30 protein-coding genes and 5 pseudogenes are annotated in these 42,226 nt (G+C 63.0%); 21 read left to right on the top strand and 14 right to left on the bottom strand.

Features of this window, described 5'->3' with window-relative positions:
- The first annotated feature begins 102 nt into the window (after positions 1 to 102).
- Positions 103 to 294, top strand: coding sequence for an SDR family NAD(P)-dependent oxidoreductase (locus M8523_RS36915; RefSeq protein ID WP_428351617.1), 192 nt, complete (start codon positions 103 to 105; stop codon positions 292 to 294).
- Between the two features lie 56 nt (positions 295 to 350).
- Here M8523_RS36915 and M8523_RS30040 read toward each other — a convergent pair.
- Together M8523_RS30040 and M8523_RS30035 are read right to left on the bottom strand one after the other, a co-directional pair.
- Positions 351 to 1,409 (bottom strand): annotated as a pseudogene (locus M8523_RS30040) (IS1380 family transposase).
- 35 nt (positions 1,410 to 1,444) lie between these two features.
- Positions 1,445 to 1,594, bottom strand: coding sequence for a hypothetical protein (locus M8523_RS30035; protein ID WP_282588530.1), 150 nt, complete (start codon positions 1,592 to 1,594; stop codon positions 1,445 to 1,447).
- Positions 1,595 to 2,120: 526 nt separating this feature from the next.
- Between M8523_RS30035 and M8523_RS30030 the strand changes: the two genes are divergently transcribed.
- From M8523_RS30030 to mgtA, 8 genes and pseudogenes are all read left to right on the top strand, one after another.
- Positions 2,121 to 2,771 (top strand): BON domain-containing protein, encoded by a 651-nt coding sequence (locus M8523_RS30030; RefSeq protein ID WP_345894327.1) that lies wholly within the window; start codon positions 2,121 to 2,123, stop codon positions 2,769 to 2,771.
- 75 nt (positions 2,772 to 2,846) lie between these two features.
- Positions 2,847 to 5,252: a phosphoketolase family protein gene (locus tag M8523_RS30025; protein ID WP_282588529.1), complete on the top strand. Its 2,406-nt coding sequence runs from the start codon at positions 2,847 to 2,849 to the stop codon at positions 5,250 to 5,252.
- 3 nt (positions 5,253 to 5,255) lie between these two features.
- A complete protein-coding gene (locus M8523_RS30020; RefSeq protein ID WP_282588528.1) occupies positions 5,256 to 5,402 on the top strand; it encodes a hypothetical protein in 147 nt (48 codons plus the stop codon).
- 19 nt (positions 5,403 to 5,421) lie between these two features.
- On the top strand, positions 5,422 to 6,564 hold the full coding sequence (locus M8523_RS30015) for an ABC transporter permease (RefSeq protein WP_282588527.1): 1,143 nt from the start codon (positions 5,422 to 5,424) through the stop codon (positions 6,562 to 6,564).
- A gap of 3 nt (positions 6,565 to 6,567) precedes the next feature.
- The gene (locus M8523_RS30010) at positions 6,568 to 7,362 is read left to right on the top strand and encodes an ABC transporter ATP-binding protein (RefSeq protein ID WP_282588526.1); all 795 of its coding nucleotides are present in this window, start codon (positions 6,568 to 6,570) and stop codon (positions 7,360 to 7,362) included.
- Between the two features lie 10 nt (positions 7,363 to 7,372).
- Positions 7,373 to 8,530: an ABC-type transport auxiliary lipoprotein family protein gene (locus M8523_RS30005; protein ID WP_282588525.1), complete on the top strand. Its 1,158-nt coding sequence runs from the start codon at positions 7,373 to 7,375 to the stop codon at positions 8,528 to 8,530.
- Between the two features lie 30 nt (positions 8,531 to 8,560).
- Positions 8,561 to 9,752, top strand: a pseudogene (locus M8523_RS30000) (acetate/propionate family kinase).
- A 27-nt stretch (positions 9,753 to 9,779) separates the two neighbouring features.
- Positions 9,780 to 12,370, top strand: a pseudogene (gene mgtA / locus M8523_RS29995) (magnesium-translocating P-type ATPase).
- An 8-nt stretch (positions 12,371 to 12,378) separates the two neighbouring features.
- Here the strand turns inward: mgtA and M8523_RS29990 are convergent.
- The 4 genes from M8523_RS29990 to M8523_RS29975 all read right to left on the bottom strand — a co-directional run bounded on the left by M8523_RS29990 (position 12,379) and on the right by M8523_RS29975 (position 15,836).
- On the bottom strand, positions 12,379 to 13,299 hold the full coding sequence (locus tag M8523_RS29990; RefSeq protein WP_282588524.1) for a metallophosphoesterase family protein: 921 nt from the start codon (positions 13,297 to 13,299) through the stop codon (positions 12,379 to 12,381).
- Positions 13,300 to 13,320: 21 nt separating this feature from the next.
- Complete coding sequence (locus tag M8523_RS29985) at positions 13,321 to 14,214, bottom strand: diacylglycerol/lipid kinase family protein (RefSeq protein ID WP_282588523.1); 894 nt, start codon at positions 14,212 to 14,214, stop codon at positions 13,321 to 13,323.
- Positions 14,211 to 14,858 carry a VIT1/CCC1 transporter family protein gene (locus tag M8523_RS29980; RefSeq protein WP_282588534.1) on the bottom strand — a complete coding sequence of 216 codons (648 nt, stop codon included), beginning with the start codon at positions 14,856 to 14,858 and terminating at the stop codon, positions 14,211 to 14,213. The genes M8523_RS29985 and M8523_RS29980 overlap by 4 nt, the downstream gene beginning before the upstream one ends.
- 99 nt (positions 14,859 to 14,957) lie before the next feature.
- The gene (locus M8523_RS29975; protein ID WP_282588522.1) at positions 14,958 to 15,836 is read right to left on the bottom strand and encodes an aldo/keto reductase; all 879 of its coding nucleotides are present in this window, start codon (positions 15,834 to 15,836) and stop codon (positions 14,958 to 14,960) included.
- A 513-nt stretch (positions 15,837 to 16,349) separates the two neighbouring features.
- Here M8523_RS29975 and M8523_RS29970 point away from each other — a divergent pair.
- Positions 16,350 to 17,270 carry a DnaJ C-terminal domain-containing protein gene (locus M8523_RS29970; RefSeq protein ID WP_282588521.1) on the top strand — a complete coding sequence of 307 codons (921 nt, stop codon included), beginning with the start codon at positions 16,350 to 16,352 and terminating at the stop codon, positions 17,268 to 17,270.
- Positions 17,267 to 17,614, top strand: a complete 348-nt coding sequence (locus M8523_RS29965) for a chaperone modulator CbpM (RefSeq protein ID WP_282588520.1) — start codon at positions 17,267 to 17,269, stop codon at positions 17,612 to 17,614. The genes M8523_RS29970 and M8523_RS29965 overlap by 4 nt, the downstream gene beginning before the upstream one ends.
- 463 nt (positions 17,615 to 18,077) lie before the next feature.
- Here M8523_RS29965 and M8523_RS29960 read toward each other — a convergent pair whose 3' ends face one another.
- Positions 18,078 to 19,700: a PEP/pyruvate-binding domain-containing protein gene (locus tag M8523_RS29960; protein ID WP_282588533.1), complete on the bottom strand. Its 1,623-nt coding sequence runs from the start codon at positions 19,698 to 19,700 to the stop codon at positions 18,078 to 18,080.
- A complete protein-coding gene (locus tag M8523_RS29955; RefSeq protein WP_282588519.1) occupies positions 19,672 to 21,579 on the bottom strand; it encodes a DUF47 domain-containing protein in 1,908 nt (635 codons plus the stop codon). The genes M8523_RS29960 and M8523_RS29955 overlap by 29 nt, the downstream gene beginning before the upstream one ends.
- Before the next feature lie 405 nt (positions 21,580 to 21,984).
- Here M8523_RS29955 and M8523_RS29950 point away from each other — a divergent pair, with 405 nt between their 5' ends.
- The 4 genes and pseudogenes from M8523_RS29950 to M8523_RS36600 all read left to right on the top strand — a co-directional run.
- Entirely contained in the window at positions 21,985 to 22,764 is a 780-nt protein-coding gene (locus tag M8523_RS29950) for a phosphate ABC transporter ATP-binding protein (protein WP_282588532.1), read from the top strand.
- A gap of 73 nt (positions 22,765 to 22,837) precedes the next feature.
- The gene (locus M8523_RS29945; RefSeq protein WP_282588518.1) at positions 22,838 to 23,935 is read left to right on the top strand and encodes an Acg family FMN-binding oxidoreductase; all 1,098 of its coding nucleotides are present in this window, start codon (positions 22,838 to 22,840) and stop codon (positions 23,933 to 23,935) included.
- Between the two features lie 908 nt (positions 23,936 to 24,843).
- Complete coding sequence (locus M8523_RS29940) at positions 24,844 to 25,545, top strand: PAS domain-containing protein (RefSeq protein WP_282588517.1); 702 nt, start codon at positions 24,844 to 24,846, stop codon at positions 25,543 to 25,545.
- Positions 25,546 to 25,658: 113 nt separating this feature from the next.
- Positions 25,659 to 25,927, top strand: a pseudogene (locus M8523_RS36600) (phage integrase N-terminal SAM-like domain-containing protein); the annotation flags it as partial.
- Between the two features lie 516 nt (positions 25,928 to 26,443).
- Here M8523_RS36600 and M8523_RS29935 read toward each other — a convergent pair.
- Together M8523_RS29935 and M8523_RS29930 are read right to left on the bottom strand one after the other, a co-directional pair.
- Positions 26,444 to 27,478, bottom strand: coding sequence for a zinc-dependent alcohol dehydrogenase (locus M8523_RS29935; protein WP_282588516.1), 1,035 nt, complete (start codon positions 27,476 to 27,478; stop codon positions 26,444 to 26,446).
- Positions 27,479 to 27,546: 68 nt separating this feature from the next.
- The gene (locus M8523_RS29930; protein WP_345894326.1) at positions 27,547 to 28,932 is read right to left on the bottom strand and encodes an NAD-dependent succinate-semialdehyde dehydrogenase; all 1,386 of its coding nucleotides are present in this window, start codon (positions 28,930 to 28,932) and stop codon (positions 27,547 to 27,549) included.
- Between the two features lie 646 nt (positions 28,933 to 29,578).
- Between M8523_RS29930 and M8523_RS29925 the strand changes: the two genes are divergently transcribed.
- The 3 genes from M8523_RS29925 to M8523_RS29915 are packed head-to-tail and all read left to right on the top strand — an operon-like array spanning position 29,579 to position 33,667.
- A complete protein-coding gene (locus M8523_RS29925) occupies positions 29,579 to 30,304 on the top strand; it encodes an HAD family hydrolase (protein WP_282588515.1) in 726 nt (241 codons plus the stop codon).
- Positions 30,297 to 32,612 (top strand): glycoside hydrolase family 65 protein, encoded by a 2,316-nt coding sequence (locus M8523_RS29920; protein ID WP_282588514.1) that lies wholly within the window; start codon positions 30,297 to 30,299, stop codon positions 32,610 to 32,612. The genes M8523_RS29925 and M8523_RS29920 overlap by 8 nt, the downstream gene beginning before the upstream one ends.
- Positions 32,597 to 33,667 (top strand): mechanosensitive ion channel family protein, encoded by a 1,071-nt coding sequence (locus M8523_RS29915; protein ID WP_282588513.1) that lies wholly within the window; start codon positions 32,597 to 32,599, stop codon positions 33,665 to 33,667. The genes M8523_RS29920 and M8523_RS29915 overlap by 16 nt, the downstream gene beginning before the upstream one ends.
- A 60-nt stretch (positions 33,668 to 33,727) precedes the next feature.
- Here the strand turns inward: M8523_RS29915 and M8523_RS29910 are convergent, their stop codons facing one another.
- From M8523_RS29910 to M8523_RS29900, 3 genes and pseudogenes are all read right to left on the bottom strand, one after another.
- Positions 33,728 to 34,711 carry a zinc-dependent alcohol dehydrogenase family protein gene (locus tag M8523_RS29910; protein ID WP_282588512.1) on the bottom strand — a complete coding sequence of 328 codons (984 nt, stop codon included), beginning with the start codon at positions 34,709 to 34,711 and terminating at the stop codon, positions 33,728 to 33,730.
- A gap of 248 nt (positions 34,712 to 34,959) precedes the next feature.
- On the bottom strand, positions 34,960 to 35,679 hold the full coding sequence (locus M8523_RS29905; RefSeq protein WP_282588511.1) for a universal stress protein: 720 nt from the start codon (positions 35,677 to 35,679) through the stop codon (positions 34,960 to 34,962).
- A 416-nt stretch (positions 35,680 to 36,095) separates the two neighbouring features.
- Positions 36,096 to 36,731 (bottom strand): annotated as a pseudogene (locus M8523_RS29900) (LysR substrate-binding domain-containing protein); the annotation flags it as partial.
- A gap of 559 nt (positions 36,732 to 37,290) precedes the next feature.
- Between M8523_RS29900 and M8523_RS29895 the strand changes: the two are divergent.
- Together M8523_RS29895 and M8523_RS29890 are read left to right on the top strand one after the other, a co-directional pair.
- Positions 37,291 to 38,061 (top strand): PRC-barrel domain-containing protein, encoded by a 771-nt coding sequence (locus M8523_RS29895; RefSeq protein ID WP_282588510.1) that lies wholly within the window; start codon positions 37,291 to 37,293, stop codon positions 38,059 to 38,061.
- Positions 38,062 to 38,241: 180 nt separating this feature from the next.
- Positions 38,242 to 39,891 carry an oleate hydratase gene (locus tag M8523_RS29890; RefSeq protein ID WP_282588509.1) on the top strand — a complete coding sequence of 550 codons (1,650 nt, stop codon included), beginning with the start codon at positions 38,242 to 38,244 and terminating at the stop codon, positions 39,889 to 39,891.
- A gap of 267 nt (positions 39,892 to 40,158) precedes the next feature.
- Here the strand turns inward: M8523_RS29890 and M8523_RS29885 are convergent, their stop codons facing one another.
- Positions 40,159 to 40,884, bottom strand: a complete 726-nt coding sequence (locus tag M8523_RS29885; protein ID WP_282588508.1) for a PRC-barrel domain-containing protein — start codon at positions 40,882 to 40,884, stop codon at positions 40,159 to 40,161.
- 1,042 nt (positions 40,885 to 41,926) lie between these two features.
- Here M8523_RS29885 and M8523_RS29880 point away from each other — a divergent pair.
- The gene (locus tag M8523_RS29880) at positions 41,927 to 42,133 is read left to right on the top strand and encodes a hypothetical protein (protein WP_282588507.1); all 207 of its coding nucleotides are present in this window, start codon (positions 41,927 to 41,929) and stop codon (positions 42,131 to 42,133) included.
- Positions 42,134 to 42,226 lie beyond the last annotated feature (93 nt).

Raw genomic sequence — 42,226 nt, 5'->3', positions numbered from 1 at the left:
GCGCAAAATCGGACAAACGGCACGGTCCGGTAGAGAAAATCCACCTCAATGCTTATTGGCCTGCATAATCCGGGCTAAACGATCGAGCAGGTCGACCCCAACTTGCACGTGCTTGTTGCGCTGACCTATGCTTTCGCTCCCGAAATGGTCGCGGCGTGGCGTGGCGGGGTCATCAACCTCGCGTCGACGGCGGCTTTCCAGCCGCTTGCCGGCGCGACCCTCTATGCCGCTTCCAAGGCATCGTCCTGTTTTTCACCGAGGGGCTTGCCCTTGATCTGGAGAAGACCGGCGTGAAGGTCACCGCGGCTTGTCCCGGACCGATCGCGACGCGCCTCTTCGCACGCTGGTTGTCACGAGAGCGCCGATCTTGAGGAGCTTGAGGCGGATCGTGCCGCCTTGGCGTCGGCAAAGTGGGTGTGGGCGAGCCCGATCCAGCTCAGCGCATAAAGCAGGACATAGGCCATCGAAGCAAACCAGAGCCGCAGTTGGTTGGCGCGCATGGTGGCGCTCGAGGTGCGGTCGGCGAACAGGTCGCCCTGACATTCCTTGATGCGGTTTTCCATCTCTCCACGCGCGCAGTAGATCCGTTCATAGAGGAAGCGCGCCGACGCTTCGGCCCTGGTGAGCGAGGTGACGATGAAGTAGGGGTTCGCGTCACCGCCGGTCCATTCCGCGTTGGCGATGACCCGCTGCCGGCACGACCAACTGTCGAGTGTCGCGTAGCGAAGTCCTTGAAGCGGCGAGCCGGCTTGCCGGTTCGGACGGCCTCGTCCTCGGCCTGGATGAGATCGACCGCGATCGCCTCGACGAGCCGGCTGTTGCGTGCCAGGCCGAACACGTAGTCGACCCGGTTCTACTCGCATCAGGCCATCAGCCATCAGCGCCTCGCGCGCAATGCCCGAGTCGGCGCGCAGCAGGATGCGCACACGTGGCCGGCGCTGATGGATTTGGCTGACGAGCCGTGCCGTCTCCTCGACCGCGCCGACACTGGCATCGATGTTCGAGCGCCGCAGCTTGGCGCACAGCAGGTGGCGGCCGCAGAACACGTGGAGCGGCAGGTAGCAATAGCCGCCGTAATAGCCGTGGAAGAAGCGCCCCTCCTGATCGCCATGCAACGGGTCGTCGGTGGCGTCGAGATCGAGCGTGATCTGCTTCGGCACCGTGCGATGAGCCTACAGGAACAGCGTGACGCGTAGCGCTTAGACCGCCTGCGGATCGTGGCTGATCTTGTGGTAGCGGCTCGCCTGCGGCCGCGATAGTTCGAGCCGGTTTAGGGTCGACTTGCCGGCGACCGGCGGGCAATCGGATCGACGCGCCTCAAGCTTGCCCGCCAGCACCGCCATGATCGGATCGTGCCGCAGTTCGTCATGGTCATTGAGGTCCTCGTAGCCCAGCGCGAGGCCGAACACCAGTTGGCCGACCAGCGTCGTCACGGCATGCTCGATCATTTATGGGCGGTGGTCAGCATGGGCTGGGACGCGGGGGTTGCCAATGCGCCGGCGCTGAAGCGTTTGGCGAGGCCGGCCGTCACCCGCAGCACTGCGTCGTTGGTGGTGCCCACTTCCATGTGCGTCATCAAGATCGAATAGGTCACCGGCTCATCTCATTGAACGCCACCGGGCAATAGAAGTCGTCCAATTTGGGCATCCTCCAAGCATTGGGACGCAGACGCTCGTCGATGCGGGCGGTTAAACTGAAGTGCGCACCTCGAATGACATGGGTCGGCACACTTCCACCGCCGGCAGGATAGCCGCAAGACAAAATATGTTGTGCAACGAAAAAGGGCGAGAGTCAGTGCGAAAATGCATAGGCTTCGTAAGGTCGTTCCGGCCGGTAGAGATGTCGCCTACATCCGAAGGAACCGCTTCAGATTGAAAGCAATTCGCTCAAGTGAGAGCTGCCTACCAAATTGGAATACCTTAAGGCTTTGCGTAAATGCATAGTCGCTTCGCGAACTCAGTTCGTGTCGCATCCGCCCATAACATCTAAGGTCTGAAAAAGGCCAAGTCGCCGCTTTCCATAACGTTGACTGTGGCAATCTCCGTCATGTCATCTGGCGCTTGTCGTTGCACGAGTCGTCCGGCGTTCGCCTAGCCATCTTCCCGTTGGGGGACTTTTGAGTGAATCACGACATCGCTTTGAAGAAATCCGTTCTCGACGAATTGGCTTGGGAACCTCGCGTGGACGCAGCTCATCTCGGAGTGACCGCTCAAGACGGCGTGGTCTGCCTTATGGGCTACGTCGACGACTTTGGTCAGAAGCATGCTGCGGAGATTGCCGCCGGCAGAGTGAAGGGTGTCAAAGCCGTCGTTGAAGAGATCGAGGTTCGGTTGCCGGCCGATCACCTGTGGAATGACGACGAAATCGCGAAGCGGGCCGTCGACCGGTTGGCATGGCACGACGTCGATCCTGGCTACGACGTTCATATCAAGGTCGAGAAAGGGTGGATGACCCTCTCTGGGCACGTCACTTGGCACTTCCAGAAGGAAGCGGCTGAAGCCGATGTTCGACATGTTCTCGGCGTCGTTGGCCTCGACAACCAAATTTTGATCAAGCCCAAAGTCAGTGTGTCGAATGTGAGTGACGACATCACTCATGCCCTGCATCGCTCATGGTTCTTCGATCCAACGTCGATCACGTTGAGCGTGGACGCTGGAGCCGTTCGCCTCGATGGCACGGTCCACTCGCCCCATGAGAGACAGGTCGCAGCAGCCACGGCATGGGCTTCCCCAGGCGTTACCGCCGTCGAGAACAATCTTTCGATCATCTGACTGGGGGCTGAGGACGGTGCCGGCTCTGTCAGCTGAGATGCACGATCCCGCGCCATTGCAGGAAGGACCGACACGATGAACACTCACGCCCCGATGCCGGTAGCCGCCGGCCCACTTACGCCCGCCGAACTTGACCTGATGCATGCCTGGTGGCGTGCGGCCAACTATCTCTCGGTCGGTCAGATCTACCTGCTCGGCAACCCGATGCTGCGCGAGCCGCTCACGGTGGCGCACGTCAAGCCGCGCCTGCTCGGCCATTTCGGCACTACGCCTGGGCTCGATTTCATCTACCTGCACCTCAACCCCCTCATCAAAGCGCGGGACCTCTTGGTGCTCTTTGTCGCCGGACCTGGCGATGGCGCGCCGGGCGTCGTGGCCAGCACCTATCTCGAAGGGACCTACAGCGAGCTCTATCCCGAGGTTGGCCGGGACGAGAACGGGATGTGCAAGCTGTTCCGGCAGTTCTCCTTTCCAGGCGGTATTCCGAGCCACGCTGCACCGCAAACGCCGGGATCGATTCATGAGGGCGGCGAACTCGGCTATTCGCTGGCCCACGCATACGGGGCCGTGCTCGACAACCCCGGCCTGATCGTCGCCTGCGTGGTGGGCGATGGCGAAGCGGAGACGGGGCCGCTCGCGGCGGCGTGGCATTCCAACAAGTTCATCAACGCGGCGACCGACGGTGCGGTGCTGCCTATCCTGCATCTCAACGGCTTCAAGATCGCCAATCCCACCGTGCTGGCGCGCCTGTCCCACAGCGAACTGGAAAGCCTGCTTGTGCGCTATGGGCACACGCCCATCTTCGTCGAGGGGGACGACCCCGCTCTCACGCACCATGCCATGGCGGCCGCGCTCGACCGCGCGGTTGCGGCCATTCACGAACTCCAGGACGCAGCCCGGTGCGGCCGGGCGCATGAGCGGCCGCGCTGGCCGATGATCGTGCTGCGGAGCCCGAAGGGTTGGACGGGCCCGAAAACCGTGGACGGCCTCAAGACCGAGGGCTCATGGCGGTCCCATCAGGTGCCGATCAGCGACATGGAGAAGCCCGGCCATCTGCAAGCGCTCGAAGTTTGGATGCGCAGCTACCGGCCCGAAGAGCTTTTCGACGACAAGGGAACCCTGCGCCCGGACATCGCGGCCCTCGCACCCGTAGGCAATCGGCGCATGAGTGCCAACCCGCACGCCAACGGCGGCGCACTCATGCGGCCCCTGCACCTGCCCAATTTCGCGAGCCATGCGGTTCCGGTGGTGCGTCCCGGGGCAACGGACGGCGAGGCCACGGCGGTGATGGGCGGCTTCCTGCGCGACGTCATGCATCTGAATGCCGAGACCCGGAATTTTCGCGTCGTCGGTCCCGACGAGACTGCGTCCAACCGCTTGCAGGCGCTGTTCGAGGCAACGGGCCGCGATTGGAATGCGGCGACGACTCCGGACGACGACGAGCATTTGAGCCCCGATGGCCGCGTCATGGGAATCCTCTCAGAGCACACCTGCCGGGGGTGGCTCGAAGGCTATCTCCTCACCGGCCGGCACGGCCTGTTCTCATGCTACGAGGCCTTCATCCATATCGTGGATTCCATGGTCAACCAGCATGCCAAATGGCTGAAGACGAGCCGCGAGGTGGAATGGCGCCGGCCCATCGCCTCGCTGAACTACCTGCTCACCAGCCACGTTTGGCGGCAGGATCATAACGGGTCGAGCCACCAGGACCCCGGCTTCATGGACCACGTCGCGGACAAGAAGGCCGACACAGTGCGGATCTACTTGCCGCCGGACGCCAACACGCTGCTCTGGGTCACTGACCACTGCCTGCGCTCCTGGAACCGCATCAACGTCATCGTCGCCGGCAAGCAGCTCGAACCGCAATGGCTCGCCATGGATGCGGCGATCAAGCACTGCGAACGTGGCCTCGGCATCTGGGATTTCGCCAGCAACGACCGTGGCGGCGAGCCGGACGTCGTCATGGCCTGCGCCGGTGATGTCCCGACGCTCGAATGCATGGCAGCCGTCGACCTGCTGCATCAGCACCTACCCGGGCTCAAGGTGCGGGTGATCAACGTCGTCGACCTGATGACGTTGCAGCAGAAGACTCAGCACCCCCATGGCCTGCCGGCTGCTGATTTCGACGCGCTGTTCACGACCGACAAGCCGGTGATCTTTGCCTTCCATGGTTATCCGACACTGATCCACCGGCTCATCTACAACCGCACCAACAGCCGCAACTTTCACGTCCATGGCTTGCAGGACGAGGGCACGACCACGACGCCGTTCGACATGGTGGTCCTCAATAAGCTGGACCGCTTCCACCTCGTCATGGACGTCATCGACCGCCTGCCGCACCTCGGGCCAGAGGTGGCCTATGCCAAGCAGGCGATCTGCGACAAGCTGGCCGAGCATTGGCGCTACATCGACCAATACGGAATCGACATGCCGGAGGTGTTGCATTGGCGGTGGCCCTCTCAACGGTCCGGCGAGGCTTAAACCATGCACCTCGACCCGCTGGTCCTGTCTCGCCTCCCGTTCCTGCGGGTCATCTCGGGCATCGCCGTGCCCATTCGATTTGGCACGAACACGAGCTGCTGCCGCTGGGTCTTCCTTGGCAAGGTCCGAGTGGACCTCGGCTATTACTGAGTCAGGGGTCGCAGAGCCCATGAGATCCCTCACACGCCCGGGAGGGCTGCGTTGGTCCGTTCAGCCAGACGGAACGGCTGCCGCGGTCGCCGATGGCACATGGACGGTCGCGCACGCCGCGACCCTCGATCCCCTGATCGAAGCGGCAGGTGGAGTGCCCGGCACCGGATTAATAGCCCTGGACCTTCAGGGTGTCAGCGCGATCGACACGTTTGGCGCTTGTCTCCTCGACCGGCTCATCGGCGCCGCTAAGACGGCCGGCCGCACGGTCGCGGTCAGCGGCCCTCCTACGCGTTATCGGGCCTTGTTGGATGCGGTTGCCCTCGCCGATGACAGGCGACCGGTGTCACCGCGCCAGAGGCGCCCGCTGGCTGGCGTCGAGGCGCTCGGGCGCGGTGTCAGCGGCATTGGCGGTTCCTTTTTCGAATTCCTAGCCACGCTCGGCGCGGTCAGCGCGGCGGCTGGACGGGTCGTCGTCCAGCCGCGCCGATTCCGCTTCACCTCGATGGTCCACCAGCTCGATCGCGTCGGCTTCCAGGCCATCCCCATCATCGTGCTGATCACCTTGCTGATCGGCGCCATCATCGCCCAGCAGGGTATCTTCAACTTCCGCAAGTTCGGCGCCGAAAGCTACGTCGTGGATCTCGTCGGCATCCTGGTGCTGCGGGAACTCGGCGTGCTGGTCGTGGCCATCATGGTGGCGGGACGTTCGGGCAGCTCCTATACGGCGGAACTCGGCTCGATGAAGATGCGCGAGGAGATCGACGCGCTGCGCACCATGGGGCTCGACCCGGTCGAGGTGCTCATCCTGCCGCGCGTCATCGCGCTGGTCCTGGCGTTACCGATCCTCGCCTTCATCGGGTCGATGGCGGCCCTGACCGGTGGCGGCCTCGTGGTCTGGTTCTACGGGGGCACAGACCCGATCGTCTTTCTCGCGCAATTGCGGGACGCCGTGTCGGTGACCCATCTCGAGGTCGGGTTGCTCAAGGCACCGTTCATGGCGCTGGTGATCGGCATCGTCGCCTGTGCCGAAGGGCTCCGCGTGCAGGGCAGCGCCGAGTCGCTCGGGCTCCGCACGACCGCGTCCGTCGTGGAGTCCATCTTCCTCGTGATCGTGCTCGACGGCTTCTTCGCCATGATTTTCGCTGCGATCGGGATGTGAGCGATGGATCAGCCGCACGATTACGCAATCAGCGTGCATGGACTCGTCGTCAGCTTCGGCGCCCATCTGGTGATCGACAACCTCGACCTCGATGTGCGGCAGGGCGAAATCCTGGGGATCGTGGGCGCATCGGGCGGCGGCAAGTCCGTGTTGTTGCGGACGATCCTCGGCCTGCTGCCGAAGCGCTCCGGCAGCATTCGGGTCCTCGGAAACGACCCTGACGCCATCGGCATCGAGGCGATGCGCGACGTCGAACGACGCTGGGGCGTGTTGTTCCAGCAAGGTGCCCTTTTCTCCGCGCTGACCGTTCGCCAGAATGTCGAATTCCCGATGCGCGAGTATCTGGAACTGCCCGATGCGCTCCGGACCGAGGTCGCCGAGACCAAGCTGCGGATGGTAGGCCTCGCCCACGAGGACATGGAAAAATTTCCGGCGGAACTCTCCGGCGGGATGACGAAACGGGTCGCGCTGGCCCGCTCGCTCGCCCTCGAGCCCGACATCGTATTCCTCGATGAGCCGACCTCCGGGCTCGACCCGATCGCAGCCGGCGAGTTCGATGTCCTGATCAAGACGCTGCAGCGGACGCTCGGGCTGACGGTGTTCATGGTCACGCACGACCTCGACAGCCTGGAAGCGGTTTGCGACCGGATCGCGGCGCTTGCGGACGGGCGCATCGTCGCCGTCGGATCGATGACGACCATGTTGGCCTGCCAACATCCTTGGGTGAAGGCCTATTTCGGCGGCCCGCGCGCGCGGGCCGAGAGCAAAGCAGTGGCGCCGCCGCCGCAAAAGCCTTGAGGCCGCATTGATGGAAACCAACGCCCGCTATCTGACGATCGGTGGCTTCACGCTCGCTGCAATCCTGGCCTGCCTCGGCTTCGTGTTCTGGCTCAACCACAGCGGCGGGATGTCCAATCAGCAGATTATAAGAGTCCGCTTCGGTAACCAGGTCTCCGGACTGCAGCCCGGCGCCGCGGTGCTCTTCGACGGGATGCGGGTCGGGTCCGTTGCGGACCTCGCGGTCGATACTCACGATCCTCGGCGGGTCCTGGCAACCCTCGCGATTGCTGCCGGCACGCCGGTCCGTCAGGACACGCGGGCCGGCATCGCGAGCCAAGGCCTGATGGGAACAGTCGCGGTGTCCCTGGAGGGCGGGGATCCGAACGCGTTGCCGCTCGCGCCACAGGATGGCGCCCCCCCGATGCTGGTCGCTGATCCAGCCGCTGGCCGCAGTCTGACACAATCGGCGCAAGACACGCTCGGACACGTCGATGCGATCCTCGCCGACAATTCCGATGCGCTCAAGTCCACGATGGACAGTCTGAAGGTCTTTTCGGGTGCCCTGGCGAACAACGCGGGACGCGTCGACGCGGTCATGGCCGGTCTGGCGAAGATGGCCGGTGGCGGGCCGGCGCAGGCGGCGCCACCGGTCTATGACCTCGCCGTACCAAAGCTTGCTGGTCTACCCGCACCGTCGTTGGGGCAGATCGTGATCGGCACGCCGACGGCTGTCGTCGCCCTTCAGACCCAACACCTGCTGACCCGGTCGCCGGATGGGGAAATCAGCCCCATCGGAACGATGCAGTGGAGCGACGCGCTCCCGACGCTGCTCCAGCAGAAGGTCTCACAAAGCTTCGACGATGCGAAGCTGGTCACGACCTTGGTGGCGCCCATGGATTATGGCAAGGACGACCGGCAACTCCAACTCGACCTTCGCCGCTTCGACATCCTCACCGGTCCCGAAAGGGTGGCGGAGGTGGTTTTCTCGGCCAAGCTCCTGTCGGGGGATGGGCATGTGCTCGCGACCCGGCTGTTCGAAGCCAAGGCGCCAAGCGCCGACGCAGACGAGGTCGCCTCCGTGAAGGCCCTGAACGCCGCCTTCGGCGCGGCGGTCGCCGACCTCGGGACTTGGGTCGCCGCGCCGATCCTGAAGGATGCTGCCGTTCACCCGCCGGCCAATCTCTGAGGATAGTCTCCGTGAACGACAGGGTATGACATGAGCGATCACACCCTACTCGCTTTCAACCCGGAATCGTCGTCGATCAAGCTCGGCCTGTTCGCGATCGAACCGCGCGGCATGCGTGCCATCGGCGGGGGCGAGGTCGACCTGCCCGAAAAGCCTCTGACCCTGCGGGTCGACCGGGGGGGACGCGGATCGATATCCCGGTGAAGGCAAAGGTGACGGACGACCTCCACGCGGTGATCGAGCAGATCCTCGATTGGGTCGTCCATCAGTTCGCGGTGGCGGATCTGTCGGCAGTCGGACACCGGGTCGTCCACGGCGGAGACCGACCCAACGGGCCGACGGCGATCACGGATGAAACGCTCGCCGCCATCGAGGGCCTCGTGCCACTCGCACCCCTGCACCAGCAGCAAAGCATTCGGTTGATCCGTGCGGTGCGGCATCTCAGGCCCGACCTGCCGCAGGTCGCCTCCTTCGACACGGCGTACCACCGCAGCCAGACCGACCTCGTGCGCCGTTTCGCCCTGCCGCGTGCCTTGTTCGACGAGGGGATCAAGCGCTACGGCTTCCACGGCCTTTCGTTCAAGTTCATCGCCTCCCGTCTCCGTCAGGTCGCGCCGGAGGTGGCGGCGGGGCGCGTCGTCGTCGCGCATCTCGGCAGCGGCGCGAGCCTCTGCAGGATGGACGCAGGGTCAGCCGCGACACCAGCATGGGCTTTTCGACCCTCGACGGCATCCCGATGGCGACGCGTTCGGGCGCGCTGGATCCGGGCGTCCTGGTGCATCTCGTCAAGGTGCGCGGCATGACGATCGAGGCCGTCGAGGACATGCTCTACTATCGCGCGGGGCTCCTCGGGGTCTCACACCTCAGCGCCGACACGCGGGATCTCCTCGCCAGCCCCGAATCGGCCGCACGCGAGGCGCTCGACCTCTTCGCCTTCCGCATTGCCCGGGAAGTGGCCGCCACCGCCAACACCCTCGGCAGACTGGACGGCTTGGTCTTCACAGCCGGAATCGGCGAGCATCAGCCCGAGATCCGCGCCGCCATCTGCGCCCGCCTCGCCTGGCTCGACGTCGCGGTCGACGCCGACGCCAATGCGCGCAATCTCACACGGATCTAGGCCGCTCACGCGAAGGTCGCCATGCTCGTCGTCCCGACCGATGAAGAGCAGGTCATCGCGGACGAGACCCACGCGGTCTTGCGGGCCCAGGGACGCAGCCTATGACACCCGGATCCTCCCCCCTCCGCGACGGTGGGCGCCTTTTGGACGCGGACGCCGGAGGCGCTTTGCTCCGCGCTGGGATGCGGTACCGAAGGCCTAAATGCTGCGGAGGCCGCTCGTCGCCTCTCTAAGTATGGGCCTAACAGCGACGCTCCGACCAGGAAGGCAGGTCTTTTCCGCGCCGTCCTCAGGCGCCTGCTCGAGCCGCTGTCGCTCATCCTCCTGGCGGCCGGGATCGTCTCAGTCGCGACCGGTGACACCATCGGAGGATCGATCATCGTTGCGATCCTCGCGGTGTCGCTCGGTCTCGACACCTTCCAGGAAGGACATGCGGTCAAGGCCGCCGATATCCTGCGCCGCTCGGTTGCGCTGAAGGCGGAGGTCAAGCGCGACGGGGCTTTCGGGACATCGAGGTCGAAAGGGTGGTTCCAGGCGACGTCGTGCGCGTCCGTTCGGGCGACATCATTCCGGCCGATGTGCTGATCCTCGAAAGCACGGCCTTCATGGCCGGCGAGGCGGCCCTGACAGGAGAGCCCTATCCGGTCGAAAAGCACGCAGGCAAGGTGACCGCGACGACGGCCGGGGAGGCATCCAACGCCTTGTTCCGTGGTGCCGTCGCCCAGAGTGGAGAGGCGATCGCCCTCGTCGTCAACACCGGGAGCGCAACCGTCTTCGGCACCGCCGCGGCGGCCCTCGCCGAGGTTCAGGCTCCGTCCCCATTCCAGCGCGACATGCGCGAGTACGCTCTCGTGACGGCGCGGCTGACGATGGCGCTGGTCGTCGTGGTTCTGGCCGCGCGCGTCTTTCTCGGGCGGCCCGTGCTGGATTCGCTGCTTTTCGCCGTTGCGCTCGCGGTCGGCCTCACGCCCGAACTCCTCCCGATGATCATGACGGTCACGCTGTCGCGCGGCGCGGTTCGCATGGCCAAGCGCAAGGTCATCGTCAAGCGCCTCGCGTCCATTCACGATCTCGGCGCCATGACGGTCCTCTGCACGGACAAGACAGGCACGCTGACCTCGCCCGAGATCACGGTTGCCCGTAGCCTCGATCCTTCCGGCGCCGACGATGCCAAGGCTGCCAGGCTTGGAGCGATCGCGGCCAGCTTGAGCGGCGACCGAGGGGCGCTCGATGCGGCGTTGACCCGGGGCGACAAGGACGCTGCAAAAGGCTGGACCCTCGAGGGTCGGCATGCGTTCGACTTCACGCGGCGGCTCGGATCCGTCCTTGCGAAGGGTCCGGACGGCGTGCTCCTGATCGTCAAGGGCACGCCCGAGGCGGTCCTGGCGCTTTGTACCCTGCAACGGTCCGGCGATACCTCCAGCCCGATGGGCGAAGCGGAACGGAAGCAAGCGGCGAGCCGCGTCGTCGCCTTGGCTGAGGACGGCATGCGATCGGTTGCGGTCGCCTCCCGTCCATGGTCGGGGCCGACCCGTGATGTCGACGCCACCGATGAATGCGACCTTGTTCTCGAGGGCCTCTGCGCCTTTGCTGACCCTCCGAAGCCGACCGCCAAGGCGGCCATCGCTCGACTGGCGGCGGCGGGCATCAAGCTGAAGATCCTGTCGGGCGACGATCCGATCGTGGTTAAGCGGCTCGCCGGTCTTGTCGGCTTGCAGGCGGGGACCGTCCTTTCCGGCGCCGACGTTTCGGCGATGGGCGACGACGCATTGGCGGTTCAGGTCCGCACGGTCGCCGCCTTCGGTCGTCTGGCGCCGAACCAGAAATCCCGCATCGTCAAGGCGCTTCAGGCCGGAGGCGAGATTGTCGGCTATCTGGGCGACGGCATCAACGATGCCCCGGCTCTCAAGCTGGCCGACATCGGACTATCGGTCGATGGGGCGACCGGCGTGGCTCAGGCGGCCGCGGACATGATCCTTCTCGCCTCCGACCTCGCGGTTGTCGCGGACGGCGTCCAGGAAGGGCGCCGCACCTTCGCGAACATCCTCAAATACGTGCGCATGGGAGCCAGCTCGAATTTCGGCAACATGCTGTCAATGGCGATCGCCTCAATCGCGCTCCCGTTCCTACCGATGCTTCCGACACAAATCCTACTGAACAACTTGATCTATGTTCTTTCGGAAATCGGCATCCCCTTCGACGAGGTCCGTCCTGAGGCGACGGCGAAGCCGCAGGTCTGGGACCTGAAGGGCCTCATCAGGTTCGCCGCGATCACGGGCCCGATGTCCTCGGTCTTCGACTTCCTGACATTCGGCGCGCTGCTGTTCGTGTTTCAGGTCTCTCCCGCCGAGTTCCGGACGACATGGTTTCTCGAGTCGATGGTCACGCAGATCCTCGTCATCTTCATCATCCGCACGAACAGTCGCCCTTGGCGCAACCGCCCCAGTCTCGCCCTGGCTGCGTCCTCCTTGGTGGCGCTCGCCGCCGCCATGGCGCTGCCCTTTACGCCGGCCGGAGCTTGGTTCGGCTTCCAGGTACCGCCGCCCGCGACCCTGGCCGGCATCGGCGTTCTCGTGGTCGTCTACCTCGTCTCGGCCGAACTCCTAAAGCCATGGGCGATCGGCATGTTGCGCGAAGCTCGACCTTTCTGCCCCGAGGGAGGCTCACCTGCCGCGAAGGATGTCGCGATCCTGTCCCATGCGGCCGAACCCCTCGGCGGGTGAAGGGCCGATCATGGCGTCTTCGTGTTTGCAGCCGTTGGAGCGGTCACGAGGGGGGTTGCTCCGGATCCAAGATCTCGACCTCCTTCGGGAGCTGGTCCCGCCGGTGGTCCGAAATGAACCCAATCGACCTCTGCCTTCAGGAAGCGGTCCGTCCCCGCGGAAGTGAAGTCGCCGCGATCGGGGCGCCAGACCATCCGTTCGATCGCCACCTCGCGCTCGGCAATTCGGACCACGTTAAATGAATTCTCCTCGCCGCGTCGCCGCGTCGACGTCGCGGTACCTGCCTGGATCAGAAGCGCCGCATGAGCCGGCAGGGGGTAGCGCATGGTGGTCTGGCCGATGCCGCTGGCGTGCAAGTGACCGGATAGTATGATGTCGACGCCCACTCGGAGCAACCCGGCCATCGCCATGTCCGCCCGGCCGAGGACGGCCAGCCTCGCTTCATCGGCTGGATCTCCATCAGTCGCGTCGAATGGATGGTGCGTGACGACGATACGCATGACGTCCGGACCGCAGAGCGCCAGCCGTGCCACAGCGGCGCCGATCTGGCGCCGGTTGATGCGCCCGCTCTTAAAGGTCAGCGATCTGGCAGTGTTGACCCCCAGCACGGCGATTTCCGCATCGCCGTAGAATGGCGCGAGATCGCTCGCGATGTAGCGCCGATACCGGCCCAGTGGCGACAGCCAACGCCGCATTACGTCGTAGAGCGGCACGTCATGGTTGCCGGGTACCGAAAGGACCGGCACTGGCAGCGCCTCGACGAATCGAGCCGCCTCTTCGAACTCCCGCACGCGCGCCCGCTGCGTGAAGTCACCCGACATGACCACAAGGTGCGGCATCGCCGCCGACACCGCGCGGAGCAGCGCCGGCGGGATAGCCGGGTCGACGCGGCCGAAGTGAAGGTCGGAGAGATGTGCGATCGTGCGCAAGGAGATCCGGTTCCGTCGCGCTCAGGACGCCTGCGGCACGACCACGCGCAACGCGGCCGGGCGGATTCGATAGTGGAGTGGGGTCGGCATGAGGTTCACCTCGCCGTCGGTGGCGACTTCGACGAAGGCCCGATGCATTCGCACCGACGCCTGGACGCCGTCGAACGTCGCCAGATCTGAGTCGTGGACGCGTCCCATCAGTCCCCGCAAGGCCAAGCCGAGCAGCGTGAAACGATTGCTGCCCGGAGCCACGAAGATCCACAGCGAGCCGCTCCGAAGGGAGGCGCGGGACCCGAGGAACAGGCCTTCAATCGAATATCGATTGTTGCCGACGAACACGAGTGACGTCTCAGTGGAAAGCCACTGCCCCTGATCGACGTCGAGATCGACATGCAACATCGGAGATCGTCGGAGGAGCCGCGCCGCGGCGCGCGCGAGGGCGGACCAGCCGCGACCGCCGCGATGGCGTTCTAGGCTTCGCTCCCGCGCGATCTGCGGGTAGATGCCGATGCTGGAATTGTTGACGAAGACGCGCCCGTTCACCTCGGCGACGTCTACGCTGTCGATCCGGCCGGTGAACAGCGTCCGCACCGCCGCCTCGAGGCCGAGCGGGATGCCGAGATCCTTCGCGAAGTGGTTGCGGGTTCCCATCGGCAGGACCCCAAGGGCGACATTCGTGTCAACCAACGCCGCCGCGACCGTTCCGACGGTCCCGTCGCCGCCCCCAGCCGCCAGCAACGCGCCGTCCGCAAGCGCCTGCCCCGCGAGCATGGATAGCGTGGATCCGTCCGTGGAAAGAATAATGTGCGCCGTCCCTCCTTGTTCGGCCGCGATTCGGGTGATCAGCCGCCGAGCCTCGGCGGCGCGGTGCGACCCAGCCGACTCGTTGAGGATGCAGGTCACGACACGGCTCACGCCCCCGTTCCGAAAAGCATTCCGATCCCAGCCGTGATGGCCATGGCCAGGGCGCCCCAGAAGGTAACACGGAGCGCGGCTCGCGGCACGCCGGCGCCGCCGATCCTGGCTCCGACGGCTCCCAAGAACGCGAGGAACAGGAGCGAGGCGACCGATATGGACCCGACCACGAAGCCGGCCGGCGCGAGGAGCGCCATCGCAAGAGGAAGCGCCGCGCCGACCGCGAAGGATGCGGCCGAGGCCAGGGCCGCCTGCACTGGCCTCGCCGCATTCGCCGGGGAGATGCCGAGTTCGTCGCGGGTGTGTGCACCAAGGGCATCGCGGGCCATCAACTGCTCGGCGACCTGGGCGGCCAACCCGTTATCAAGACCCCTTCCGACATAGATCGCGGCGAGTTCCGCCACTTCGCCGCCGCAGTCGTCCCGCAGTTCCAGCGTTTCCCGGGCGATGTCGGCGTGCTCGGAATCGGCTTGAGAGCTGACCGAGACATATTCGCCGGCCGCCATCGACATTGCCCCCGCGATCAGGCCGGAGACGCCGGCGATCAGGATGTTGCGAGGTGTTCCCTGCGCGCTGGCGACGCCGATGATCAGGCTGGAGGTCGACAGGACGCCGTCGTTTGCGCCGAGGACCGCGGCGCGCAGCCAACCGAGGCGGCCAGTGACGTGTTTTTCGTCTCCCGCGAAACGCCTCCTGGGTTCCCTGGCCGCGGACCTGTCATCTCCTGAGCCTTTGGCCACGCATCAAGCTCGCTGGAACGCTGCACGGCCCTCTTTATCCAACGCGAAGAACTCCTCGTCGGACAGAACGATATTCACGGCACCGACATTCTCCTCGAGATGCCGGGCACGCGACGTGCCCGGGATAGGGAGAAGCACGGGACTGCGCTTGAGCACCCAAGCAAGGGCGATCTGGCTCGGGACAGCGGTGTGGCGTTTGGCAATGTTGTCCAGCATAGAACCCGGTTTTGCAAGGCTGCCCGAGGCCAGCGGGAACCACGGGATGAAGCCGATACCTTTTGACTCGCAATGATTGAGGACGGCCTCGCTCGTCCGGTCGATCAGGTTGAAGCGGTTCTGCACCGTTGCCACCGGGAATACCTTCTCGGCGGCCTCGATCTCCTCGACCGAGACCTCGCTTAGCCCGGCATGTCGAATGAGGCCGTCGTCGAGAAGGGACTTGATCGCGCCGAACTGCTCGTCGCGCGGCACTTTCGGATCGATGCGATGCAGCTGCCAGAGGCTGATCTGGCTCACGCCAAGAAATCTGAGACTCATGAGCGCCTGCTGCCGCAGGTATTCCGGCCGCCCGACCGGGTGCCACTGCTCGGGTCCGGTCCGCACCAATCCGGCCTTCGTGGCAACGACGATGTCGCCATAGGGGTGGAGCGCTTCGCGGATCAGGTGTTCGGAGACGTCCGGACCATACGAATCGGCCGTGTCGATGAAGTTGATCCCGAGCTCCGGCAGGCATCGTAGCGTGCGCAGGCATTCAGCACGGTCGGCCGGATCGCCCCAGATCCCTTTGCCCGTCAACCGCATGGCGCCAAAGCCCAGGCGGTTCACCGAGATATTACCGCCGATCCTGAACGTGCCGGCCTTTCCAGCGTCCAAACCCTTCATTTCTCATTCCTCCGCTATTTGTCGGATGCAATAGGCATCACCTCGGCCATCGCCCATTGCTCCCACGGCATCTTGCCGAAGTCTTCGGTTCGAGAATGCCCGAAGCGGATCAGCGATCGCCAGCCCGGTGATCGGACGCATCATGTCCCCCGAACGGTAGCAAACGACTTGAAGCGCGTCGGGCGCCTATTTTGCGCATCGAGTATGCGAATATGAGCAGGCGTCGCACCGAACCTCGATCGTGGATGGCAGTTCAATAGGTGAGTTCGGCGAGGCGCAACTTGTCCTCCACCATTTGCCAGGTCGTCGAACCACACACAGTGGTCCAAATCGGCCGCGATGAGATGCGTTCCCGAATAGCCGATCTTCGTTGTCGCTTCGCGCATCCCAGGATCATCCAGGATAGATGACTGCATGGTCCGGCGTCAGGGCGCGCGCTTCGTTCCGAGTCATCCGCCCGGGTCGGACGTGTCGGAGCAGGTGCGGCCATCGTTGTGGGATCGCGGAGACATCATGGCCGACGATCCATACAAAATCCTAGGAGTCGCCCGCGACGCGACGGACAAGGAGATCCGCAGCGCGTTCCTGAAGCTGGCCAAGACGTCCCATCCGGATCTCCATCCCGGTGACGCCAAGGCGGAGGAGCGTTTCAAGGCGGCGAATGCCGCCAATGACCTGCTTACCGACCCCGAGCGTCGCGCGCGCTTCGATCGCGGAGAGATCGACGGGGCTGGACAAGAACGGCCACCGCAGGGACCGACGCAACGGCAGCGAACGTATCGTGACCACGCCGAAGGCCCCGCCGGCAGGCGCTACGGAGCGGGTTTTGGCGGTGGAGACGACGATCTGGGCGACATCCTGTCGGGCATGTTCGGCGCACGGGGCCGGCAGGAAGCCCCAAGAGGTGGCGCGGACCGGCGTTATTCCCTTTCGGTCCCGTTCCTGGATGCGGCGCGGGGGACGACACAGCGCCTGGTTCTGCCCGAGGGCGGCAGCCTCGAAGTCAAAATCTTGCCGGGTTTAGAAAGCGGGCAGGTGCTGCGACTGCGTGGCAAGGGTGCCCCCGGTGATCCGCCCGGCAACGCCTTGATCGAAGTCGAAGTCGCAGAGCACCCGCTTTTCACGAGGGATGGACGGGATATCCACTTGGCACTGCCGGTGACAGTCGCCGAGGCCGTGCTGGGTGGTCCCGTGTCGGTGCCCACGATCGCCGGTCCGGTCACCATGACGATTCCCGTCCACTCCGACTCCGGAACCAAGCTCCGCCTGCGGGGCAAGGGGGTTCCCGCATCCGCGGGCCACCCGGCGGGGGATGCCTATGTGACGCTGAGGATCGTGCTCGGTCCCCCCGACGAGGGTTTGGCCGCGTTTCTCCGCGATCGGAAAGATCCGCCCGCTTGGGATCCACGGAAGGGACTGGAGGAATCGATATGATCACCTTCGACGCGCTGATCATCGAAGTTGCCGGGCTTGATCGCGCGGAGGTAGAGCATTGGATCGACGAGAACTGGGTACAGCCGGACGGCAGCCGGGGCACCTGGCTCTTCCGTGAGATCGACGTGGCGCGGCTGCGCCTCATACGGGAACTCCGACATGACCTCGGGCTGAAAGAGGACGTGCTGCCGATCGTCCTCAGTCTCATCGACCAGCTCTACGGGGAGCGTCGGCGTCTTCGTCGCTTGCGGGACATCGTCGACCGGCTTGCGCCCTTCGACATGCGGCTGACGCTGCTCGATGCCTTGTCGTCCCGGACGGAGAACGGGAATGGCGAAGTCTGACGGATACATCTTCCTCGACGGGACCACCGGTCATGGCGGAACCGCCCCGACCTTGCACGAAACTCACGTCGATTTGATCCAATGTTCCACCGCTTCATCGTTCCGACGACGCGTTTCCGCATACTCGGTATGCGGCATTCATTGAGGCGCTTGGCCCAAGGGGTCCGTATGCTGCGTTTCATGGACAAGCAATGGCAAATCTATCCAGCGTAAATCGATGATGTCGATCCTTTCATAGCGCCAGTCGATCGATCCTACTGAAGTAATTCGTCCGCAATGACCACGGCCCTGTCGACTCTGCGCCGGATTATCATCGATGGCGATGGAGCACGCGGCGATTTTCGCATTGACGGGCGAGTGCAATCTTGGTGCGCATGACTTGCCAATAAACTGACAAAAAGATTGGTCTTCAGGATAACCGCTGCGAGCGACGTTGCCGCGACCGAAATCAACGGTCTCGCCTTCACCGAACCCATTTCCGGATTGCCGCCAACTCGCGTTCCGGATGCTCGACCAAGGTTTGCAGGTGCCCAGCGTAAACGAAACCGGAATTGCCATCGAGGGTCAACCAGTCGCCTTCAGCCAAGGTCCGCGGCCCGATGCGGCAAGTGCGGTCTCCGAGATCGCTCGAAAGTTCAGAGCAGCCGACCAGGCAAACCTTTCCGAGCTGGCGGGCGACCACGGCTGCATGTGAGGTCCGCCCCCCCAAGGCGGTCAATATGCCGGCGGCATCGGCCATCCCAAGGATGTCGGCCGTCGTCGTCTCGCGCCGGACCAGGATCGCAGGGTCTCTCCCGGCGGCGTAGCGCTTCGCCGCGGCGGGATCGAGCGCGATCCGCCCAGCCGCGACGCCGATCCCCGCCACGGTCGCCGACGCCAGGGGCGGATCCTGCGTTCCCGACAGACGGTTCCGGACGACTCCGTCGAGATCGATCCCGTGCAGCCGCTCCAATGCATCGGCGGGCTTGACCAGCCCTTCCTCGACGAGATCCACTGCGATCCTGAGCGCGGCCCAAGGGGTGCGCTTGGCGGTGCGGGTCTGAAGCAAGTACAACTTCCCGTCCTGGACGGTGAACTCGAAATCCTGGACGTCGCCGAACATCGTTTCGAGCATGCCTCGGATCTCTTCGAGCCGATCCCAAATGGCGGGAAGCGCCGACCGAAGCCTTTCCGGGTCGCGGATTGCGATGCGCCCAGCGACGACGTCCTCCCCTTGGCCGTCGAATTGGAAGTCGATGTAGAGGACGTTCTCGCCGGTCGCAGGGTCGCGCGTGAAGCCGACGCCGGCCCCCGACCTGCCGCCGGCGTTCCCGAACACCATGGTCTGGATCGTGACGGCGGTACCTATTGCGTCGTCGATGTGGTTCAGACGCCGGTATTCGGCCGCCTTCGGCGCGTCCCAGGACCGAAAGACGGCATCCGTGGCGCGGGACAGCTGGTCGGTTGGGGATTGCGGGAAAGGCGTGCCCGCTAGATCCCGGAACCGCGCCAGCATGGCCTTGGCGAGCTGGCGCAGCGCAACGTGATCGAGGCCACGCTCATTCGCGCACAGCTCGGTGACGAGAGCTTCCTGGATGAGCCGGTCGAACGGCTCGACGGGCAAGGCTTGCACGACCTCGGCGAAACCCTGGATCAAACGCCGGTAACTGTCCCAGGCAAGGCGGGGATTGCCGGTCGTGCGGATCAGGCCCTCGACGCTCTCGTCGTTCAAGCCGACGTCGAGGACTGTTTCCATCATACCAGGCATCGAGATCGAGGCTCCGGACCGCACCGATACAAGCAGCGGCTTGCGGCCTGAGCCGAAAGTCTGGCCGGTTGCCCGCTCCAGGCGCGCGATCCCGTCGGCAAGCGCGTTCGTAAGCGCCGTCGCGCGTTCGTGTCCCGGCGGGCATCCCTCGCACCAATGCGTGGGAAGGACGAAAGCGGCGGGAACCGGCAGTCCGACGGAGGCCATGCACATCAGGTTGTAGGCCTTGTTGCCCACCTCCACGGCCTTGCCGGGCGGCAGAGCCTCGCCGGCAAGGACCATGTAGAAGGGCTGGCGCGGCCCCACGGGGCTAAGCTGCGAGAACATCGCCCACCACATGGTCACGGAGGATCAGGCTGGCCCGCTTCAACGAATCGGATGCGTCGCCGAGCCCGTGCCAGATCTTCGAAAGGACGTGTAGTGATCTGAAGTCTTTGGTTGTCTTCAGGATCGCGACGGTGACGTCGCGTTCCGCGGTGTCGGCGTCGTGCTCCAGCGCCACCAGACGATCGATTGCAACCAGAAAGTCGTCGGCGTCGTCCCGCAAGCCGTGACGTCGCACATGCCTGGCGTGGTTCAGAGCCTTGACCCATTCCTGCGCGGATTCGACGAGGACGGTGGCCATAGGCTGCAACGCCTCCAGCCCCTTGCGGTCGCCGTGGTCGTCTAACAGGCTTAGCAGAAACGTCGCTTCTTCCAGACTGTCGGTCGCGTCGTCGGCCGCCTGGATCAGTCTTAGCACCGGCTCCAGCTCCGGGCGGCGACGGATCGCTTCCGCGACGCCCGCGACGAGCAGGTCTGCCTCATGTTCCCAGTGCCGAGCCCGTTTCGTGAGGTCTTTCAGCTCGGCGGTATCGCCGCGAGGGTCAACGAGTTGATCGCGGATGGCCGTCGCGATCTCGAAAACATATCCGGCATGATCGGCCGCCGTCCCAAGCAGACGAGTGCCGGCCGTGTGCAGGAGGTTGAGCAGTTCGGCCCGCACACGATCCCGGATAAGGCTGTCCGATTGCCGCGCGCGCAGTCCCTCGCTGGCCGTGGTGAAGACGAATTGGACAAACGCGTAGGCACTCTCCGTTCCGAGCACGTCGCACAGGCGATCGCCGAGACGGACCGCGCTGACGGCAGCCGTCTCGACCGCGCTCCATATCAACCGGGCGCCGCCCATTTGCAGAAAACCCCGATGCCCGACGTCCGCATCGGCCGCCCAGCGAAGCAAGCGCGAGCGATCCTCCTTCACGAGAAAGCCGCGCAATTGCTTGCGGGCATGGTTCCAGTCGATCAGGAAGACGAGTCGCGAGCCGAGGTGATCGAGGTAGGCCAGGAGATCCTTGTTGTCCTTGACGTCGAAGGTTGCGGTTGAGAGGAAGAACGGCTGCCCGCCGGCCAGCGTCGGAACCTGGTTGCTGTTCGGATTCGACCACACGACGGCGAACGGCTCCAGCAGGCCCTGGAAGTATTGAAGCCGCTGGAGATGCACGTCGCTGTAGGTCAAGCTGACCTTGTTCGCCTCGACATGCACGACGATCACGTGGGCATCCGTGGTGCCGATGTCGTTCTGGATGATGAGCCGGGTTCCGGACCGGGTCGCTGTCGTCCCCAGCCCGGGGTGATCGAACTTGAGCGGCGCGGTCCGGTTCACGCCCTCCATGAAAGCACGGACCAGATCCTTGTCGCCCTCGCCGAGATGATACGCGGCCGCGCCGCCGATCTTCTCTTCCGCGAGCCCGACCTGCAAGGCATTGAGGACCTTGTGCAGGTCCATCACCAGCCGGTGCAGGCTGTCGCCGTGATCGTCGTCGGCTCGCGTGATCGTGTCGATGTCAGAACCGAGGACCTTGTCGTCGGCGGCGTGCGGTATGGCCTTCAGAAGGAGTGCTAAGCGCTCCTTCTTCTCCGCATCAGCCGGAGCGGCCATGATGCGCGCGTCGTCCATAATCGCGGACATCAGGTGACTGCACCCGGCAAACCGGTAGGATGCCCCGTCCTGCCTCGCCGCTGCCACCAGTTCATCAAGGCCGTTTTCGTGGATGCCCGCCGCGAGGCGCTCTCGCTTGAGCGAAGAAGACGGCCGATCAGGGTGATCGGCATGCGACCGGGCGACCTGAAGCAAAGAGAAATAGTATTTTAACCGATCATTGGCCGCGAGACCCGCCTCGATCTGCGCGGGCAGCGCGAGCCCGTCCTCGCCGAGGGTATCGAGCACCTGTGTTTTCATGACCGCCTCGATACCATGTTACGCCAGACGGGACGGCCCGTTGAGAATGCCGACACTGGCAGGCCTTGCAGAGATCGATGGCTTGACCGATTCGAACTCGGCTCTCACCGCCATTGATCATAGCGAGATCTTTGCGCCACGTTCGGCAGCAAGAACGCGTCTTTACTATGCGAAATCGGATCGAAGTTTTCACCGCAGTGTCATTTAACGGACGTCTCGAGCCGCTTTGGTACTGCAACACCTTTGGGCCTGTTGAAACACGTCACGCCCGAAGATGAGCGCCGCTTCCTGATCGAACAGATATTGGTGAACCTTCGGGGGATCAAAGGAGAGAATGATATGACCTCCATTCCGCCCTTCAAATCTGACGTGACGGCGCTGGGTGAGTTGGCGCGCCGCCATCAGATGGCGCGTCTTGGGTGCATCGAAAGTGGGATCAAGATCTCGATTCAAAACCTCGATTTCTTCTATGGGACAACGCAGGCACTCAGGCACATCACCCTCGATATCGAGGACCGAAGTGTGACTGCGCTGGTTGGTCCTTCAGGATGCGGCAAAAGTACGTTGCTCCGCTGCTTGAACCGTCTCTACGATCTTTACCCTGGTCAACACGCGACCGGAGAAATCCTCATGGATGGGAAGAACATCCTCGATCCTGGAACGAACCTGGAACAATTGCGCGCCGACGTTAGCATGGTCTTCCAGGCGTCGACGGTGCTTCCCATGTCAATCTTTGACAATGTTGCCCTGCCGATCGGGGTCCTCTTCCAGGCCCCTCGCTCGGATCGAGAAAGGATGGTGGAAACCGCCCTTCGCGACGCAGCCATTTGGGACGAGGTCAAGGACATCCTGACCACACCGGCGGCTTCACTTTCGGGTGGTCAGCAGCAGCGCCTCTGCATCGCAAGGGCCATTGGGACCGGACCCGCGATCCTATTGTTCGACGAGCCCTGCTCGGCGCTCGACCCGATCTCGACGGCGCATATCGAGGCTCTCATCGGTGAGCTTGCAAAACGCTTTTGCGTGGTGATCGTCACACACAACATGCAGCAGGCCGCCCGCGTCGCGGACGTCACTGCCTTCATGTACCTCGGCGATCTCGTGGAGGTCGGCAAAACCGAACAGATTTTCAGCAATCCAAAGGACCCGCGCACGCGGGACTACGTGACCGGTCGCTTCGGATAAGAGCGCGCATGTTCTCAGCGACCTCCGACGGAACTTCGGCCGGCACACAGTCGTGTGATACACCCAGGCCGCGATGAAGAGGCGTGAGATCCTGATTGGCGTCGGGGCACTGACCGCGGTTGGTGGTGGCGGGACCTATGGAACGCTGCATCGTATGGGGTCGATGACGGACTACGACGCGGCCATGGCGACCACGCGGGCGGCGCTTTCGGCCCGGCCTGGAATGCTTGAGTTCATTCGTATGGCGACGCTCGCGCCAAGCGGGCACAACACGCAACCTTGGCGGTTCCGGATCGGAAAAGACCATATCGAGATTGTCCCCGACCTTTCGCGGATCACCCCGGTCGTCGACCCAGACAATCATCATCTCTACGTGGCCCTTGGCTGCGCCGCCGAGAACATTGTGCTTGCTGCGGGAGCCGGCGGTTACCGGGGGACGGTCGGCTTTTCTGCCGCGAACGATAGCGTCGTGACCGTCTCCCTGGAGGACGGGACGGCAGGGGACATGGCGCTGGCCGATGCGATCCCAAAACGTCAGTCGACGCGAACGGAATTCGACGGACAGCAGGTAAGCAATGCCGATCTTCAAGCGCTGTCGGACGCGGCCGGAATTCCCGGCGTCGACGTCGTTCTGATCACTGATCGGCTTCGCAAGGACAAGGTGTGCGAGCTGGTCATCGAAGGCAACACGACGCAGATGACCGACCCGGCCTTCATGCGTGAACTCAAGCATTGGCTGCGCTTCAATCCACGCGAGGCCTTAGAGACCGGCGATGGGCTGTTCAGCGTCCTAAGCGGCAATCCGATCCTTCCTACGTGGGCGGGACCGGGCCTGTTCGATTGCTTCGTCAGCGCGCAGTCGGAGAACGAGATCTACGCGAGCCAACTGCGATCCTCGTCCGGCATCGCCGTCTTCGTGTCGGAGGCGAGTGGCCCGGAGCACTGGATTCAGGTAGGCAGATCGTGTGAACGCTTTGCCTTGCAGGCGACGGCGCTTGGCCTAAAGCATGCCTTCGTCAACCAACCGGTCGAGGTTGCAGCACTGCGGCCGGCTCTGGCGGATCTCGTCGGTCTGGGTGGGCGCCGGCCCGACATCCTGATGCGCTTCGGCCACGCGGCGGAGCGACCGTTCTCGGCGCGCAGGTCGCCGCAGGCAGTAATACTGCCTTGACCGCAGAGTTCCAAATGTCGGAACTGCTCGCGTTCGGGAAGGGCAGCGCCCTGACAAAAAGGATATTTATTTACCAGCTGTACTGCGGCATGGACGTGCCCGAGCTGACAATCGTAAATATCTTGGCCTGCAAGCTTCGCAAGAAGCTTTTTTGCCGCAAGCCATGGGAGAATTACGTTGAGACAATCTGGGTCGTGGTTACGTGCTCCACGAATTTCGCGGAGTCCTGGGCGATAGCGATCTGAGGCGACAGGTCGGCTCGAATTCGCGACTGTCGTCTCGCATCAAGTGTCATCACGACAAACGGTCGATGGTTTGCAGGGAGCGGGTCGGTCACCTGGTCGGTGGCGCAGCCAACGCCAAGCGCGAGGCCCCCGTAGAGAGCGCCTCGATCATCGCGGCCAGATTCGCATCAAGCGCTGGGCAGAGATGATCGTGTAAAGATCCGATTGTGAGACGCGATCGCTAGGGGGCCGGGCCGCCGCCGCGTCAATGAATCCAAGCACTCACCATCCAAGAGTGGTTTTCGCAGTCCGAAAGGCGATGTGCGCAATGGGCCGGTGCTACGTTGTAAATAACGAAGGCTGAGGCCTTACGGGCAGCGTTCGACCCGAAGGAGGCGCTCGTTTCACCTTCGCTAAGCGTTTTCGAATAGCCGCTAATTGATCTGGATTATTTAGCTGACCCATCCAAAGCGTATTGTCCTTAGTCGCACCTATCAATTCGACACCAATCTACCAGGGCGATAACGCCAGGTTTAGACCCGTCAAACCGAATTGGTTAGGAAAGCCACTCCAATCCAGCGGGCTGACCCATTGCCCGAGAGGGCGACAGTCCGGGTCAGTTTCGCCCTTATCGATCGCAAATATCTCCCATGAACGATCGATAAGGCAAAGGAGACTAGAGAGATGTCGGAGCCTGGGAAACTCTTTGGGATACAGAAGGCCGCCGAAGCCGATATCGACGACTTCAGACAGGATCTTGGTCCGTTCGTGGTCGCTGCCGAGACGACCAGAATGCCGATGGTTTTCACGAATGCCAAAGTCGCCGGCAAGCCGATCGTCTTCGTCAACCAAGCTTTCTTGACTTTGACCGGGTTCGAGGAGGACGAAGTGCTAGGCCGCAGCTTCCTATCCTTAATTGAGCATGATTCCGACCCGGAGGCGCTTGCGGAAATTCAGACCGCGTTTGAGGGGGGACGAGATCTTCAAACACAGATTCGTTGTTGCAAGAAAGGTGGCAGCGTTCTCTGGGTTCTGATCTTCATAAATCCCGTCCGTGACAAGAACGGGGATTTGCTACAGCACTTCGCTTCGTTCCTGAATATCGATCGTGACAGGGAACTGGAGGACCACCTTCGGCTCGTGTTGGAGGAGTCGCACTATCGTGCTCAGCAGTCCCTGAAAGCCCTTACGGCGTTGGCGATCGGCGCGTTGCGAGGAGCCGTTGCCCAGAATGTCGTGGACGAGTTCGAACGTAGTGCCCGCATGATCATATCGGAAATCGCGAAAAACAGACCTGATACCGATGGAAGCCAAACACGAAACGCTCAGACGAGTGCCGAGATTTCGCATGCACCCCGAGGGTATGTCAGTCGTGAAGATGTTTAAGACTTTGGGATTGAACGGACACGCTGTCACGGAAGTTGCGCCCTTAGCGCGACGTGTCCTGTCTGTGAGGATTGTGGATGTTGACGCCCAATCCTTGATTCCGGAGCACCCCGATAGCCGAGATAAGCACTCTTCGCCGCCGCACGGATGAGAACATGACGTCCTCAACTTGTCGCCAGCGACACCACGATCGTACCTGCATGGTGTGACACAAGTCAGCCGATTTTGCTGTGCCCCCAACCGTCTCGGTCCGGAAGACGTGCGCGCCTTTCAGGTTTACCTCGTTTAGACCGGGCTCTCGTGGCCCGCGCTAAACCAGACAGTCTGCGCACTGCGCGTCTTCTACGGCATCACGCCGGGCCATAAAGCGATCCCGGAACGCAATCTCACAATGCCGGCAATGAGGATGATCGCCGAACGAGCGCGCTCGTCGTACTTCGAACGTGAAGGGTGTTGCGCCCGGGCACATCAAAAGCCGGGATCCTGATGAGGGCAATGTAGCCATTTGGCTTGCCGCTATTCCAAGCCGATGCCTCGTCGTCTCATCCGGCCAGCTGGCCTTCGTCCACCTCGCCTTTTCCTCGGTATTACGACTTCACCTCCGCACCCATCTCTCCGGCTACGGACCTCTGGAATACCATGGCGCGAACTTGGGTCCGTTTACGAGCCAAGATGCTCCTTGTTCCACCGGCGCTGGTTGATCGCTGACACGGCTGAATATCGGGCCGTCCGGGGAATGTAATTCAGCGATGGCGCGGACCACGATGCATCGCCCAGATCCGATGGACTTTACTCGTTGGGGGCAGCGGCACTGTCGCGAGTTCGGGCTCGCCAGGGTACATTGCAGGGCCCTAAGCTGAAGTCCGCTCCCGGTAACGGGACTCCGCGAGCCCCTTGCTTACGTCGATTCGAATTCCAGCACGACCCGGGACGGCACGTCTCCATGTTCGAGACGATCGAACACCGAATTGATCGCCGAAAGCGGCTGAACCTCGATATCGGCCTTGACCTTGCCGTCCGCCGCGAAGGCCAAGGCCTCGGCCATGTCCTCGCGGGTTCCCACGAACGAGCCGCGGATCGTGAGGCAGTTCGCGACGACATCGAAGAGCGGCACCGGGAACTCGCCGGGCGGCAGCCCGACAAGGACGCATGTGCCGCGCTTTCGCGCCATGCCGATGCCCTGCCTGAAGGCGCCAAGGGAGGGCGCCGTGATGAGGACGCCATGCGCGCCACCGCCGGTGCCCTTCCGTACCGCTTCCACCGCGCCTGCCGTTTTGGCATTGACCACGAGGTCCGCGCCCAGGCGGGTCGCGTGCGCCAGCTTGCCGTCGTCGATGTCGACCGCGCAGACCTGAAGGCCCATGACCTTGGCGTATTGGATCCCGAGGTGCCCCAGTCCACCCGCACCCGAGATGACGATCCACTCGCCGGGACGCACGTCAGCCTCCTTGATGCCCTTGTAGGTGGTGATCCCGGCGCAGATCAGTGGTGCGGCCTCCCTTGGGGAGAGGCCGTCCGGAATGTGGGCCACATAGTCGGGGTCGGCGAGGATGTATTCAGCAAAACCGCCATTTTTGGTATAGCCGCCGAACTGCGCCTCACCGCACACCGTCTCCCAAGCCGACAGGCAATGTTCGCAATGGCCACAGGCTGAGTACAGCCAGGGGACGCCGACGCGGTCTCCCTCCTTGACGATCGTGACGCCGGCGCCGACCGCTGCGACGCGCCCGATGCCTTCGTGACCTGGAATGAATGGGAGGGTCGGTTTCAGGGGCCAATCACCGTGCGCAGCATGCAGATCGGTGTGGCAGACGCCGCAGGCCTCCGTCTTGACCAGGATCTGGCCGGGACTGGGTGTTGGAATGGCCCATTCCTGGAAGACCAAGGGCTTGCCGAATTGTTCGACGACGGCGGCGTGCATCCGGGATGCCATGAAAACTCCGTGATTGATTGAGCGCGGAGGCAGGGGTGGCCCGTCGCGATAAGTAGGAAGGGCAAGGGTCAGACCGGCGCTTCGATCGCCGCGTAGCGGACCAGTTTCTTGTTCACGAATTCCTGGATTCCCATGTCGCCAAGTTCGCGCCCATAGCCCGAATCCTTGATGCCGCCGAAAGGCAGCTCGGCGTCCGACCAGGAGATGTTGTTGACGAACATCATCCCGGTCTCGACCCGGCTAGCCACGCGCTTGCCACGAGCGATATCCCTTGTGAACACCGAGCCGCCGAGGCCGAAGTCCGAATCGTTGGCGAGCGCGATGGCCTCATCTTCGTCGGCGACCCGGAAGAATAGCGCGACGGGGCCGAAGAACTCGTCGCGGAAGGCCGGGTTCTCGGGCCTGATGTCCGTCAAGATCGTCGGTTCCATATAGGAGCCCGGGCGCTGGATGCGCTTACCTCCGAGAATGACCTTCGCGCCCTTGGCGACCGCGAGGTCGACCTGCTCCAGCAGCTGGAGCAAGGCGGGTTCGGAAGACAGAGGTCCGAGCGTCGTCCTCTCGTCGAGGGGGTCGCCCGCCTGCAGGTCGCCGAGCGCGGTCTTGAACTTTTCGAGGAAAACGTCGGCGATGCGATCGACCACGATGAACCGTTTGGCCGCGCAGCACGTCTGCCCTCCATTGTACATCCGCCCCCACACCGCCCATTTCAGCGTATGTTCGAGATCTGCGTCTTCGAGGACAATGAAGGCGTCGCTGCCACCGAGTTCCATCGACGAGGGCTTGAGGTTGTAGCCCGCCCTTGCGGCGATGATCCGGCCCGCCGCGACGCTGCCGGTCAGGGCGATGCCCTTGACGCGGGGGTCGTCGATGACACGCGCTGATTGGTCATGCGAGATGATCAGGTTCGTATAGAGGCCCGCGGGCGCGCCGGCGTCGCGCCACAGGTCCTCGAACGCCATGCCACATTGCGGGACGCACTCGGCGTGCTTCACCAGCAGGACATTGCCCGCCATCAAGTGCGGGCCGGAGACCCGGGCGAGCTGATAGAAGGGGAAATTCCATGGTTCCACCCCAAAGATGATTCCGATCGGGGAGCTCTCCATGTGGGCCTCGCCGAGGATCGGATGAAGCTCCTGAGGGGCCAAGAAGCGCTCGGCGTTCTTCGCGTAATAGGCGAGGATGCTCGCGCTGAATTCGATCTCACCCCGCGCCTCCGCGATGCGTTTCCCCATTTCCAGCGTGATTGTGCGCGAAAGGACGTCGATACGCTCCCGCATGAGCGAGGACGCCCTGACGACGATGGCCGCGCGCTCACGATAGGTCTTTTCCCGCCAGGTCGCGAAGCAGGCAGAGGCGGCTTCAAGCTTGCTGTCGAGCTCCGCATCCGTCAGTTCCGTGAAGACACCGAAACTCACTCCGCTGAACGGGTTGACGCTCTCATATCCCATCATTGAATTCCATTGCACGCGGTCAGACGCAACGCGCGTTTGCCACACGGATTGAATAATCGAGGTCTTGACCGCCAACGATCAAGAGAATCAGACGGTCGCATGCGGTATTCGAAGACGTCGACGGCGAATGCCATGCGCATCGAGGTCGCATGTTCCAAACCGATCTTGGAGCTAAATGGCCGACGAGAGCGAGCGTCTGATTTCGGGTTCCGACTATGCGGATACGCATGCGGTCGAGACGCCAGGATCGCTCGGCGCCGGCCTTGGGGTGTGCGTTTCCGCATGGCCGCTAACTGACTTTGCTTCGTCACCCGTGCGCGTCAAAGCCTTACATGGGCAGTCAGGCATGTGCGCTTCTCAGAGGCTGACGACGGTGTCGACACCACGCGGCTCGACCGTTGCAGCGGCGTGCGGGCGTCACAGTTTTTCGAGGACTGCCACCACGATGGATGAAATCGGTTTCATCGCGCCCATTCCCCTCGCGGGCGCGGGGCTTCCCTGTTCGGATCGCGTTGCTGCGGTCGAGGAGCGACCTGAAAGATGAGGCCGCACACCACGCCTCGCTCTGAAGAACTCTACTCTGGACCTCGCACACTCGCCGACCGCACCGAGATCAAGCATCCGCACGTGCGGGAAAGTGGTCTTAATGACCGGGATTGAGGCTGCGATCTTTGACGTCGACGGCGTGCTCCTGTCATCCCCACATGAACGGGCCTGGCGTGAGGCGCTCGACGGTTTCGCGGATCCCAGCCGGTTCACGTCCACCATGTATCAGACGTTTGTCGCGGGGAAGCCCCGTCTGGTCGGCGCGCGTGCCGCTCTCGAGCAATTGGGCGTGCTCGACGCGAAGGCAAAGGCCTCGATCTATGCCGAAAGCAAGCAGGGGCGCCTGGAGGCCCTGATCGCATCCGGAAGCTTCAGGGCCTTTCCGGACGCACTTCGGTTCGTCTGGTCGCTCATCGGGCTTGGTTTCCGTCTGGCCGTCGCGTCCTCGTCGAAGAACGCCAACCAGATGTTGAAATTGATCCCGATGGACCGCGGCGGGACCCTTTTCGACGCCTTCCAGGTCAACGTTTGTGGGCGCGACTTGCCACGGGGAAAGCCAGATCCGGCGATCTTTCTCCTTGCGGCCTCCGAGTTGGGTTTCGCGCCTTCCCGATGCTTCGTCATTGAGGACGCCGCGGTCGGCATCAAGGCCGCGCATGCCGGCGGCATGGCTGGACTCGGCGTCGCACGCCTTCACGACGAAGCCATACTCCATGCGGTGTCCGCCGACCTGGTGGTCGACAGCCTCGATGATGTTGACGTCGATCGATTGACGGACGGCGTTCTCCTTCGCATCGCGGGTGAAACGGATCATGCCCATGCCTGAATTTATCCAGCCGACGGTCGACCCGGCATGGACCGTGCGCGAGCACGGTTACGATCCGCTGCGTGAACGGGGGATCGAGTCCCGCTTCGCGATCGGCAATGGATTTCTTGGCGTGCGCGGCGTGCCCTCGATCTCCGCGGACAAGGTCTGCGTGTCCTGGCCTCGAACCTATGTCTCGGGCTTGTTCGATACCCCGGCCAGCCTTCCGCACATCCTGTCCCTCGTATCCGTGCCCGACTGGGTCGCCGTTTCGATTTTGGTGGACGGCGTGCCCTTGCTGCGGGTGGCCGCCGACATGGATCTGCATAGCCGGACGCTCGATATGAAGCGGGGAATGCTGTTCTGCAGTTGGCGCTGCGCGATTGCGGGCAGTCCCATTGTCGCCGTGCGCTCAGTTCGTCTGGTGTCGCTCGCCGATCGTAGGATGGGCCTTGAACTCATCGAGATCGACTGCGGCGCTGAAGCCGACATCTCGCTGGAAGCCGCAGGGGCGTCGGCCGATCCCTGTCTCAAGCCGACGAAAGTCACGCGTGGTCAAGGGCGGTGGAGCATCGAGGAAACAGGCAAAGGAATTGCCATGGCGACAGAAGCTTCCCTTCGGCTCGACGGCGGCGAGCAGGCTCCAGCCACGCCTGATGGCGAAACCTGGCTTTGGCGCTGGAGGTCGGAGGCCGGCCAGGTCGCCACCCTCGAACGCATGGTCAGCTTCGCAAGGCGCGACGAGAAAGACGGCGATGCCCTTCCCAGGGCTCTCAAGGCTCAGGCGGCCGCGAGGGCTATCGGAAGCGACGGCATCATCGGGCGTCACGAGGCGGCTTGGCGGGAGCGGTGGCATTGTAGCGACGTCGCGATCGGCAGCGATCCCGTCGCCCAGCACGCGCTGCGATTCGCGATCTATCACCTGAACAGCGCCGCCAATCCCGAGGATGAGCAGGTCTCCATCGGAGCGCGAGCCCTGACAGGCGAGGACTACCACGGGCACGTTTTCTGGGACACGGAGATTTTCCTCCTGCCCTTCTACACGCTGACATGGCCGGCAGCGGCTCGCGCGTTGCTGATATATCGATACCACGGCCTCGACGGGGCTCGCGCGAAGGCGATCCGAATGGGGTGGCGCGGCGCCTTTTATGCCTGGGAATCGGCCAGCTCCGGCGATGAAACCACGCCGGATTACGGAATCAGCGCTGACGGGACCCTCGTCAAGATCCTCAGCGGTCAGGAGGAGGAGCACATCAGCGCCGATGTCGCCTATGCCGTGTGGCATTACTGGCAGGCGACCGGCGATGACGGCTTCCTTCGAGACGCCGGGGCCGAGATCCTGTTCGAGACGGCCCGCTTCTGGGCTAGCCGCGCCCAACTGGAGACAGACGGCAAAAGCCACATTCGTGGCGTCGAAGGCCCAGACGAATACCATGAGCATATCGACGACAACGCCTACACCAACGTGATGGCCCGATGGAACATTCGACGCGCCCTCGAAATCGTGGCTTTGCTGCGCTTGCGCTGGCCAGCCTGCTGGACGGCGCTCGCCAGACGGCTTACCCTCGTCGATGCGGAACTCGTCTCCTGGACGAAGGTGGCGGGCTCGATTGCGACGGGCCGTGAAGCAGCGTCCGGACTCGTCGAGCAATTTGCGGGCTACTTCGAGCTGAATGAGATCGACCTCGCCTCCTATGCGGGCCGGACGAGCGCGATGGACGTCCTGCTGGGGCGAGACCAGACACAGCGCTCCCAGGTGATCAAGCAGGCCGACGTCGTGGCCCTTCTCGCCTTGGTGCCAGAGGAATTCGACGAGAAGAGCCGCCTCGACAACTTCAACTACTATGAGCGCCGTTGCGATCACGGCAGCTCGCTCAGCCGCGCCATGCACGCGCAGGTCGCCGCACGGGTCGGCGAAACGACGCTCGCCATGCGCTATTTCAAGGAGGCGGCGTCGATCGACCTCGCGGACACTTCATGGCGCAGCGCCGGTGGCGTCCATATCGCGACATTGGGTGGTCTCTGGCAGGCCGCCGTGTTCGGTTTCGCCGGCATGTCCATCCAAGAACAGGGGGTCGCCTTCGATCCCCGTTTGCCCGAGAGTTGGAACTCTCTCCAGTTTCGCGTGCAATGGCGCGGACGTACCCTCGATATACGGATCGAGCAGGTCAGCCGGCGGCTCCTCGCGACTCTGGAAGATGGAGAGACTATGACGGTCATCGTCGCAGGCGTGTCGTACTCCGTTTTCCGCGGACCGGCGCTGAGCATCGAGCTGAGTTCCGTGGAGCCAGAAGACGTGCCGGGTCTGGCACCTTGCCGAACGGCATGAAGAATGGGCGCAGGGAGTCGAAAGCGTCGCCCGAAGCAACTGCGACGCCCGACGTCCGGCCCCACGCCCTTGGGGGACGTCGCAGCGCCGCTTTCGGCGCGCGTCGTCATCCGGCGTTCTATTGGTATTTGATCGGCGTTTTCCTTTCGGGATTGTCGCTCGCCATCGATTACGCGTTCGGCCCGACGACCTTCGGAATTGATGCGTCCTATGGTCCGCTTATCAATCACCTTCTGCTCGCCGTCCTGCTCAGCTCACTGATCTTGTCCAGCCAACGACTGGTGAGGGGATTCTTAAGCAAAAAGACCGTCGACGATAATGTCACGTTCTTCAATCTCAAGCTGGTCGTTCGGCTCGTCGCCACAATCCTCGTCTGCCTGATTTCTCTCTCTGCGATCTCACAGACTTGGTACACCGTCCCGATCGCGCTCGGCATGTTTTCAGTCGTGACCGGTTTCGCGCTGCAGACGCCGATGACGAGCTTCGTCGGCTGGGTCTATATCTTGTCTCGTAAACCCTATCGCGTGGGTGACCGGGTCAAGATCGGCGGTGCGACCGGGGACGTCATTGATGTAAGCTATTTCGACACGACACTTTGGGAATTCGGTGGTCATTATCTCTCCACAGATCACCCGAGCGGAAGGATCATAAAATTTCCGAATTCGATTGTTCTCACTGAACCGGTATATAACTACTCGTGGAAATTATTTCCCTATATGTGGGATGAGATCCGCTTCTACGTTGCCTATAACAGCGATCTCGATTTCGTGTCAGCGGTGATGCTGGCCGAAGCGAAGGACGAGATCGGGCTCGTCATGGCCGAACGGGTGCGCGCCTACCGAAGCATTCTCGACCGGACGCCGGTCGATCAGCTCGACGTGCGCGAAGAGCCGACCGTTTTCTTTCGGACCAACGAGGATGGATGGCTGGACGCGATCGTCCGATACTTGGTCGACCCTAAGGAAGCAGGGCGGGTCAAGACCATCCTGATCCGTAGGATTCTTGCGAAGCTGAATGCAGAACCTGACAGGACACTTTTCCCGAAGTGGAGGTAGCGCCGAGATGCAGGTACCTAATCTCGCCGGGCAAAGTCGGCAAGCTACGATCGCTGCGCGTCAGGGCACCAGGACAGCCGCACCTTCAAAGCGTCCGGCGCGAAGATCCGACAGGGCTTGGTTCGCCTGCATCAGGGGATAACGCGTCGTCTTGACGTCGATTCCCATGCGGGGAACGAGCGACAAGAAATCGAGCCCGTCCTGACGCGTGAGATTGGCGACGGAGACAAGCTGCCGCTCCTCCCACAGATCCCGGTATGGAAAGCGCGGCACATCGCTCATGTGAATGCCGGCGCAGACCACCCGACCGCCTTTGCGCACTGCCCGCAGCGCCAACGGAATGAGATCGCCGACGGTCGCGAAGATGATGGCGGCGTCGAGCGGCTCGGGCGGCATCGTGTCGGATCCCCCGGCCCAAATTGCCCCGATATTTCTGGCGAAGGTCTGGGTGGCGAGGTCGCCCGGCCGGGTGAATGCGTAGGTCGATCGGCCCTGATAGCGCATGACCTGCGCGACGATGTGGGCCGCGGCGCCGAAGCCGTAGAGGCCCACCCTCTTGCCCGCTCCGGCGATGGCCAGGGATCGCCAGCCGATCAGCCCGGCGCAGAGCAAGGGCGCGAGATCCACGGCTTCACCGCTTTCGCCGAGCGGAAAGGCGAAGCGGGCGTCGGCGGTGATCGACGTCGCGAACCCGCCATCACGCGTGTAGCCGGTGAACAGCGGGTCGTCGCATAGATTTTCCCGGTGCTCCCTGCAGTACAGGCAGGTCCTGCACGTATGCCCGAGCCAGGGAACCCCCACGCGCTCGCCGACCCGCAGGTCGACTACACCCGATCCGACGGCATCGATCCGGCCGACGATTTCGTGGCCGGGGATGATCGGGACCTTGGGATGGGGTAACTCGCCATCGACGACGTGCAAATCCGTTCTGCAGACCCCGCAGGCGGCGACCTTGACGCGGACCTCGCCCGGACCCGGGACACGATCGGGCAGCTCAGACCACTCCAGTGGTGCACGCAGGTGCTTCAATACCATCGCATGCATGATCGTTTCCGGGTTGCGGGATTGAGGAGCATTCACGGAACCGCGGTCGTGCCGATCGAAAGCCCGTCGCCAAGATCGCCGTGTGCTGGTTGCCGAAGCGGCACATTTCGAGGTCGGTCTATTGAGACACGAAGTAGTAACCAGAGGGATGCATCAGGAGATTGCGGCCAGGCGATAGGTTTCTTGGGACCGCGTTGTCGACAATAATCCGCCGCCTTACCTGACGAAGGGTCCGGTGACGGCACATTCTAATGTTCCATGAGAACCGGGATCTCGCTATTCTCCAAAACGTGGCGGGTCACACCCCCGAGAAGAAATTGCCGGATACGACTATGGGTATAGGCACCCATGAGCAGCATCGTCGCTTCGCCTTTCGACGCCCCGGCGAGGATCGCCTCCGGAACGCTATTGGATTCTGACACGGCCGATAGCGGATGTGCCCGAATCCCGTGCCACATCAGGTAGTTCGCCAAATCCCCAGGCGTTTCGGCGGCGCTGCCACTCCTATCGGCGGTGATGATCGAGACGCGGTCTGCCGCATGCAACAAATCCAGAGAATGTCCGATGAGGCGAGTCGCTTCCAGGCTGCCGTTCCAGGCGATCACGACGTGGCGCAGCACGTTGTCGGGAACCTTGGGAGACAGCACCAAGGTGGGTCGCCCCGTCGCGAAGACGGCTGCGTCGAAGATCAGTTCGGATGCCAGATTGGTGGCCGTCGGGCGATTGACGATGATCAGATCGCAGACCCTGCCCGCGAGGGCGACGCTGGGTTCGAGATCGCCGATCCTTTCGTCCCATTCGCCAAAAGTTGTACGCAGGTCGTCGAATTTCCCGTCGCTACGGATGCCGGCTTGCTCGCAGACGTGCGCGAACGCCGCCTTGCTTCGCTCGGCAGTGCGCTTTGCCTCGGCTTCAATGTCCGTGACTGTGACTCCCTTGTCGCGGATGACAACGGGCAGAGCGCGCATCGTCCGATCGAGGTCGGCGCGAAGGAAGAGTAGCCGAAGGTGGGCATCGAGGCTTCGACACAATGCGAGCCCTGTCCCTAAACGCTGCACGCAGTCATTTTCAGACGTTGAAGGAATTAGAATTCGGCGGATCGTCATGGTCGCTCCTCGGGCATCGACAGGTCATCCCTCGAAGGGGCGAATTTTTCTGGAAAGTCAGGGCGTCACGGTGGTATCCAGGCATCGAATGGGCATCGGTATTCCGCATAACTGGAACGTTGCCCTTTCTCATGGCCTTCCTGGAAGCACTCGGGCAGCTAGGGCGCGTTCTCCTGACGAAACGTCGTCGTTGCGTCAAAGACTAGTCGTGTTGGACCTTGAAAGCGCTGAGCGATCTTGGGTAGTGACTATTCGAAAATGTGTCCCGGCGGCCGGTCTCAATTCAGTTTACGGCATAACAAGCACTGCTTGACGTCCCATGTCGCAACCACCTCACAGCGATGACCCAGGCTCGTGAGTTGGCGATGAACGCCGCGACCGCACGGTCCCGCCTCGTCGCAAAACGCCAACGGCTTGCCCTGACGCGCGAGCCGCTCGCATAACTTCCGGACCGCATCAGGGCCGTTGTCGATCTCGCCGAGGTAGGTCACTCGGATTCGAGGCATCTCGCGATTGTCCTTGTGCACAATCAGCCAGGTGCCAGCGCTCGGAATCGAAGAGGGAAGAGGCGGCACCGTCAGGCGGACCAATTCGGGCTCGCGATTGGCAGGGAATCGGAGAAGGCTTGCCAAGCCGCCACCGTGGACCGTCGCCGCGAGCGCTGCGGCATGGCTGCTTGTCTGCATCGCAATGCGGGCGGGCGGCGCGAGTTCTTCGAGCCAATCGGTCTGCGTCGCATCCTGAATACCATCGAGCTTCGTGATCAGGTGGTGGCCGGGGGAGCCGTCGTCGAAATCGACATCGCCATGGCGCTTGAGATAGTCGCCGCTCGCATAAAGCCCGAAAGCGACGACGCCTTTTCGACCCACCACGAGATCATGCTGGTCGGGCTGCCGCAGCCGCACGGAGACGTTCGCCTCACGCTCGACAGGCTGAGCTCGCGTGGGTTGGGATCAGTTCGATCATAATATCGGGATCGGCACGTGCAGCGTGCCGAGACATGGCGCCATCAGATTGCTGGCAATTGTTTCGGAGCAGGTGACACGCACGAGCCCGGCGCATCGCGTGTCGCGACCGATGACCTGCCGCTCCAGCGCGAGCGCTTAGGCCCCAAGTCGCCGGCGAGCTCGCTGGCCGTGCCGATGGCTTCTCCCATGGCGGCATAGGCGGGCCCGCGTGAACCGGCGGCCACCAAAGCCGGTTTGCGGGAAATACGAAAACGCATGGGAGGGGGACAGCCAGGCGGGCGCACAAACGCATAGTCCCAACGCAAAAACGGGTGCTCCTGTCCAGCCATCCCACGCGTTCGAAGAGGGACCGCACCATTGCTGCGATGCCGGTCGCGACCTCGACGACGGGACTGACGACCTCAGCCGCAGCCGTCTTCTTAGCGCCCCGGGCTCGGACGCGACGAGGAGCAAATAACATCAGCTGCCGCCGCGCCCTACAACGCTGCGGAAGAGGAGATCATCAGTGCTTATCGCGATTTCAGTTCTCAAGGGATACGCCGTCGAGGCGAGCGACGCGGGGAGGATCGGCACGATCCACGACATTCTGTTCGACGATCGGACCTGGAAGATGAGATGGCTCGTGGTCGACGTCGGCTCCTGGCTGAACGACCGCAAGGTCTTGGTCCATCCCTCGGCCATCCGGGCGCCGGACTATGTCGGCGAGATCCTTTCCTTGGCCTTGACGAAAGCCCAGGTCGAAGCAAGTCCGTCGTCTCTGCTGCACGAACCAGTCTCCGCCCGGATGGAAACCCGTCTCTACGACTATTACGGATCAGGCCCGATCTGGGGCTCAGGCTATTTCGGCGCTGGCGCTTTCGGATCGCCCCTATCCGCCATGATCCCCACCGGTGGGAGCATGGCCGATTCGCCAATCGAGGATGAGCCGGCGGGAAAAAGCGGTGACCCGAACCTGCGCAGCTTCGCGGAGGTGATCGGCTACCACATGCACGCCACCGACGGCATGATCGGCCACGCCGCAAACTTCCTCATCGACGACGGTAGTTGGGACGTTCGGTACATCATCATCGACACGAAAGATTGGTGGCCCGGCGCCCGCGTCCTGATCTCACCCTACGCCGTCCAAGCGGTGCGCTGGACCGAGGGCGAGATCCGGCTCGACGTCGATCGCGAGACGGTCAAGACCAGTCCGCCTTGGGATCCGATCGCCATGATTGATCAGGTCTACGAAAAGAAACTGCATCGCCATTACGGGTGGCGCGGCTACGGCTTTTAACAGCCGGATCCCCGGGCCGCTGTCCAACGATAACGTTGGCTGACCGGTCTATCCTCCCGATTCACCACGATTACCGGGGCAACCTGTATCAGGTCAGGCCGCCAAGCCCTCGACTGCCATCGCCGCCTAAACCAGGGGTCCTCGGAGGTCGACACGCCGCTCAGCGGAAGGATTTTCCTTATGAACGAAGCTAGCCAGCCCTTCACCGAACCGGCACCACCTGCACCTGGCGCCGCGCGTCGATCGATCAAGGCCTATCTCGTGGGCGGCGGCATCGCCTCCATGGCGGCAGCAGCCTTCCTGATCCGCGACGGCGATCTCCTCGGCCATGACATCACCATCTTCGAGGAAACCGACAAGGTCGGCGGCAGCCTCGACGGGGCGGGCTCACCGAAGGTGGGTTACGTCCTGCGCGGCGGCCGCATGATCGAGCGCAAGTACCTCTGCACCTACGACCTGTTCTCCTCGATCCCCACCCTCGACGAGAGCAAGTCCGTGACGGACGAGATCTTCGCCTGGAACGAGACGATGAAGACCTCGTCCAAATCGCGCCTGATCCGCAACGGCCAGCGGCAAACCGCGCCTGATTTCGGATTGAGCGAGCGGCATATCCTGACGATCGAGCGCCTCGCAATCGAGCCCGAGGGACTGCTCGGCGCCTCGACCATAGCCGACCAGTTCGATCCCACGTTCTTCAAAACAAATTTCTGGTTCATGTGGTGCACCACCTTCGCGTTCCAGCCGTGGCACAGCGCGGTCGAATTCAAGCGCTATCTCGTGCGCTTCGCCCATATGGTCTCGGGGTTTGATCGGCTCGAAGGAATCATGCGGACGGTCTACAACCAGTACGATTCCATGGTGCGGCCGCTCCACAAATGGCTCGACGCGCGTGGCGTCGTCTTCGCGCGGGGAACCCGTGTGATAGACCTGCATTTCCGCACCGAGCCGGATGGGACGAGCGTGACGCGCATCGATACGGAGCGTGAGGGCTGGGGCGGTCAGGTTGAGGTTGCGTCGGGCGATCTGGTCCTCGTCACGCTTGGTTCGATGACCGAAGCCTCAAGCCTCGGGTCGATGAACCGGGCGCCTTCTGGCGGAGCGGAGACGGCCGGTACAAAGTCTGGCACTGGCGCCTGGGCGCTGTGGAAGAAGATCGCCGACGACCGGCCAGAATTCGGCAATCCGTCGGTTTTTTCCGACCATGTCGGACGATCGAAATGGGTGTCCTTCACCACGACCCTCTATGACCTCACCTTGCTGCGGGTCATGCGCGACCTCACAGGCAACGTGCCGGGCGAGGGCGGGCTGATTACGTTCCCCGAGTCGAGCTGGCTCATGTCGATCGTCATTCCGCATCAGCCCCACTTCATCGACCAGCCCGCCGACGTCGGCGTGTTCTGGGGGTACGGCCTCAAGGTCGACGATCCCGGCGATTTCGTGCGGAAGCCTATGGCGGCCTGTACGGGCCGCGAGATCATGACGGAGATGCTCGGCCACCTGCACGTGACCACCGATCTGTCGACGATCATCGAGACTTGCCTCTGCGTCCCCTGCATGATGCCCTTTATCACGAGCCAGTTCCTACCGCGGAACAAGGGTGACCGCCCGGATGTGATCCCCGCGGGCACGAAGGACATTGCCTGCATCGGCCAGTTTTGCGAGATGCCCGAGGACGTCGTGTTCACCGTCGAGTATTCGATCCGCTCGGCTCAGACCGCCGTCTACAAGTTGCTCGGCCTGAAGCGCGAGCCGCCGCCTGTCTATAAGGGGCGTTTTGACCCGCGCGTCTTATTCAATGCCTTTCTGGCCCTTCACGACATTCATGCGTGAGCCACGTCGCGCGGTGGTTCCGAGCCTATCCCCATGGCCCGACCCGTCGCGACCGCCGTCTTGTCACCGCCGGTACGAGATTTCCCCGGAGAGCCGGGCCCCTCCGGTACGAGGCTCCCGGCGACGAATGTTCCGTCTGTCACCCGACATCTACCGGGCCGCCGGCCCTCGGCCAACTCGAGGTGATGTGCACCTGGTGACGAGCTGGCAACTTGTGGCTATCGACCACCTCAATTTGCGCGATAATCCCGATGCTCCTGGTTCCATTTACCCTTCTTGGCCCCGATCCGTCGCGAGGTTTGGCTCCCAGGATGGGCTGTTCTTCACCTGTTGGCATCCGATGCCGAGGTGAATGTCCGCATCAGTGAACTGCGCGTTGACCTCGTGCGGAGACACGAGCACACGCCGTCCGGGCCACCAATTTCGGGTCGCTACGACAAGATGCCGGACGTCCCAATGAACGTCGTCCACCAGAAGGTCCGCGACATGTCCAATGGCGCCGTCGGTCGCGTGGACGTGGCAGCCCATCAGTGACGTGATGCTGTGCAGGTTCGGCTCCCCGCGCGATGTCCAGGGTCGCCCGGCACTTGTATCGCTGTCGTAGGTTCCGCCGACCAAGGGCGACGAGACCAGCGGCCCAGGCGGCCAGTTCTCGCCGGAACAGCAGTTGCCCCAATGGGGGTTGGATTTGTAGTGGCTGTGGATCAACCTGCTGGTTCCCCGCGGGACGGCTGCATCGATAGGGACGTGAGGGCTCGCCTCGATCTGAGCTCGTGTCAGCTTAACGACGATCGTCTTCGCTGCGCGTTCGATTTGTTCGATTTCGCCCGGACGAATCACCACCCGGCGTTGCGTCAGCCATGACCCAGTCTCGACGACCAGCCACCGAACCTTCCAGACCACGTCATCGACGAGAACGTCGACCACCGTCCCCACCTTCTCGTGCCTCGCAACCACGGCACAGCCTTTAAGGGGGCAGAGCGGTATATTCATAGTGCAAGACTCTTGAAGAGGCCCGACCGGGGGGACCCTGGCCTGGGTTCAGTCTCCTGAAGGGATAGAATTTGGTTTAAAAGTCGATTGCCGTGTCTGGCGCTACGACCCGAGCCTATAAACGCGGCGAGATCGATCTATGGTGGGGCGAACCATCCCTGGTCCCGTTTGGTGATCATAAAAATCGGTGGACGGTGCTTCTTGCACGACTTGACCGGACACTAGCATGATGGCCCTTGTCGACTGCCATAGCATGCTGGTCTCCTCTCGGGCAACGCGGTCCGAAGGCTTATCGCCGCGTCGGCGGTCTTCCTGATTGACGCGCTAAAGCGTCCAACCCACCATTCGGCTCCCGTCCCCTCGATTGGCCAAGATCAGCTTGCGCTCTCGCAGCCGGCGTGAACTGATCCCGCGTCCTGACCCGTCAAGCCAAGGTTCGGCGGGTGGCGTTGTCACTTCCTAGACTCGGGCCGCTTGACGCGGTCTCCTTTTACAACGCAAAATTTTTAGCCATTCTGCAAGCCAACGCCATCGCGGAGCGTTGATCGTTCGCCGTTCCGGATCCCAGAAGCGTCCGGGGTGCCCCCTCGCCAGCGGTCAGGCGGAACACCAGAAACCGGGTGGCCCCAGCGATTTGTTGTGTCACGAGTCGGAACGACTCGCTCTCGTAGACGATCGCCCCATCCGGCTCGGTGCTCCATCGCCCTGGCTCCAAAGACATTCGTGTTGCCCCGCAGCAATCCGCACTCAAGCCCTCAGCTTCATTACGTTTAGGCTTTCCCCCGCCGTTAGCTGCACCACCGAATAACGATAGTGACTATTCGGATTCGCTGGACCGCCCAAGGTGAACCGGAACAAAGGGAACGATGTCTTTTGATGCTTTGGGACCACAACGTTCCAGCGCTCCGGTCCTCATGCTGTGTCTCGGACGCCGGACGCGTGAGGAGCGCCAATCGCGTTTCTGGTCACATCCGGCCGGAGCCCCTGCCGCCTCCGGCCCGTCACAAGTCTCGCTTATGGTCTCCTTCCAAAGAGGTAAGAAATGCCACAACAGCAGACATCCTACGTCCATCGGGGGAACACGTTCTTCGGTGTCGTCGATGTCATCGGCAGCGGTCCGGATCGCGTCGTCCGGGTGCGTTACAACGGAGCTGAAAGGGAAGCCGGCCTGGACGGCTTGACGGTCGAGATCGTCGCGCGGATGCTCGTCACGGAACTCGTCCTCCTGGACGTCGCCTTGATTGGATGACCCACCACCTTCCCTAAGGGCCTTGCCGAAGATAACTGAATCGGCGTTGCCGGGGTAGATTCCGCGCTGGGGTGGCGTCCGCTACAGACGATG

This window comes from Lichenifustis flavocetrariae (assembly GCF_026130545.1).
GTDB lineage: Bacteria > Pseudomonadota > Alphaproteobacteria > Rhizobiales > Beijerinckiaceae > Lichenihabitans > Lichenihabitans flavocetrariae.
Note: the sequence above shows the minus strand (reverse complement) of the source record. Positions and strands in the feature narration are given on the sequence as shown.

Coding starts and splice junctions, on each gene's coding strand:
- M8523_RS30025 (WP_282588529.1), top strand. CDS start 2,847: ATGAACACTCACGCCCCGATGCCGGTAGCCGCCGGCCCACTTACGCCC.
- M8523_RS30020 (WP_282588528.1), top strand. CDS start 5,256: ATGCACCTCGACCCGCTGGTCCTGTCTCGCCTCCCGTTCCTGCGGGTC.
- M8523_RS30015 (WP_282588527.1), top strand. CDS start 5,422: ATGAGATCCCTCACACGCCCGGGAGGGCTGCGTTGGTCCGTTCAGCCA.
- M8523_RS30010 (WP_282588526.1), top strand. CDS start 6,568: ATGGATCAGCCGCACGATTACGCAATCAGCGTGCATGGACTCGTCGTC.
- M8523_RS30005 (WP_282588525.1), top strand. CDS start 7,373: ATGGAAACCAACGCCCGCTATCTGACGATCGGTGGCTTCACGCTCGCT.
- M8523_RS29975 (WP_282588522.1), bottom strand. CDS start 15,836: ATGAAGGGTTTGGACGCTGGAAAGGCCGGCACGTTCAGGATCGGCGGT.
- M8523_RS29970 (WP_282588521.1), top strand. CDS start 16,350: ATGGCCGACGATCCATACAAAATCCTAGGAGTCGCCCGCGACGCGACG.
- M8523_RS29965 (WP_282588520.1), top strand. CDS start 17,267: ATGATCACCTTCGACGCGCTGATCATCGAAGTTGCCGGGCTTGATCGC.
- M8523_RS29960 (WP_282588533.1), bottom strand. CDS start 19,700: ATGTGGTGGGCGATGTTCTCGCAGCTTAGCCCCGTGGGGCCGCGCCAG.
- M8523_RS29955 (WP_282588519.1), bottom strand. CDS start 21,579: ATGAAAACACAGGTGCTCGATACCCTCGGCGAGGACGGGCTCGCGCTG.
- M8523_RS29950 (WP_282588532.1), top strand. CDS start 21,985: ATGGCGCGTCTTGGGTGCATCGAAAGTGGGATCAAGATCTCGATTCAA.
- M8523_RS29945 (WP_282588518.1), top strand. CDS start 22,838: ATGAAGAGGCGTGAGATCCTGATTGGCGTCGGGGCACTGACCGCGGTT.
- M8523_RS29940 (WP_282588517.1), top strand. CDS start 24,844: ATGTCGGAGCCTGGGAAACTCTTTGGGATACAGAAGGCCGCCGAAGCC.
- M8523_RS29935 (WP_282588516.1), bottom strand. CDS start 27,478: ATGGCATCCCGGATGCACGCCGCCGTCGTCGAACAATTCGGCAAGCCC.
- M8523_RS29930 (WP_345894326.1), bottom strand. CDS start 28,932: ATGATGGGATATGAGAGCGTCAACCCGTTCAGCGGAGTGAGTTTCGGT.
- M8523_RS29925 (WP_282588515.1), top strand. CDS start 29,579: ATGACCGGGATTGAGGCTGCGATCTTTGACGTCGACGGCGTGCTCCTG.
- M8523_RS29920 (WP_282588514.1), top strand. CDS start 30,297: ATGCCTGAATTTATCCAGCCGACGGTCGACCCGGCATGGACCGTGCGC.
- M8523_RS29910 (WP_282588512.1), bottom strand. CDS start 34,711: ATGCATGCGATGGTATTGAAGCACCTGCGTGCACCACTGGAGTGGTCT.
- M8523_RS29905 (WP_282588511.1), bottom strand. CDS start 35,679: ATGCGCGCTCTGCCCGTTGTCATCCGCGACAAGGGAGTCACAGTCACG.
- M8523_RS29890 (WP_282588509.1), top strand. CDS start 38,242: ATGAACGAAGCTAGCCAGCCCTTCACCGAACCGGCACCACCTGCACCT.
- M8523_RS29885 (WP_282588508.1), bottom strand. CDS start 40,884: ATGAATATACCGCTCTGCCCCCTTAAAGGCTGTGCCGTGGTTGCGAGG.
- M8523_RS29880 (WP_282588507.1), top strand. CDS start 41,927: ATGCCACAACAGCAGACATCCTACGTCCATCGGGGGAACACGTTCTTC.